Genomic DNA, 56,330 nt, shown 5'->3' with positions numbered 1-56,330 from the left:
TGCGTTATGGCTGAGTATGTCGTTGCGCGCGGGGCGCCCGAGCCAGGCCAGCAGCACTTGCGAGGCCTGGCCGACGCCCATGGGGATGCGCCCGCCCACCGCGCCGCTGTAACTCTGCACCGGCAGTACGCCGGCCAGCATATCCAGGCAGAGCACCTGATAACCGTCCGCCACCAGCAGGAAGAAGCTGTCGCCAAAGCGCTGTGCCAGGCGCAGCAGCACCGGCCGCGCATGTTCGCGCAGGGCGCTGGCGTTGCCGGCCTGGGCGCCGAGGGCGAACAGTTCGTAGCCCAGCACATAGCGCCCGCGCTGCGCCGCCGGGCGCACGAAACCCTGGCGGCGCAGGTACTGCAGCAGGCGATAGGCTGTGGCCTGCGAGCAATCGGCCGAGGTACGCAGCTCGTCCAGGCTGGCGCCCTGCTGGCCGGCTGCGGCGATAACGCGCAATAGCAGGAACGCCCGTTCCAGGCTCTGGGTGCCACTCATGGCATTTCTCACATGTTGATAAAAGAAGGCTGGCGAGATGGATGCAAATTGCACGCCTCGCCGGCCAGGGCATGCTCGCCATTACTTTCGGTGCGCACAGCGCACCCTACCGGAGGCTGGGCATGTACCCGCAGATTGAACAGGTGGTCAGCGACAAGCTACCGGCAAGCACTGAGGTGGCGATCATTGGTGGCGGCATTATCGGCGTCAGCACGGCCTACTGGCTGGCCCGCCGCGGTATTGCGGTAACGCTGCTGGAGAAGGGCCTGATCGGCGCCGAGCAGTCGTCACGCAACTGGGGCTGGTGCCGCAGCATGGGCCGCGACCTGGCGGAGATTCCCCTGGCCCTGGCCAGCCTGCGCCTGTGGGATGGCTGGCAGGCGGAGCTGGGCGAAGACCTGGGTTTTCGCCGCAGCGGCGTGCTCTACGCCTGCGAAACACCACGCCAGTTGCAGCAGCAGGTCGACTGGCTGGCGGCGGCGAGTGGCTATGGCATGCAGGCGCGTGCGCTGGAAGGCGCTGACCTGCTGCGGGTGATGCCCGAGGGTGCGGCTGCGGGCTGGGCCGGCGCCTTGCACACACCGAGCGATGGCCGCGCCGAGCCGCAAGCTGCCAGTGCGGTGATTGCCCGCGCCGCGCAACGCCTCGGTGCACGGATTGTCAGCAACTGCGCGGTGCGCGGGCTGGATATCGAGGGCGGGCGGGTACGTGGGCTGTACAGCGAGCAGGGCCGATTGGGTTGCAGCACGGTGGTGCTGGCCGGCGGAGCCTGGTCGACGCTGTTCTGCGCCAACCTCGGCCTGCGCCTGCCGCAATTGAAGGTGGTGGCCTCGGTGTTGCGCACTGCGCCCATGCCTGGCGGCCCGGAGCTGGCGGTAGGTGCCAGCAATTATGCCTTTCGCAAGCGCGCTGACGGCGGCTATACCATCGCCCAGCGCAACGCCAACCTGGCGCCGATTACGCCGGACAGTTTTCGTTATCTGGGCGATTTTTTGCCGGCGCTGGGCAAGCAGTTCCGTGAAGTGCGCGTGCGCCTGGACCGGCGGTTTATCGAGGAGCTGCGCCAACCCCGGCGCTGGGATATGGACGCGCAAAGCCCGTTCGAACGTTGCCGGGTGCTTGACCCACAGCCGTCCCCCGCCATCCTCACCGAGGCCCGCGAGGCACTGGCCAAGGCCTTCCCGTTTTTCCGCGCCATGCCGGTGACACAGAGCTGGGCCGGGGTGATGGATGTGACCCCGGACGCCATTCCGGTGATTGGCCCGGTCGAAGCGCTGCCGGGGTTGTTTCTCTCCACCGGCTACTCCGGCCACGGCTTCGGCATCGCCCCTGGCGCCGGCCACTTGATGGCCGACCTGATCGACGGCAGCACGCCACTGGTGGACCCCAGCCCCTTTGCCTATTCGCGGTTGTAAACGCCAGCCGCGCGATGGTGGCCATTCAGCAAGATCGGCGCTGCGCCTGCCATTCGCCGCGGGGCGCGACTCCCACAATAAGTGGCGCATCAAATGTCGGCCAATGTCAGCCGGCGTGGGAGGGGTTTTAGCCGCGACACTAGCCGCTAACCCGTTAAACCCGCGAGAAAATGGATGCCTGGACATCTTTTCCCGGGTATCGCTACGCTCAACCCAGGCTACCGGTTGTGGGCTCAGCCCGTGGCCAGCGCCGCGGCAACGGCATCGGCCAACGGCGTGGTCGGCCGGCCGATCAGGCGGCTGAGGGTTTTGCTGGCGTCGAACAGCGCGCCCTCGGCCGCCTTGGCGTCGCTCTCGGCGAGCAGTTCGGCAATCGCCTCCGGCAGGCCGACGCTGATTAACGCCGCCTTGTAATCCGCCTGTGGCAGATTCTGATAGCTCACCGGTTTGCCGCTCTGCCGGGCGATTTCGGCGGCGTACTCGGCCAGTGTATGACCCACATCCCCCGCCAGCTCATAGACCTTATTGGCATGCTGCGCCGGCGCGTCGGCCAGCACCACGGCAGCGGCCTCGGCATAGTCCTCACGGGTTGCCGTGCACAGACGTCCATCGCCCGCAGCGCCCAGCACCACGCCGTGCTCAAGCGCTGCGCCGATGCCGGCGGTGTAGTTTTCGCTGTACCAACCATTGCGCAATAACACGTAGGGTACGCCCGCAGCGCGGATGATGGACTCGGTTTGCCGATGCTCGGGGGCCAGGTCCATTGGGCTGGTGTCGGCGTGCAGCAGGCTGGTGTAGGCAAGCAGCTTCACCCCGGTAGCCACAGCGGCGTCCACCACGTTGCGATGCTGGGCGACGCGCTGGCCAATCTCGCTGGAGGAAATCAGCAGCAGCTTGTCGACGCCGACCAGGGCACTGGCCAGCGCAACCGGATTGCCATAGTCAGCCACCCGCAGCTCGACGCCCTGCTCGGCCAGATCGCGCCCGGCCTCGGCGTTGCGCACAATGCCAACGATCTGTGCACGCGGCGCCCGGCGCAACAGCGCAGTGATCACCAAGCGGCCCAGTTGCCCTGTTGCCCCGGTTACCGCAAGCGTTTCGCCAGTTGTCATGATCATTCACCTCATGGACTAGAATTGAGACCTGGTACGATTGTGAGACCAACGCACCAAAGGCGAAAGGAGGCAGTTTTTCGTGACCAGGTTACCCAGCGATAACCCAGCGACAGCCCGCGAAATACTCGCAGGCCGACTACAGGCCTGGCGCGCCAGCGACTTCGGCATCAGCCAGTGCCCGGTGCGCAGCGTGCTCGACCGCCTGGGCGACAAGTGGACGACACTGACCCTTATCGCCCTCGCCCAGCAGCCCCAGCGTTTCAGCGCGCTCTGCCGCGCGGTGCCGGATATCTCCAAACGCATGCTGACCCAGACCCTGCGCGACCTGGAGCGCGACGGCCTGATCACCCGCCAGGTGTTCCCGACCAAGCCGCCGAGCGTGGAGTACGAGCTGACCCCTCTGGGGGAATCCCTGCTCGGCCCACTGACGGTGCTGATTGCCTGGGCGGAGAGCCACCAGGCGGCGATTGCCGACGCCCGTGTCCGCTATGACGCCACGCCGCTAGAAACGGCCTGACCGCGCTCAGTTAATGGGACTGGACTGGCGTCTCGCGCCTCTTCAGTTTATTGCACGGTTGTCCCGGTGCGCACGGCGCACCCTACAGAACCACGCTTCTCGTAGGGTGCGCTGCGCGCACCACAGCCCCTCGGCGTGCAGAGCCCCACGCCGCCTATCTTTTTATTTCCCCTCAGGATAAAAAAATTCCCTTGAGGCATAGACATGCCTGCCGCCTTCACTTATAAAATTCACTACCGCGAAAATTAGATTCGTCAGCGTAATATTTATTCATAGACGAACAACGCATTCATTCATGAAGAATTTCCTGCCGCCGCCCCCGCAGAGGACTCGACATGCAACACGCCAAGCACCAGTACGTGATCAAGATCAGTTGCCCGGCCACTTCCGGCATCGTCGCCGCCGTAACGTCCTTTCTCGCCGAACAGGGTTGCTACATCAGTGAAATGTCGCAGTTCGATGACGAGAGCAGCGGCACCTTCTTTATGCGCGCGGTTTTTCGCTTCAACGCCGGCATCGCCGACGACCTGACGCCAATCAGAAGCGGTTTCCCCGATGTCGCCAGCGCCTTCGCCATGAGCTGGGAGCTGTATGACACCGCCACGCCGATGCGCGTGCTGCTGATGGTCAGCAAGTACGACCACTGCCTGTCCGACCTGCTCTACCGCCACCAGAAGGGTGAGCTGCAGATGCAGATCACCGCCATCGTCTCCAACCACCTCGACCTGCGACCGATGGCCGAGCGCGAGGGCATCCGCTTTATCTACCTGCCGGTGACCAAGGAGACCAAGGCCCAGCAGGAAGCCGAGCTGTTGAAGATCGTCGACGAGACCCGCACCGAACTGGTGGTGCTGGCGCGCTACATGCAGATCCTCTCCGACGACCTGTGCAAGCAGCTCTCGGGCCGGGCGATCAATATCCACCACTCGTTCCTGCCCGGTTTCAAGGGCGCCAAGCCCTATCACCAGGCCTTCGACCGTGGCGTCAAGCTGATCGGCGCCACTGCCCATTACGTGACGTCCGACCTCGACGAAGGCCCGATCATTGAGCAGGAAGTGCAGCGCGTGGACCACAACTACACCCCCGATGCCCTGGTTGCGGTGGGCCGGGATACCGAGACCGTGGCCCTGTCCAAGGCGGTCAAGTACCACCTCGAACACCGCGTGTTCCTCAACCACGACAAGACGGTGATCTTCCGATGAGCGCCACCCTGATCGATGGCAAGGCCGCTGCCGCCCGCGTGCTCGGCGAAGTGGCCTGTGCGGTGAGTGCGCTCAAGGCCCAGGGCATCGAGCCGGCCCTGGCCGTGGTGCTGGTCGGCGATGACCCGGCCAGCCATGTGTATGTGCGCAACAAGGTGCTGCGCGCGGGCGAAGTGGGTATTCGGTCGCTGGAATACCGCCTGGCCGCCGATGCCAGTGCCGAGGCGGTGCTGGAAGTGGTCGCCGGGTTGAATGCCGACAAGACGGTCAACGGCATTCTGGTGCAGTTGCCGTTGCCGGCGCATATCGACGAAACCTGCGTGCTGCAGGCCATCGACCCGGCCAAGGATGTCGATGGTTTCCACAGCGAGAACGTCGGTGGCCTCAGCCAGGGTCGCCCGGTGCTTACGCCCTGCACCCCGGCCGGCTGCATGCGCCTGCTGCACGACACCTTGGGCGATCTGTCCGGCAAACATGCCGTGGTGGTCGGCCGCTCGAATATCGTCGGCAAGCCGATGGCGGCCCTGCTGCTGGCCGCCAACTGCAGCGTCACCGTGCTGCATTCGCGCAGCCTCAAGCCGCAAAAGCTCTGCGGCCAGGCTGACATCGTGGTCGCCGCCGTCGGCCGGCCGAAGATGATCGGCGCCGACTGGATCAAGCCCGGCGCGGTGGTGATCGACGTCGGTATCAACCGGATTGAAGAGAACGGCCGCTCGCGCCTGGTCGGCGATGTCGACTTTGACGCCGTGCTGCCAATTGCCGCCGCCATCACCCCGGTGCCCGGCGGTGTCGGGCCGATGACCATCGCCCTGCTGATGCACAACACCGTCACCGCTGCCCGCCAGCAACATGGCCTGAGCGCCCAGGAGTAACCGCAATGCCCTTTGCCCTGCTCAAATACGGCCTGTCCTCGGAGTACCCGGTGGAGGTCGATCTGCCCGCACCCAAGGACCTTAAATCCGCCTACGACGTGGTTATCATCGGCGGTGGCGGCCACGGCCTGGCCACTGCCTATTACCTGGCCAAGTACCACGGCATCACTAACATCGCGGTGCTGGAGAAGGCCTACCTGGGCGGCGGCAATACCGCGCGCAACACGGCGGTGATCCGCTCCAACTACCTCACCAGCGAAGGCGTACGCTTCTATGCCGAGTCGGTGAAGATGTTCAAGAACCTCTCCAACGAGTTCGACTTCAACATCATGTATTCCGAGCGCGGCCAGCTCACCCTGGCGCACACCGATGCCACGGTGCGCGCCTTCCGCCAGCGCGCCGAGGTCAACAAACACTTCGGCGGGCGCACCGAGATGATCGACCGCCAGCAGATCCGCGAATTGGTGCCCACGCTCAACCTCGACCCCGGCCACCTGCCGGTGCTCGCCGGGCTCTGGCACATCGACGGCGCCACCGCGCGGCACGACGCCGTGGCCTGGGGTTACGCCAAGCAGGCGGCCAAGCGCGGGGTGGAAATCCATCAACTCACCGAGGTGCAGGACTTTGTCGTCGAGCACGGCAAGGTCACCGCAGTGAAGACCAACCGCGGCACCATCCAGTGCGGCTGCGTGGTCCAGGCGGTGGCCGGGACCAGCTCGCTGCTGATGAACAAACTGGGCATTCGCGCGCCGATCCACAGCTACCCGCTGCAGGCCATGGTCACCCAGCCGTTCAAGCCGTTCCTCGACCCGCTGGTGAGTTCCTCGGCGCTGCACTGCTACGTGCAGCAGACCAGCCGCGGCGAGATTGTGTTCGGCGGGGGCTCTGACCCCTACCCGCTGTACAACACCCGCTCGACCCTGGACCTCAAGGAAAGCCTGCTGGCAGCCGCCATCGAGATGTTCCCCTTTATGGCCAACGCCAAGCTGATGCGCCAGTGGGCCGGCACCACCGACATGACCCCGGACTACAGCCCGATCATGGGCCGCTCGCCGCTGGACAACTACTACCTGGACGCTGGCTGGGGCACCTGGGGTTTCAAGGCCACGCCGATTTGCGGCTGGACCATGGCCGAGCTGGTCGCCAGCGGCGGCCAGCCCCCCGCGCTGATCAAACCCTTCGCCCTGGAGCGCTTCTCGACCTTCCGCCAGGTCAACGAGATGGGCGCCACCGCCGCCAGCCATTGAGGTTCGTCACACCATGAAGATCATGCCCTGCCCCTTGAATGGCCCGCGCAACATCAGCGAATTCACCTACGGCGGCGAACTCAACGCCATGCCCGACTCGGCCACCTGCACCGACGCCGAGTGGGCCGACTACGTATTCAACTGCGAGAACCGCGTCGGCGTGGTCACCGAGTGGTGGATGCACAACGCCTCCAGCTACTGGTTTTTGGCCGAGCGCCACACCGGTAGCGACGAGATCCTGCGCACCTTCGACCCCAAAGAAGTGTTCACCCAGCGTGTCGATTTTCACGCCCCGGCCCAGGAGGTGCGTTCATGAGTGCTCAGGATCGCCTGCCGGCCCCGTTGGGCCTGCTGATCGACCGCAATGCGCCGCTGACCTTCCAGTTCGACGGCAAGCCGTTGCAGGGCCTGGCCGGTGACAGCATCGCCAGCGCCCTGCTGGCCAACGGTCGCTGGCTGCTCTCGCGTTCGTTCAAATACCACCGCCCGCGCGGCCCGCTGAGCATGGCCGGGCAGGACGCCAACACCCTGGTGCAGTTGCCCGACGAGCCCAACGTGCTCGCCGATATGCAACCACTGGCCGCCGGTCAGACGGTGACCGGGCAGAACTACGCCGGCAGCCTGGATAAAGACCGCGACGCCGTGCTCGGGCACTTCTCCACATTTATGCCGGTGGGCTTCTACTACCGCTCGTTCTTCAAGCCCAAGGGCATGTGGAAAATCTGGGAGCCGCTGATCCGCAAAAAGGCCGGCCTCGGCGTGCTCGACCTGAATTTCCAGCCGCAATACCACGACAAAGCCTTCCTGTTTACCGACCTGGCGGTAATCGGCGCCGGCCCGGCCGGCCTTAGCGCAGCTTTGGCCGCCGCCAATGCCGGCGCCAAGGTGCTGCTGATCGAGCAGCAGCCCTATCTGGGTGGCGCCCTGGCCTGGGCGCGCTTCGATATCGAGGGCCAGCGCGGCGGACAACTGCGCGAGGAACTGCTGGCGGCGGTGGAAAGCCACGCCAATATCCGCATCCTCAAGGATGCCACCTGCAACGCCTGGTTCACCGACCATTACCTGCCGGTGATCCAGGGTAATCGCCTGTACAAGGTCCGCGCGCGCCAGTGCATCGTCGCGGCCGGCGCCTTCGACCAGCCGGTGGTGTTTCGCAATAACGACCTGCCCGGCGTGATGCTGACCAGCGCCGCCCAGCGCCTGATCAAGCTGTATGCAGTCAAACCCGGCCAGCGCGCCGTGCTGCTCACCGGCAACGACGACGGCTACCTGGCCGCCCTCGACCTGCACGAGGCCGGCGTCGAAGTCGCCGCCCTGGTGGACATGCGCAGCCAGCCGATTGAAGGTCGCCTGGTCACCGCCCTGCAAACCCGTGGCATCACCTGCCACAGCGCCAGCACGGTGTACGAAGCGCTCGGCGAGCGTCATCTACAGGCCGTGGACATCCGCCGTATCAGCGCCGAGGGCGAAGTGGCGCCGCACAGCACGCGCATCGACTGCGACCTGCTGTGCATGTCCGCCGGCTATATGCCGGTCTATCAACTGCTCTGTCAGGCCGGCGGCAAGCTGGCCTACGATGACGCCAGCGCCGCCTTCACCCTCAGCGGCCTGCCCGCCGGGCTGCAGGTGGCAGGCTCGGTCAGCGGTCGCCACCAGCTCGATAACGTGCTGCGCGACGGCAGTGACGCCGCCAGCCGCGCCCTGCTCGCCCTGGGCCTGGCCAGCAGCAGCGAAGCCGGCGATTACCTCGCCGAAGCCCCGGTGAACTTCCCCTGGCCGATCTTTGCGCACCCCAAGGGCAAGGAGTTCGTCGATTTCGATGAAGACCTGCAGGTGCGCGACATCCTCAACGCCACCCGCCACGGCTACCGCGACGTGCAACTGGTCAAGCGTTTCTCCACCGTCGGTATGGGGCCGTCCCAAGGCCGTCACTCGGCATTGCCCACCGCGCGCCTGGTGGCCAAGGCCACCGGCCGCAGCGTCAGCGAAACCGGGGTCACCACCGCACGCCCGCCGTTTGTCGCGGAGAAACTCGCACACATTGCCGGCCGCGGTTTCGACCCCTACCGGCAGACGGCCATGCACCAGCGCCACCTGGAGCTGGGCGCGAAGATGATGCCCGCCGGCGCCTGGCAGCGCCCGGCCTACTACGGCAAGCCGGAGAAACGTGACGCCTGCATGCAGGCCGAAACCCGGCATGTGCGGGAAAAGGTCGGCATGATCGACGTGTCCACCCTCGGCGGCCTCGACGTACGCGGCCCGGATGCCGCCGAACTGCTCAACCGCCTCTACACCTTCGCTTTCAGCAAGCAGCCGGTGGGCCGCTCGCGCTATGCGCTGATGACCAACGAGCATGGCGTGGTGATCGACGACGGCGTCTGCGCACGCTTTGCCGACCGGCACTTCTACGTCACCGCCACCACCAGCGGCGTCGACCGCATCTACCAGCAGATGCTCAAGTGGAACGCCCAGTGGCGCCTGGATGTGGACATCACCAATATCACCGCGGCCCTGGCGGCGGTCAACCTGGCCGGTCCGGATTCGCGCCAGGTGCTGGCCACGCTGTGCAGCGATGTCGACCTGTCGGCCGAGGGCTTCCCTTACCTCGGCGTGCGTCAGGGCAAGGTGGCCGGCATCCCGGCGCGCCTGCTGCGGGTCGGTTTTGTCGGCGAGCTGGGCTACGAGATTCACGTCCCGGCGCGCTATGGCGAGGCGCTGTGGGATGCGCTGATGGAGGCCGGCAAGGCCTTCGATATCCGCCCGTTCGGCGTCGAGACCCAGCGCCTGCTGCGCCTGGAAAAAGGCCATGTGATCATCAGCCAGGACACTGACGGCATGACCAGCCCGGCGGAGATCGACATGAACTGGGCCATCGCCCGCAGCAAGCCGTTCTTTATCGGCAAGCGCTCGGTGGAAATCCTCGAAGCCCAGCCGCTGCTGCGCAAACTGGTCGGCTTCAGCCTGCCCAGCGGCAGCGCGCAACCGCTGGAGGGCCATCTGGTGCTCAAGGGGCCGGATATCAGCGGCAACGTCACCTCCTGCGAATACTCGCAAACGCTCGGCCAGATCATCGGCCTGGCCTACTGCGCGCCCGACCAGGCCACGCCCGGCCAGAGCCTGCCGATCCGCGTCGAAGGCGGTGCAGTGGTGCAGGCCACGGTGGTCAAACTGCCCTTCTACGACCCGGACAACCAGCGCCAGGAGCTGTGACATGAGCCTTCACGCCGAGCACTTCAGCGAACGCAGCCCGCTCTACCGGCTGCACCAGGACGCCCAGCTCAACGCCTTGGGCGACAGTTGCATCGTCAGCAATTACGGCGCGGGCGACGAACGCGCCCGCGCCGCCCACTGCGGCCTGCTTGATCTGAGCAACCTGGCCCGCGTCGGCTTTCGTGGGGCAGCCAGCGCGGCCTACCTCGAAGCCCGTGGTTACCAGTTGCCGGCAGTGCCCAACCAGGCGCTCAGCCAGGCCGATGGCAGCCAGGTGCTGCGCATGAGCCAGGCCGAATACCTGCTGCTCGGCAGCCTGCAGGATACCGGCGCGCGGGTACGCCAGGAGGAACTCGCCTGGCAATTCGACGACACGCCCAACTACCTGCTGCCACGCCAGGACAGCCACGCCTGGCTGCTGCTGAGCGGCACCTGCCAGGCCGAGGTGATGGCCAAGCTGTGCGGCGTCGACCTGCGCGCCGAGGCCTTCCCGGTCGGCAGCGTGGCGCAGACCTCGGCGGCGCGGATCAACGTGATCATCGCCAACCTGCCCCTGGGTGAACTGCCCTGCCTGCACATCCTCTGCGACCGTGCCTCAGCCGACTACTTCTGGGGCGCGCTGCTGGATGCCATGCAGGAGTTTGGCGGTCAGCCGGTAGGACTCGACGCCCTACGCTGAACCCTCGGTGGTGCGCACGGCGCACCCTACGGCCACCGCGCCCAAACGTAGGGTGCGCCGTGCGCACCGCATCCCCCAACGCCACGGAGGAAATCCCATGGGCATTCAAGAAGACGAGCTGGACTACCGCGTACCTGCGCTGCAACGCGGCCTGAGCATTCTGCAGATGTTCAATGCCCGTGAGCGCAGCCTGAGCAGCAACCTGATGGCCGAACGCCTGGGCGTCAGCGTCTCGGCGATCTACCGGATTCTGGTCACCCTCACCGACATGGGCTACCTGCACAAGCTCGGCAAGAACACCTACGAACTCGGCCCCCAGGTGCTCTGCGACGGCTTTGCCTACCTGGCCAGCCGCGACCTGGTGGACATCGCCATGCCGCACCTCAATGCCCTGCGCGACCGCACCTCGCTGTCCTGCCACCTGTCGATCCGCGAGCAAACCGACAGCCTGTATATCGCCCGCGCCTTCGCCGCCCAGCGCCTGTCGGTGAACATCCCCATCGGCACACGCATCCCCTGCCACTGCAGTGCCATGGGCCGCATGCTGCTCAGCGGCCTGACGCCCATGGCGTTGGACCAGCTCTACCAGCACGTACGCCTGGACGACTACCCGCCCCCAGCGCCCAAGACCCTGCCCGAACTGCAACAACTGCTCGAACGCGACCGCGAGCGCGGCTGGGTCATGCACCGCTCGGACTACTCCACCGCCATCGCCTGTGCCGTGCTCGATCACAAAGGTGATGTGATCGCCGCCATCAACCTGTCCGGCCCGGAAGCCATCATGGACAGCCCGGTGGCCCGCGAACGCTACCGCGACAGCCTGCAGCAATGCGCCGCAGCCATCTCCCGCGAGCTGGGTTCAAGTCGCTAAGCGCCAGGAACCAGTTGGTTGATACCGGACTGGCAAACAAGTGTGCGTTGTTGACGACGTGGCTCTATCCATTACCGAGTCGTCTGGTCTGGCGGGTTTCGCCCCTTACGGGCGAGTCACTTTCTCTTGCGTGCCCAAGAGAAAGTAACCAAAGAGAAGGGCACCCCACCATCCGGCCCCGGCTGCGCCGGGGTTCCCTCGCTCCATCACCACTCCAGGGGTACGCCACGAAGGGCCATCCATGGCCCAGCGTGGCTCTCGCGGCATCCATGCCGCTCAACCCCTTGCGCGGCGATTCCACTCGGCCTCCTGATGGGGCTTTGGGCGTCGTCTGCATGATCGTCGTTCAAGAGCAAAAGCTCAGACGCCTCTACTTCAGATTCTGCGCAAATTTTGCAAGCTCGCGACCGGGTCCCGTCAGGAGGCCGAGTGTAGGTGTTGCGTAGGGGGACGAGCCGCATGGATGCGGCGAGAGGCGTAATGGGCCAGGGATGGCCCATGTACGCCGGCCCCCGGAGCAACGCCGGAGCGAGGGAACCCTGGCGTTGATTCTAGATTGGGCAAGCAAGAAAGGTGTGGCGCCCGTGAGGGGCGCAACCCAAACGTTCAGCACGCGCGTTAATGGGTTATGCCAAGCCTTCGGTCGATACGCACACAAACTTGCCAGTCCAGTGTCAATCTCAACGCCCCCACAAAACACGAAGAACCTTTTTGCCTATCGCTGTTCGCCAACAGGTAGAGTGCGCGAAAATGTGGCCCGCCCTGTGCAGCTACTGAGTCCGTCTACCGGCCAAGAACCGCGACCATGCCCGATACCACCATGCCCCCCGCCCTGGCCTTTATGCTCGCCGCCCGCCGCTGCGAGCTGCAGGGCCTGGAAAGCCTGGCAGTGACCTGCGAACTGGTCACCTGCATCAGCCGCCTGGTTCACGCCCTGCAGAAGGAGCGTGGTTACGGCAACATCTACCTGGGTGGCCAGGCGCCCCACTACCTGCAGCAGCTCGATGCGCACACCGGCGAAGCGCAGGCCGTGGAGCAGCAGGTACGCGCCTGTTTCGAGCGCATCGACCCCAGCAATAGCGGCGCCGACCGCGCCCGTCTGTTCAACCGTATTGCCTACGTGCTGCACGCCCTCGACGACCTGCCCGGCCTGCGCCGTCGGGTGCGCGAGCACCAGATTGATGGCAAAACCTCCACCGCCGCCTTCACCCGCCTGATCGGTGGCTTGCTCGCGGTGGTCTTCGAGGCCGCCGACACCGCCGCCGACCCGAGCATCACCCGCGCTCTGGTGGCCATGTTCAACTTTATGCAGGGCAAGGAGCTGGCCGGTCAGGAGCGCGCTGCCGGGGTGGCCGGCTTCTCCGCTGGGCGTTTCACCGGGGAGCTGATCGACAGCCTGCAGCACCTGAGCGAGGCCCAGGTACGCTGCTTCGACACTTTTCTCGAATTCTCCGACCTGCAGATGCGCAAACGCTGGCAGGCCCTGCAAGGCAGCGACACGCTGGCGCAGATCGCCCGCCTGCGCGGCATTGCCGAGCACACGGCGCACAGCGGCTTACAGGTGGAGCCAGCGCTGTGCGAGGTATGGTTCGAGCTCAACACCCAGCGCATCGACACCATGAAGGAGGTGGAAAACCACCTGGCTGATGATCTGCTCGAACGCTGCCAGCGCTGCATCAAGCAAGCCCATGCTGACTTGGAAAACCACCGCACCCTGCTCAAGCGCCTGGCCGACCTCGACGGCCAAAGCGGCCAGGCCGTGCTGTTCAGCGTCCAGGGCAGCAGCCTCGATAGCCCGCCACAGGACGGTCTGGGCCAGCAGGTCGCGCGCTCGGTGCTGGACCTGCTGCACGAGCAGAACCATCGCCTGCAGGGCGTCAGCGATGAACTGCGCGAAGCGCGCCAGACCCTGGATGAGCGCAAGCTGATTGAGCAGGCGAAAAAGCGCCTGATGGAGGAAGGCCAGCTCAGCGAGGAAGAGGCCTACAGTCGCCTGCGCAAGCGCGCCATGGAGCGCGGCATGCGCTTGGTGGACTTGGCCCAGGCCCTGCTCAAGGATGAAGCCAGGGCCCCGGCGCGATCACGCCCGACGCTGCGTCCTTAAAGCAAGCGATGCACCCCTGGCGCGCAGCAATTCGAGCGCCCGCCCTGCATTCGTGCACAACCCTGCACCCTTTGGGTGGCCTTGCAGGCGCCAGGCGGGGGATTCGAGTGCGGTCCGCCCCACACCCAAGCACCCAAAGCATGTCCTTGAAAAAAATCAGGTTTTTTATTGCGCCAGAAGGCCGCCAAAGCACCTGCCGAACAGCCGTCCAACCGCGCAGCCGGTTTGTGGCACACAACCTGCTAAAGCCTATTCGGAGTCGATGCTAGCTAACGGCTCACCACAACGAATTCTGGACAACGGCGTCCACCCTCCTGCGGCCTTTCGGCCCTGCGAGGGTGACGCCGTTTTTTTATGCGCGCCTTTTGGGAGAACGATGATGGACGACACGCCAAAGAAGCCGGAGCAGATGACCGACGTGGCCCAGCCGCGCCGCACCTTTATCAAGCAATCGCTCGGCCTGCTCGGCGGCGGCGCGCTGATCAGCCTGTTGCCACCGGGCATGAGCGCAGCGGTCTGGGCAGCCGGCACCGATGGCCTGGAAACCACTCGCGCCAAGCTGGGCTTTATTGCCCTGACCGATGCGGCGCCGCTGTTCGTCGCCGATGAGCTGGGCCTGTTCGCCAAACACGGCATGACGGAAGTTGAAGTGCTCAAGCAGTCGTCCTGGGGCACCACCCGCGACAACCTGGTGCTCGGCTCGGCCAGTGGCGGCATCGATGGCGCCCACATTCTCACGCCCATGCCGTACCTGATGAGCGCCGGCAAGATCACCCCGAACAACCAGCCGGTGCCGATGTACGTGCTGGCACGGCTGAACCTCAACGGCCAGGGCATCTCCATTAGCAAGGAATACGCCGACCTCAAGCTCGGCCTGGATGCCGCACCGTTCAAACAGGCAGTGGCCGCCAAAGCCGCTGCGGGCAAAAAGACCGCCGCGGCCATGACCTTCCCCGGCGGCACCCACGACCTGTGGATTCGCTACTGGATGGCGGCCGGTGGCATCGAACCGAACAAAGATCTGCCAACCCTGGTGGTGCCGCCGCCGCAGATGGTCGCCAACATGAAGGTCGGCAGCATGGATGCCTTCTGCGTCGGCGAGCCGTGGAACGCTCAGTTGATCAACCAGGGCATCGGCTACAGCGCCGTGACTACGGGCGAGCTGTGGAAGAACCACCCGGAAAAAGCCCTGGGCATGCGCGCCGATTACGTGGACGCCAACCCCAAGGCCACCCGCGCCCTGCTCAAGGCGGTGATGGAAGCGCAAATGTTCTGCGAAGACCCGGCGAACAAGGCCCAGGTCGCGGAAATCTGCGCCAAGCGCCGCTGGATCGGTGCACCGGCCAAGGATTTGTTGGCCCGCCTGCAGGGCACCTTCGATTTCGGCACCGGCCGGGTCGAGGAAAACAGCCCGCACCTGATGCGCTTCTGGAGCGAGTTCGCCTCTTATCCGTTCAAGAGCCACGACCTCTGGTTCCTCACCGAGAACATCCGCTGGGGTTACCTGCCCCAGGGCTTCGACAGCCAGGCGCTGATCGCCAAGGTCAACCGCGAAGACATCTGGCGCCAGGCAGCCGCTGAGTTGAACGTACCGGCCGCACAGATTCCCGCGAGCACCTCGCGCGGCATCGAGACCTTCTTCGACGGCAAGACCTTCGACCCCGAAAACCCGCAAGCCTACCTCGACAGCCTGGCCATCAAGGCCCTGTCCTGAGCAGAGGAAACGCCCATGAATGCTCCCGCCAACCCCATCAAGGCACCTGCCCTGCCCAGCAGTGCAGCTCCGCGTACGCCGCAATGGTACGTGCGCGTGCGTGATTACCTGGTGCAGCGCACCCTGCCGCCGGTGCTGATCGGCGGCGCCCTGCTGCTGATCTGGCAGATGCTCTGCAGCGGCCCGGACGCCGCCCTCCCGCCGCCCACCCAGGTGGTCAGCGACACCTGGGAGCTGATCATCCATCCGTTCTACGACAACGGTGGCAATGACGTGGGCCTGGCTTGGCAGATGCTTGCCAGCCTCGAGCGGGTCGCCTACGGCTACCTGCTGGCGGTGATCGCCGGGGTCAGCCTCGGCGTGCTGGTCGGCCAGTCGACCTGGGCCATGCGCGGTCTCGACCCGCTGTTCCAGATTCTCCGTACCGTGCCGCCTCTGGCCTGGTTGCCGCTGTCCCTGGCGGGCTTCAAGGACAGTCATCCTTCGGCGATCTTCGTGATCTTCATCACCGCGATCTGGCCGATCATCATCAATACCTCGGTGGGCATCCGCAATATTCCCGAGGACTACCGCAACGTCGCCAAGGTGCTGCGCCTTAACGGTTTGGAGTACTTCCACAAGATCATGCTGCCGGCTGCCGCGCCCTATATCTTCTCCGGCCTGCGCATCGGTGTCGGCCTGTCGTGGCTGGCGATCATCGCGGCGGAAATGCTGATCGGCGGCGTCGGCATCGGCTTCTTTATCTGGGATGCCTGGAACGCCTCACGCATCAGCGACATCATCCTCGCCCTTATCTACGTCGGCGTGGTCGGCTACCTGCTCGACCGCCTGGTCGCGATGGTCGGCCAATACGTCACCCGCGGCACCTCGGCCGGCTAAAGGAGAATCCTATGACCCCCTATCTGAGCATCGAACACGTCGAGAAGCGCTTCGAGCGCAATGGCGTCTCCTCCCATGTGCTGTCGGACATCAACCTGCGCGTGGAGCGCGGCGAGTACATCTCGATCATCGGCCACTCCGGCTGCGGCAAGTCCACGGTGCTGAACATCGTCGCCGGGCTGATCGATTCCAGCAGCGGCGTGGTCATCCTCGACGGCAAGGAAGTGCGCGACCCCGGCCCGGACCGCAGCCTGGTATTCCAGAACCACTCGCTGCTGCCCTGGCTGACCGTTTACGAGAACGTCGCCCTGGCCGTGGACAAGGTATTCAAGCGCAGCAAGAGCCGCGCCGAGCGCAAGGAATGGACGCTGCGCCACCTCGATATGGTCAACATGAGCCATGCCCTGCACAAACGCCCCAGCGAGATTTCCGGCGGCATGAAGCAGCGCGTCGGCATTGCCCGCGCCCTGGCCATGGAACCCAAGGTGCTGCTGCTCGACGAGCCGTTCGGTGCCCTCGACGCCCTGACCCGCGCGCACCTGCAGGACGAGGTGATGCGCATCCAGGGTGAATTGCACAATACGGTGATGATGATCACCCACGATGTCGACGAGGCCGTGCTGCTCTCCGACCGCATCGTGATGATGACCAACGGCCCATCCGCGACCATCGGCGAGATTCTGCACATCGACCTGCCACGCCCACGCAACCGCATCGCCCTGGCCAACGACCCGCGCTACAACCAGTACCGCCAGGCCGTGCTGAGCTTCCTCTACGAGAAGCAACGCAAGGTCGAAGACCTCGGCCAACGCCGCCAGAGCAGCGACAGCAAACCCCAGGCCCAGGCCCGCGCCTAAGTCACGCCTAGCCGGGGTGCGACAATCGCACCCCGGGCAAGGGTCTGCCGAAACGCAAATCCATCTTATTTATAAGCCCTTAGCCTGCTAAGATTGCCGCCCTGATTTGCAGTGCGGATAAGAGTCGATGTCAGCGTTGGTGTGTCGCGTAACGGTTCTTGCCGGCCTGTTGCTGGCCCTGACGGCCTGTGATGACGGCCCGCAGTTCGATGCCGCCGAACCCGGCGAAGCCCTGGCCGGCGGCAGCACCAGCGTGTTCAAACGCGACCACAATGCCTTTTCCCTGCCCTCGGCCAACCTGCCGCCCATGCGTCGCCTGGACTTTGCCGTGGGCAACAGCTTCTTCCGCAACCCCTGGGTCATCGCGCCGTCGACCACCATCGCCCGTGATGGGCTTGGTCCGCTGTTCAATACCAACGCCTGCCAGAATTGCCATATCAAGGATGGCCGCGGCCACCCGCCGGGGCCGGACGCACGCAGCGCCGCGTCCATGCTGGTGCGCCTGTCGTTGCCCGCCGGTATCGAACACGCCGCCATTCTCGAACGCCTCGGCGTACTGCCCGAGCCGGTCTACGGCGCACAGTTGCAGGACATGGCCATCCCCGGCGTCGCCCCGGAAGGCCGTGTGCGGGTCGAGTACAGCCTGCAGGAAGTCGAATTCGCCGATGGCAGCCGCGTCGAGCTGCGCCAACCGCACCTGCAGATCGACCAACTGGGCTACGGCCCGCTGCACCCGGACACGCAGTTTTCCGCGCGTATCGCCCCGCCGATGATTGGCCTGGGCCTGCTCGAAGCCATCCCGGAAGCGGCGATCCTGGCCAATGCCGACCCGGACGACCGCAACGGCGACGGTATTTCCGGGCGCGCCAACCGGGTCTGGGACGATGCCCTGGAGCGCACTGTGCTCGGGCGCTTCGGTTGGAAGGCCGGGCAGCCAACGCTGAACCAGCAGAACGCCCACGCCTTCGCCCACGACATGGGCCTGACCAGCAGCCTGGTGACGCGCGACAACTGCAGCGACAGTCAAAGCGCCTGCCGCCAGGCGCCCCACGGCGGCGACCCCGAGGTCAGCGACAGCGTGCTCGCCAGCGTGCTGTTCTACAGCCGCAACCTGGCCGTGCCGGCCCGCGCCGATGTCGACTCGCCCGCTGTGCTGCAGGGCAAGAACCTGTTTCACCAGGCCGGTTGCGCCGCCTGCCACACCCCCACGTTCACCACCGCCGCCGATGCTGCGGAACCAGAGCTGGCCAATCAGCTGATCCGTCCTTACAGCGACCTGCTGCTGCACGACATGGGCCCCGGTCTGGCCGATCAGCGCAGCGAATTTCTCGCCACTGGCCGCGAATGGCGCACGCCACCACTGTGGGGCATCGGCCTGACCGAACAGGTCAACGGCCACACCCAGTTTCTCCACGATGGCCGCGCGCGTAACCTGCTCGAAGCCATTCTCTGGCACGGTGGCGAAGCCGAAGCGGCGCGCCAGCAGGTGCTGACGTTCACGGCCGAGGAGCGCAGCGCGCTACTGGCCTTCCTCAATTCGCTCTAGGAGCCTTCCGATGATCCGCTCGCCGCTCACCCTCGCCGGCCTCGCGCTGGCCCTCAGCGCTTGCAGTGCCTCCGACCCGCAGCAGCAACTCAGCGCCGACCTGACCGATGGCGTGCTGCTGCCGGCCTACAGCGCCTGGCACGAGGCCAACAAACAGCTCGACGCCAGTGCCGATGCCTTCTGCAGCGGCAGCCAGGATCTCACCGCCGCACGCCAGGCGTTCCTCACCACGCAAAGCGCCTGGGCAGGCCTGCAACCCTTGCAGGTTGGCCCGCTGGCCGAAGGCAATCGCGCCTGGCAGGTGCAGTTCTGGCCCGACAAGAAGAACCTGGTCGCGCGCCAGGTCGAAGCCCTGCTCACCCGCACCCCACAGCTGACCGCTGCCAACCTGGATAACGCCAGCGTGGTGGTGCAAGGCCTGACCGCTTATGAATATGTGCTCTACGACAGCAGCATCGACCTGAGCGACGCGACCACCAAGGCGCGCTACTGCCCGCTGCTGCAAGCCATCGGCGAGCACCAGCAAGCGTTGTCGGCCGAGGTGCTGGGACAGTGGCAGGCAAAAGATGGCATGGCTGCCGAGCTCAAGGCCTTCCCCAATGCTCGCTACGCCGAAGCGCCTGAGGCGGTCGCGGAGCTGCTGCGCGCCGAAGTCAGCGCCCTCGACGGCCTGAAGAAGAAGCTCGGCACCCCGCTCGGCCGCCAGAGCAAAGGTGTACCGCAGCCCTACCAGGCCGAAGCCTGGCGCAGTCAGGCGAGCCTGGCCATGCTCGCTGCCAGCCTGGCCAGTGCCGAGCGCATCTGGCTGGGTGCCGAGCAGAATGGCGTACAGCGCCTGCTTGGCGATGATCAAGATGCCCTGCGCCAGCGCATCAACGAGGCCTTTGCCGACACCCGCCAGCGCCTGGCCGCCTTGCCACGCCCGCTGGGCGAACTGGTGAGCGACGACGAAGGCCGCAGCCAGCTCAACGCGCTGTATGACAGCCTCAACGCGCTGCATCGCCTGCACGAGGCCGAACTGGCCAAGGCCCTGGGCATTCAGCTGGGCTTCAATGCCCACGATGGAGACTGAAGGCATGCAGCTGAGCCGACGCACCTTTCTCGGCCTGAGCGGCGCGGCCTTGGCGGTCAGCGCCACGGCGGGTGCTTTTGCCGGCTGGACCCTGATCAGCCATGGCGCGCAACCATTGCTGCTTTCAGCGCGTAACGATGCGGCGGGTCGTCACTATGCCGTGGGCTACAGCCTGGATGGCCAGCAGGTCTTCGCCACCCCGGTGAAGGAGCGTTGCCATGACGTCATGCCGCACCCGACACGCCCTCTGGCGCTGTTCGTCGGCCGCCGCCCGAGCACCGAGAGCTACCTGATCGACACCCGCGACGGACGCCTGCTGCAAACGCTGCAGACCCCGGCTGATCGGCACTTCTACGGCCATGCGGTGTTCCACAAGGACGGCGACTGGCTGTACGCCACCGAGAACGACACCCGCGACCCCGGCCGTGGCGTGCTCGGCGTATACCGCCTGCAAGGCGAGCAACTGGTTCGCCACGATGAGCTATCGACCCACGGCATCGGCCCGCACCAGTTGCTCTGGCTGCCCGACGGCGAAACCCTGGTGGTCGCCAACGGTGGCATCCGCACCGAAGCCGACAGCCGCGTGGAAATGAACCTCGATGCCATGCAATCGAGCCTGGTGCTGATGCGCCGTGACGGCAGCCTGATCAGCCAGGAACGCCTGCCCGAACCCATGAACAGCATTAGGCACATGGCCGTGGCGGCCGACGGCACCGTGGTCAGCGGCCAGCAGTATATGGGCGAGATCCGCGACGCGGTGCCGCTGCTGGCGATCAAACGCCCGGGGCAGGCCTTCGAGGCGTTCCCGGTGGGTGAAGCGCAACGGGCAAACATGCACCAATACACCGCTAGCGTGGCGATCCACAGCGACCTGCGCCTGCTGGCGCTGACTGCACCACGCGGCAACCGCGTGTTTATCTGGGATCTGGACAGTGCCGAACTGCGCCTGGACGCCCCCCTGCCCGACTGCGCCGGCGTGGGCACAGTGGCTGAAGGTTTCGTGGTCAGCTCCGGCCAGGGCCGTTGCCGCCTCTATGACTGCCGCCAGAGGCAGATCGTCGCCACACCCCTGCAACTGCCTGCCGGCCTGTGGGACAACCACCTGCGTCTGGTCTAGCGCGCCCTCCCCTAGACCATCGTCTACGGCCCGTTAAAGAACGCTGCCGCAGCGCCGATCTATACTTCGCGTTGAGCGCTGCGTCCAAGGCAGCTGCTCAAGCGATACCAGTCGATAGGGATTTTCGCAGTTAGGGCGCGCTCTGCGTCACTGGCATCTCGCCTTTTCCTATCCAGGTGCACCCCCCATGTTTCTGCAAAAATCGTTACGCGCACAAATTCTCGCCTTGCTCAGCGGTAGCCTGGCACTGATTCTGGTCACGGCCCTTGCCTGCTTCAGCTTCCTGTCCAATGGCATGCAGGCCTACCGCGGCTTGCTCGAAGGCCCGCTGCAAGCGTCGAAACTGATCGAGACGACCAACCTGGACTTCAAGACCCAGGTACAGGAATGGAAGAACGTGCTGCTGCGTGGCAGTGACAAAGCCCAGTTGGACAAATACTGGGGCCAGTTCGAGACCCAGGAACGCAAGGTGCAAGACTCGCTGGGCAAACTCAGCGCACTGGTCGGCAGCGACAAGGCGCTCAAAGGCAAGATCGACAGCCTGCGCAGCGAACACCAGACACTCGGCGTCAATTACCGCAAAGGGCGCGATGCCTTCATCGCCGCCGGGGCGAATGCACAAGTCGGTGACAAGGCCGTATCCGGCATCGACCGTAATACCGCCCAGCAGATGGAAGAGCTGGCCAGCGAGTTGAACCAACAAAGCCTTGACCAGGCGGTGCTGATCAATGCCTCGGCCGACAGAACCATCACCTACGGCACCGCGCTGATGCTCGGGGCAACACTGCTCATTGCCTTGTTCAGCCTGTGGCTGATCAACCGCAACCTGATCAACCCGATCCGCGAGTTGATCGAACATATCGCCCAACTCAGCCACGGCAACTTCGGCCAGCGTGTCGACTCAAGCCGCCAGGATGAACTCGGCAACCTGGCGGTGGCCGCCAATATCCTGCGCGACTTCCTGGCCGATACCTTCACCCGCCTGAAGCGCAGCACGGCTGATCTGGACACGGCCAGTGGCGAGCTCAACTCCATCGCCACGCTGATGGCCCAAGGCACCCGCGAGCAGTTCTCGCGCACCGATCAGGTGGCGACCGCCATGCAGGAAATGTCCGCCACCGCCCAGGAAGTCGCCCGCCACGCCGCCGAAGCGGCCGGCGCTGCCGATGCCGCTGACGACGCCGCGCGCGAAGGTGACAGCGTGATGCAGGCAACCATCACGACCATCACCGATATTCGCAACGAAATCAGCAATACCTCCGAAGTGATCCGCCGTCTGGAAAGCGACAGCGGACGCATTGGCAAGGTGCTGGAAGTGATTCGCGGGATCGCCGAGCAGACCAACCTGCTGGCGCTCAACGCCGCCATCGAGGCCGCTCGTGCCGGTGATCAGGGCCGCGGCTTTGCCGTGGTGGCAGATGAGGTTCGCACCCTGGCGCAACGCACTGCCGAGTCCACTGCAGAAATCCATCAGATCATCGATAACGTGCAAACCGGCGCGGTGAATGCGGTACGCGCCATCGAAAGCGGTCAGCAGCGCAGCGAGGAAGGCGTCACCCAGGTGACTAACGCGGGGGCCACGTTGCAGCTGATCACCAGCGCCGTGGAAGCGATTCGCGACATGAACCGACAGATCGCCACCGCCGCCGAAGAACAGACTTCGGTAGCCGAGGACATCTCACGCAATCTCACCGAGATTACCGCCATCGCCACGGCCAACCAGGAAAACGTACAGCGTACGGAAAAAGCCGGGCAGAACCTGCATGAGCTGTCTGGACAATTGAACGAGGTGACTCAGCGCCTAAGCGCTTGATCTGCTGAGGGCCGCCTAGTGTCGCGACACGAATCAAATGTCGGTCAATGCTAGGTCGCGTGGGAGGGGCCGGGCGGCGCTCCGCTTTAGCCGCGATGCTTTCGGCGCTTTCAGGGATTATCGCGAATAAAGGCTAGGCGCCCCCTTCGCTCCTACAGATAGCGACCAATTGTATGTGTCGTGAGACTAGGTGGGGCTGCACAACCTGATTGGTGCGCGCGGCGCACCCTACCGATGCCGGACGTTAGTAGATGGCGCCAGCGGGGCGCATCAACCGGCGCCCTGGGACAGGCTGAACATAAACAGCAACAGGCTCTGATCGGGCTGCACCACCTCGGTCGCTCGTGCCTGCAACGGCAAAGGGCAGTAACCGCGCTCGCTCAGGGTGATGACCTGAGGGCCGGGTTCCTGCCAGGCGGCGGCGGCGAGGGAAGCCACAGTGAGCGCGCCGGCGAGGAATAAACCTCGTGCAATTTCTAATTTCACCCCTGCAACCTCTTGATGGCACAGCCCAGTAGTCTGCTTACCCTAGACCAGCGCAAAAGCCTGCGTCATCTTTCGCGACCAATGGTCTTTACTGCCAGGCTCTGCCGCCAACAGGCTGATCATCCTGCCCAATAAATCAATCAGTTAGCGAGCTCGGCTTCGAGGAGCGCACGCCGCTGGTTCACTCGGCGACGTAAATCTTTGCAGGAGCCCCGCCCCGGGGCGAAGCTTTAGGTCATACGCAGGACCGTGCAGTTGCAGCCATTCGCCGCGGGGCGCGGCCACCTGGGTAGGTTCGGCGAAAAATCGTAGCCCAGAAAAACAAAAACCCCGTGCCTGAGCACGGGGTTTTCTGAACTGCGTGCAGGCCGCCACGTGGCGGCCTGAAGGAGGTCGGGCTGGCTTACATCATGCCGCCCATGCCACCCATACCGCCCATGCCACCCATGTCCGGCATGCCGCCAGCGCCTTTCTCTTCAGCCACTTCAGCGATCATCGCCTCGGTGGTGATCATCAGGCTGCCGATGGAAGCCGCGGCCTGCAGGGCCGAACGGGTGACCTTGGCCGGATCGAGGATACCCATCTCGATCATGTCGCCGTAGGTGTCGGTAGCGGCGTTGAAGCCGAAGTTGCCCGAACCCTGCTTAACCTTGTCGACCACAACGCTCGGCTCGCCGCCGGCGTTGGAAACGATCTGACGCAGCGGTGCTTCAACAGCACGACGCAGCAGCGCGATACCGACGTCCTGATCGGCGTTTTCGCCTTTCAGTTCGCTGATGGCCTGCAGTGCGCGAACCAGTGCCACACCACCGCCAGGTACCACGCCTTCTTCAACGGCTGCGCGGGTTGCGTGCAGGGCGTCGTCAACGCGGGCTTTCTTCTCTTTCATTTCAACTTCGGTGCCGGCACCGACTTTGATTACCGCAACACCGCCAGCCAGTTTGGCCAGACGCTCTTGCAGCTTCTCTTTGTCGTAGTCGGACGAGGTGTCTTCAACCTGCTTACGGATCTGCGCAACGCGCGATTCGATATCAGTCTGCTGACCTGCACCGTCGATAATGGTGGTGTTTTCTTTGCTCAGGATCACGCGCTTGGCGTTACCCAGGTGCTCCAGGGTGGCGCTTTCCAGGCTCAGGCCGATCTCTTCGGAGATAACGGTACCGCCAGTCAGAACGGCGATGTCCTGCAGCATGGCCTTGCGACGATCGCCGAAGCCCGGTGCTTTAACAGCAGCGACTTTGACGATGCCACGCATGTTGTTCACAACCAGAGTCGCCAGGGCTTCGCCTTCAACGTCTTCGGCCACGATCAGCAGCGGACGGCCGGCTTTGGCCACAGCTTCCAGCACCGGCAGCATTTCGCGGATGTTGGAGATCTTCTTGTCGACCAGCAGGATCAGCGGGCCGTCGAGTTCGGCGACCATGGTGTCCGGCTTGTTGATGAAGTACGGCGACAGGTAGCCACGGTCGAACTGCATGCCCTCAACAACCGACAGTTCGTTTTCCAGGCCCGAGCCTTCTTCAACGGTGATCACGCCTTCTTTACCGACTTTTTCCATGGCTTCGGCAATGATTTCGCCGATGGAGCTGTCGGAGTTGGCGGAGATCGAGCCGACCTGAGCAATGGCCTTGGTGTCAGCGCATGGCTTGGACAGCTTCTTCAGCTCAGCAACGATGGCGATGGTCGCCTTGTCGATGCCGCGCTTCAGATCCATTGGGTTCATGCCGGCAGCGACGGCTTTCAGGCCTTCGTTGACGATGGCTTGAGCCAGAACGGTAGCGGTGGTGGTGCCATCGCCAGCGTCATCGTTGGCACGGGACGCAACGTCTTTAACCAGCTGAGCGCCCATGTTTTCGAAGCGATCTTTCAGCTCGATTTCTTTGGCAACGGAAACGCCGTCTTTGGTGATGGTCGGAGCGCCGAAGCTCTTCTCGATGATCACGTTACGGCCTTTCGGGCCGAGGGTCGCTTTAACTGCGTCAGCCAGGACGTTGACACCGGCGAGCATTTTCTTACGGGCGGAATCGCCGAATTTAACTTCTTTAGCAGCCATGATGGTTATTCCTTAATTCGTTTCGATGGACCGGAATTCGTAGCGTGGGTGCGGATCAGGCTTCGACGACAGCCAGGATCTCGCTTTCACCCATGACCAGCAGGTCTTCGCCGTCGACTTTGACGGTGTTGCTGCCGGAGTAAGGGCCGAACACCACTTTGTCGCCGACCTTGACGGCCAGTGCACGTACTTCGCCGTTGTCCAGCACGCGGCCGGTGCCTACAGCGACGATCTCACCCTGGTTGGGCTTCTCGGCAGCGGAACCCGGCAGAACGATGCCGCCTGCGGTTTTGGTCTCTTCTTCGCTGCGACGAATCACGACGCGGTCATGCAGAGGACGAAGCTTCATTGTCGATCTCTCCCAATAGAATGTTGACATCAGCTGGTGCATTCACCAGCGGGTTAGCAAAATCCGGCGATGCCGGGTGCGCTGCACCAGAGGCGCAACGCGAAAGTCTGATCTGCTGCAACAGCAGAAAACCTTGCGGTGACCGGTACATAAGGGCGTACAAGGGGATTTCAAGGGCGCCATGGAACTTTTTTGTGGCGCCCGAGGGGTTTCAGCGGGTCAATCGCGGCGTTCGTATTCGCCTTCGAGCACGTTCGGCCGCGCGCCGTCGGGGCGCTGAGCCTGACCAGCAGGGCTGTCATAAAACGCACGCTGACGCATCGCCTGCTCGGCCGCGCGCAGGCGCACTTTGTTGACCAGCAGTCGGCGCGTGAAAGGGATCAGGCAGAGCACGCCGAAGATATCGCTGATAAAGCCAGGCAGCAGCAGCAGGCCACCGCCGACGGCAATCAGCAGGCCTTCGAGCATTTCCTGCTCGGGCAACTCGCCGCGGGCCAGACGCTCACGGGCACGCCATGCGGTGGCGACACCCGCTACCCGCAGCAGTACAGCGCCAAGCACACCCGTGCCGATCACCAGCAGCAGCGTGGGCAGCACACCGATGACGCTGCCGACCTGAATCAGCAGGGCCAGTTCGATGAACGGAAATAGCAGGAACAGCAAGAGAAACGCACGCATCAAGGGGTCCTTAACGGAAGATCAGCTTCCAGTAGAGAGGAAGTATGGGGTGTTGCGCTGAATTCAAGCTGAAATCGTACCGCCGGTCGGCCAACTGCTCGCGCGCGCCAGCTGTACCAAGGCTTGGCGCACTTCAGCGGAGTTATTGCAGAATGTTGGCAAAGGTAACCAATGCAGGCCTTGGCCAATACGCAGGTGAAAACCTTCCCTGTCGATACCGACCATCTGCGCCGGAGCCTGATTGGGCAGCCCTGCCAGGGCCACGTAATGGGCAATGGCAGCGCCGTGGTCGGCATTCATATGTTCGACCATCGACACCTCGGCCGCCTCCGCGCCCTCGGCAAAGGGGTTGGCCAGCGCCACCTGATCGAGCCAGTGAATCGCACCGAAGCCGCCGATAAAGCGCCAGCGCACCGGCTGCAGCACCCAGAAGTCGAAGTCGTGCACACGGTGGTGATCGCGTGACTCTGGAAAGTAGCGGTAATAACGGGCGGCAGCCGCCTCGATTTCATCGGCCGCAAGCGGCCGCGCTTCGGCCAGCAGAGTCAGGCGGCCGACAGCCTGGACATCTTCGGCACCGCGCTCACCGACCAGCAGCGAGCACTTGGCGTCCTGCTGCAGGTTGTGGGTGTGCTGAGCGATCCGGCTGATCAATATCAGCGGCCAGCCGCGGGCATCCAGGCAATAAGGCACCACCGAACCGAAGGGAAACCCCGGCATGGCCTTGGAGTGAGTCGAGAGCACGCCACGGTATTCCTTGAGCAACAGTTCTCGGGCATGCTTGCCAGCTTTCACGCTCACCTTTCGACTCCTCGTAGAGAATCCGTCATAAACGGACAGGCACCTAGCATAGCGGTGGCCTGCGAGGTCAATCCAGCAGCTTTCGAGGGGATACATATGCAGCTCAACGACAAGGTCATCATCATCACCGGCGGTTGCCAGGGCCTGGGCCGCGCCATGGGCGAATACCTGGCGACCAAGGGCGCCAAACTGGCGCTGGTCGACCTCAACCAGGAAAAACTCGATGAAGCCGTGGCCGCCTGCAAAGCCCTGGGCAGCGAAGCCCGCGCCTACCTGTGCAACGTCGCCAACGAGGAGCAGGTCACCCACATGGTGGCTCAGGTTGCCGAAGACTTCGGCGCTATCCATGGCCTGGTGAACAATGCCGGGATCCTGCGCGATGGCCTGACCATCAAGGTCAAGGATGGCGAAATGAGCAAGATGAGCCTGGCGCAGTGGCAGTCGGTGATCGACGTCAACCTGACCGGCGTCTTCCTCTGCACCCGCGAAGTGGCGGCGAAGATGATCGAGCTGAAGAACAGTGGCGCCATCATCAATATTTCCTCGATTTCCCGGGCCGGCAACATTGGCCAGGCCAACTACTCGGCGGCCAAGGCCGGCGTGGCCGCCGACACCGTGGTCTGGGCCAAGGAACTGGCGCGTTACGGCATTCGCGTAGCCGGCGTGGCGCCGGGCTTTATCGAAACCGAAATGACCCTGACCATGAAGCCCGAAGCGCTGGAGAAGATGACCTCAGGCATCCCGCTGCGACGCATGGGTAAACCGGCCGAGATCGCCCACTCGGTGGCCTATATCCTGGAAAACGACTACTACACCGGACGTATTCTGGAACTCGACGGCGGTCTGCGCCTGTAATCAGCGGCTAGAACGTCTGTTGCTCATGCCGTTCATCTAAGTCAGGTGAGCGGCATTTTTCTGTCCGCCAGGACGCTTTATGGCTCGTCCGCTTCGGTGTCAGGCGGCACAGGCGTATGCAACTGTCGCCACAGCTCGGCAGCATCGGCGAAGTCGGTGCCGGACTCCGGGGTCAGTGCCTCGGGGTCGTAGCGCCGCACACAGCCCTCGCCCAGGGTAGGCGGGGCAGTGGACGTAGCGCGGTCGCGCGGATCGCTCACCGCCCTTCTCCTGCGCTCAGTTGGCCCTGATCATGCTGGGCGAATTCCTTGACCGCGCGCAGCACGTCATGGCGACTGATCTGCCCGACCAAACGCCCCGCCTCGACCACCGGCAAGCGCCGCCGGCGGCCGTCGAGAAAGCGCTGCGAAACCTCGATGATGTCGGTTTCCGGCGATACCGTTTCCACCGTGCGGGTCATGTAATCACCCACTCGCCCGCCCACCGACTCGTAATAGGCCCCCGAGAGAATCGCCCGTAAGCAATCGCCCTCGGACAACAAACCCAGCAGCGCGCCGCTGTCATCGACCACCGGCGCACCGGAAATTCGGTGTTCGAGCAGCCGGTGAATGGCGGTAAACAAATCCATATCGGTGCGGAACGTCACCAGGCGGCGAGTCATGTAATCGCGCACCTTGATTGATTTGAGCATGGGCTGACTCCTCTGGTCGTGTCCTTTACCACCGGCCACGACCCGGCGGTCAGTCGAACACCACCGTCTTGTTGTCGTGGACCAGTACGCGGTCTTCCAAGTGGTAGCGTAGTCCACGCGAGAGCACCATTTTCTCCACGTCCTTACCCAGGCGCACCATTTCCTCGATGCTGTCGCGGTGGCTGACGCGCACCACGTCCTGCTCGATGATCGGGCCGGCGTCGAGTTCTTCGGTGACGTAGTGGGAGGTGGCGCCAATCAGCTTGACCCCGCGCAACGAGGCCTGGTGATAGGGTTTGGCGCCGACGAAGGAGGGCAGGAAGCTGTGGTGGATGTTGATCACCCGCTGGGCGTAATCCTGGCACAGCTGCGGCGGCAGGATCTGCATGTAGCGCGCCAGCACGATGGCATCGGCCTGGTGCTCAGCGATCAGCCGCGAAACCTCATCGAAAGCGGGTTGCTTGTTCTGCGGATCGACCGGCACATGGAAGTACGGAATGCCATGCCACTCGACCATGCTGCGCAGGTCGTTGTGGTTGGAGATGACGCAGGGGATCTCGCAGTCCAGCTCGTGGCTGTGCCAGCGGTGCAGCAGGTCGGCAAGGCAGTGCGACTCGCGGCTGGCCATCAATACCACGCGTTTCTTCTGCGCCGAATCGGTGATCCGCCACTCCATGGAAAACTCACGGGCAATGGGCGCAAACGCCTGCTGGAAACCGGCCAGGTCGAAGGGCAGCGAATCGGCACGAATTTCATGGCGCATGAAGAACCAGCCACTCTGGTTATCCGAATGATGGCTCGCCTCGGTGATCCAGCCATTGTAGGTAGCCAGGAAATTACTGACCTTGGCCACGATACCGACGCGGTCCGGACAGGCAATCACCAACCGAAAAGTGCGCATTTAAGACTCCAGAAGATTCGCAAAGTCGCGCATTCTAGGGTCTGTTACCGTTTCGTCGCTAGCCGCGTTGCAGCGAAAAATCTCGCCAGGCCGGGCGGCGTTCCGCTAGGCGGAGGACGCAGGTAATGGTGTTCCCTTGCCAAGTCCTCCAACAACGCATGGCGAGATTTTGCGCGCAACCCTAAGGGCCGGGCCAGTTTTAGCGCGATGCTGTGTTTCTCGATAGCTCATTTAGCCCACTAAACTTCGCATCTCGTGCCTTGCCTCGCGCTAAAACTGGCTCCGGCGCGGCCGCGAACGAAACGCAAACAGACCCTCGCCACAGCGTAGAAAAACTGCAGTACCGATGCACAGCGGCACCTGCGACAGATCGCCCAGCCTTCGTATCGAACCAGAACGAAGCTCGATTGTCACAGCGAAGCCGGCAAAACCTTATGCAAGCCTTATGAATAGTTATCCGCGTGCGAAAACAATTATTCAGCAGACTGAAAAGTGTTTATGTGGCATTTCCTTACAAAGCGGTTTACTTGTTAAAAGTGCATGACTATTATCATCGCCACGTAATCAACTTTAACCAAGCCAGGTCAACTCCATGTCGCTGATCAACGAATACCGTGCCACCGAAGAAGCCATCAAAGAACTGCAAGAGCGCCTGAAAAACTTGTCGCAAGATGACAAGCTGAAAAAAGAACTGGAATTCGAAGGCAAGCTGCGCACCCTGATGGGCGAATACCAGAAGTCCCTGCGTGACATCATCGCCATCCTCGATCCAGAAGCCAAAAATGCCAAGGCAGGCCGTCCGGCTGCCAAAGCAACTGGCACCAAACGCGCGCGCAAGGTCAAGCAATACAAAAACCCGAACACGGGCGAAGTGATCGAAACCAAAGGCGGCAACCACAAAACATTGAAAGAGTGGAAAGCCAAGTGGGGCGGCGACACCGTTGAAAGCTGGGCCACCCTGCTGGGCTAAGCCCCACGCTTAGGCCTAGTCGTTAAAAAGCCAGCTGATGCTGGCTTTTTTTATGGCTATGTTTCGATTGCCTGTTGCAGCCACATGCAGCCATAACACAACAGCTGTATGAACCGCCCAGCACGCATAGCAGCCCGGCCTCAGGGCGACTCTTCGCCGCGCGCGACGCCTGCGAAGAGCATCGCTGCAGTGCTACATACTGCGGGGACAGAGTCTTTGCCAGAGCAGCCTAATTAGCGTTAGGGCTCATGCTCTTAGTCGTGCACCTACTGGCTCCATGCCCTTCCCTGCTGCAATGACGAAGCCCCGTGAGTTATCTCGAAGCTGCGACAGTGCAAACTTAGCTAAATCACTTAGCCACAGGCTACGGGATATAGCGCTGACGCAGCTGCTGCGCATACTGCTGCCAGGTCTGCAACAATGCCCGCTGCTCGACGGATGCCTGCACCAACGCGCTGTGCACGGCGGCGTCAAATTGCGCCAGGGTATTGGGCGCGCCATATTCGGGCAGTGACAGCCGCTGCTGACAAAACGCAAACCAACGCTGTTGTTCATCCTCGTTCAGCGAGTCGGGAAAGTTGCGCGCCCGATAGCGAAATAACAGTTCCGGCAAACGGGCATCATCGAAAGGCCAGGCGCCTGCGGCCAACTGCAAAGGGTCTGCCTGACGCACTTGCTCGCACAGACGCTTGTCACGGTCGCCGATAAAACCACCATACAACTGCTGTTCCGGGTCCTGAACCTCGGCAAAATTTTCTTCGGCATACACCGCTTGCACGCTTTCCTGCCAGCGCGCCTGGGTCGTGCGCAGTTGCTCGGCGCGCGCCTCGCAGGCATCGATATCCAGCTGCAAGCGTTCACGATCCTGCGCGCGCAAGACCGAAAGCGGCGCAACCACCGGGCAACGATTGATATGCAACAGCTTGAGCGGGACCGGCGCCTGGCCCTCGGGCAAGTCTTCATGACGGGTATACAGCCGGGCGCGCAAAGCCTCTGGACTCTCGTCGAGCAGCGCCTGAGGGTCGCCCTGCAGGTCGCAGACGATCAGTGCATTGCGGTTGCGCGGGTGCCAGGCCAGCGGCAGAACCACCCCAAGGTAATGCCGAGCGCCGGCAAAACGCCCGGATACATGCACCAGCGGCTGCAGCAGGCGGATCTGCTCAAGCACCCGCGGTTTGCTGCGCAACTGGTAGAGAAAGTCATACAGACGCGGCTGACGCTCACGCAGCAGACGCGCCAGGGCGATGGTGGCGCGCACATCGCTGAGCGCATCGTGGGCCTGGCCATGTTCAATGCCGTTGGCCGCGGTCAGGCGCTCCAGCTTGAGACTGACGCGACCATCCTCCTCGGGCCAGACGATCCCTTCCGGGCGCAACGCATAGGCGGTGCGCACCAGATCGATCAGGTCCCAACGGCTGTTGCCGCCCTGCCATTCTCGGCCGTAAGGGTCGTAGAAGTTGCGGTACAGGCTGTAGCGGGTCACCTCGTCGTCGAAGCGCAGGCTGTTATAGCCCACACCACAGGTGCCCGGCCGCGCCAGCTCGGCATGCACCCGGGCCATAAAGTCCGCTTCACCCAGCCCCTGTTCGGCCAGGCGCGCCGGCGTGATGCCGGTGACCAGGCAGGCCGCCGGGTGCGGCAGAATGTCGTCGCTGGGCTGGCAATAAATGTTCAGCGGCGCTTCGATTTCGTTGAGCGCCTCGTCGGTGCGAATGCCGGCCACTTGCAGTGGGCGGTCGCGGCGCGGGTCGATGCCGGTGGTTTCGTAGTCGTACCAGAACAGGCTGGAAGTCACGGATAGGCTCCTGAGCGCTGGGGTGAAGCGGGGCAACAGTCTACCACCGGCCTTTCGCCGGCACTGGCATGCCCCGACCGCCTCTTGATGTGCGCCATGACACAGCAGCACATTTTCGCGGCAACGCGGCTTGCGCTGTAACGGCATCAGTTGAGGGTCTGATGCCGTTACAGCACGGCCGCGCCGGAGCTGATTTTTGCGCGAGGCAAGGCACGAGATGCGAAGTTTAGCCGGCTAAATGAGCCATCGAGAAACGCAGCATCGCGCAAAAATCGGCCCGGCCCTTCGGGTTGCGCGAAAAATCTCGCCATGCGGTGTTGGAGGACTTGGCAAGGGAACACCATTACCGGCGTCCTCCGCCTAGCGGAACGCCGCCCGGCCTGGCGAGATTTTTCGTGGCAACGCGGCTTGCGCTGTAACGGCATCAGACCCTAGCATCGGGCTTTCCCTGACGCAGTGCGCCGATGCCACCCTCGCTCACCTCCCCTAGCCCGCCTGCTGCCGCTGCGCTGTTGGACACCCGTTATCGGGTCGAGACGCCGGAGGGCATCGACCTGACCCTGCGTCCTGCCGGTCTGGTGCCACGGGCATTGGCCTTCAGTGTCGACCTGGCGATTCGCGGGGTGTTCCTGCTGCTGGTCTACCTCGGCTTGAGCCTGCTGGGCCAGTTCGGCATGGGCCTGGCAGCCGTGCTGCTGTTTCTGGTGACCTGGTGGTACATGGTGCTGTTCGAGGTGCTCAACCAGGGCCGCTCTCCCGGCAAACAACTGCTTGGCCTGCGGGTGGTGCACGACGATGGCACGCCGATCGGCTGGCCGGCGTCGCTGACCCGCAACCTGTTGCGCTTTGTCGACCTGCTGCCGTTCGCCTACACCTTCGGCTTGCTCAGCTGCCTCTATCACCCGCATTTCAAGCGCCTGGGCGATATCGCGGCGGGCACCCTGGTGGTTTACCGCGACCTGCCGCCGGCTCGGCCGAACCTGCCCGAAGCGCAACCGCAGCAAGCGCCCTTCGCCCTGAGCCTGGCCGAACAGCGCGCGCTGCTTGGCTTTGCCGAACGCGCCGAAGGGCTGTCAGCCGCGCGCCGCGCCGAACTTGCCGGGCTACTCGCCGAACCGCTGGACCTGCCACCGGAACAGGCCGAACGACACCTGCACGGCATCGCCCGTGGTCTGCTAGGGCCGACGCCATGAAACAGCAGTTGTTCGAGCAACGCCACCGCGCCACCTGGCAGGCCCTCGGCACGCAGTTGGAGACGCTGGAGCGCGGCCAGGTCGATGCCAGCGCCTGCAAAGGCTTCGCCGCTGACTACCGACGTCTTTGCCAGCACCTGGCCCTGGCCCAGGCGCGCGGCTACAGCAACCACCTGATCGACGAGCTGGAACACCTGGCCCTGCGCGGCCACCAGCAGTTCTACCGTCACAGCAGCCCGCTGGGCGCACAGTTAATCGGCTTCTTGCTGGTCGGTTTTCCGCGTCTGGTGCGGGCCGAGTGGCGCCATGTGCTGGCGGCCAGCCTGCTGTTCTTCGGCAGCCTGCTGGGCATGGGCCTGCTGGTGTATGCCGTGCCGGAGCTGGTGTACAGCCTGGTCAGCCCCGACCAGGTGGCCAACATGGAACAGATGTACGACCCGGACGCCAGCCGCCTCGGGCGGTTTGGCGAACGTGACTCGGGCGATGACTGGGTGATGTTCGGCTACTACATCATGAACAACATCGGCATCGCCTTTCAGACCTTCGCCAGTGGCCTGCTGCTGGGCCTGGGCAGCCTGTTCTTCCTGCTGTTCAACGGCTTGATGATCGGCGCGGTGGCCGGCCATTTGACGCAGATCGGCTACGGCCAGCCGTTCTGGTCCTTCGTCATCGGCCACGGCGCCTTCGAGCTGACCGCCATCGCCCTGGCCGGCGCCGCCGGCTTCAAGCTCGGCTGGGCGCTGCTGGCGCCGGGCCGCCTGCCCCGTGGCACGGCCCTGCGCCAGGCTGCGGCGGTCAGCGTGCGGTTGATCGGCGGGGTGATCATGCTGTTACTGCTGGCGGCCTTTATCGAGGCCTACTGGTCGTCCATGACCTTCGCCACACCGACGGTGAAATACGCCGTGGGTGCCGGCCTCTGGGTGCTGGTGCTGGCCTATCTGTTGCTGTCTGGACGCGATCAACATGCGCCTGACTGACGCCAGCGTGGCGATCCGCCCGCGCACCGCCTGGGAAGCCCTCGACCTCGGCGTGCTGCTCGCCCGTCGACATGCCGGGCTGCTGATCGCCAGCTGGGCGCTGCTCAGCCTGCCGGTGTTCGCCCTGCTCTGCCTGCTGCTGTGGGACCACCCCGGCTGGGCGTTGTTCGCCTTCTGGTGGCTCAAGCCGGCCTTCGAGCGCCTGCCTTTATATATCCTCTCGCGCAGCCTGTTCGCTGAGCCGCCGACCCTCGGCCAGGCCATGCGCGCCCTGCCCGGCGTGCTGCGCCCACAACTGCTGGCCAGCCTGACCTGGCGCCGCCTGAGCCTGACCCGCAGCTTCGACCTGCCGGTGCTGCAGCTCGAAGGCCTGTCCGGGCAAGCGCGGGCCCAGCGTCTGGTGGTCCTGGGGCAGCGCGAAACGCGTTTCGCCACCTGGCTGACCGTAGTCGGCGTGCATGTGGAAATGGCCCTGTGGCTCGGTCTCGGCAGCCTGTTCTACATGCTCCTGCCAGCACAGCTGGAACTCGACTGGAACTGGCAACGCCTGCTCGAAGCAGCTGAGGGCGATTGGCTGTGGCTCGAGCACCTGTCCAACCTTGTCTACGTCTTGCCGCTGATGCTCTGGGAACCGGTGTACGTGGCCTGTGGCTTTACCCTGTACCTCAACCGGCGCACCGCGCTGGAGGCCTGGGACATCGAACTGGTGTTCCGCCGCCTACGCCAGCGCCTGACCGGCAGCGCTTACGCCCTGCTACTGGGGTTGGGCCTCAGCCTGACGTTGCTGCCCATGGCACCACCGGCACTGGCCGAGAGCAGCGAAGTCATCGCCCCCGAGGCGCCGCGCCTGCTCAAACAACCGTTGACCAGCGAGGCTTCGCGCCAGTCAATCGAGGCTCTACTCGACGCCCCGCCGTTCGAGCACCGCGAAACCCTGACCCGCTGGCGCCTGGGGGATGACCAAGAGCAAGCCAGCGAGTCGGACCCCGAAACGGCGAAAAACTGGCTCGAACGTCTGCTGCAGTTGCGCGATGGCTGGCAGCACCTGGGCACCCTGGCATTGATATTCGAGGCCCTGCTGTGGGCAGCTGTGCTCGCCCTGATCGGCCTGCTGCTGTGGCGCTACCGCCAATGGCTGCACCTGTTCGCCAGCCGTTTACGCCCACCGTCACCTGTGCGCCGCGACGCCCCCACGCAACTGTTCGGCCTGGATGTCGCCCCGGAACGCCTGCCAGACGACATCGCCGCGGAAGCTGAACGCCTCTGGCGGGAGCAACCGCGCGCCGCCCTTGGTCTGCTGTATCGCGCACTGCTCAGCCGCTTGCTGCACCAGCACCACCTGCCGCTGACCAGCGCCCACACCGAAGGCGAAGTGCTGGAGCAGGTGGCCCAGTTTAAGCGTGACGACCTCAATGCCTTCAGCCAGATACTGACTCGCCACTGGCAGGCGGCGGCCTACGGCAACCGCCTGCCGCCGCAAAATGCCTGTGCTGACCTCTGTGCGGGCTGGCGCCAGCTGTTTCCCGCAGGAGCCGCGCGATGAGCCGCCGTCACCTGCCACTGCTTGGCCTGGCGCTGCTGCTGGCGGCGTTCGGTGCCTACCTGCTGAGCCACCTGCAGCCCTACGATGAAGTGGTCGAGCTGGGGCCATCGCCCGAAGCCAAGAGCAACCCTTACCTGGCCGCCGAGTACTTTTTGCGCGAGCGCGGCCTGAACGTGCAGCGCGCCGAAGGTCTGGCCAGCGTGCGTGAGCTGCCCAGCGTCGGGCAAACCTTGCTGCTGCTCGGCGACCGCCAACGCATGACCCCGCGCCAGGCCGAACGTCTGCTGGAGTGGGCGGCCAAGGGCGGGCATCTGCTGTTCGTCGCCGAACGCCTGTGGGACGAAGAACGCGGCGAAAGTGGCGACCTGCTCCTCGACCGCCTCGGCATCCAGCAACACAGTAGCCCGCCAGCCGACGAAGAGCCGGATGCAGAGACAGACAGCGCAGAGCAAGCCGCAGCCGAAACGCCGCCCACCAGCGAAGACGTCAATCCCTATCCGCAACTGACCCAGTTGTATCTGGAGAATGAAACGACGCCGGCCTATATCGACTTTGCCACCGACTTCCACCTGTACGACGCTGAGAACCGCGCTCACGCCTGGGCCAACAGCGCCGAGGCGACCCATCTGCTGCAGCTCTATCACGGCGATGGCCTGATCAGCGTGCTCACCGACAGCTGGATCTGGCAAACCGAGCAGATCGCCGAGTACGACAACGCCTGGCTGCTCTGGTACCTCAGCCAGGACAGCGACGTGACCCTGCTCTACCGTGCCGAGCGTGACAGCCTCGCCACCCTGCTGCTGCGCCATTTTCCCCAGGCACTATGCGCCCTGGCATTGCTGATCGCGCTCGGCCTGTGGCACGTCGGCCAGCGCAACGGCCCGCTCTTGCCGGCACCCAGCCTGGCCCGCCGCAGCCTGCGCGAACACCTGCGCGGCAGTGCCGATTTTCTGCTGCGTCGCGCCGGCCAGCCGAGCCTGCTGCAAGGCTTGCAACACGACATCCTGCGCCGCGCGCGGCGCCGTCACCCCGGTTTTGAGCGCCTGGCCGTGGCCGAGCAGTGGCAAGTACTCAGTCGCCTGAGCCGCCTGCCGACCAGCGCCATCGGCCAGGCCATGCGCCCGGTCACGGCCAGCCGCGTGCCCCATGCCGACTTCATCCGCCAGGTCACCCGCCTGCAAACCCTCAGGAATGCCCTATGAGCGATATCAGCCCCGACACCCACAGCGACGAAACCGCCGCTGCCGAACCGCTTACCCCAGCACCGGCACCGGTGAGCAACGCGGCGCAGCAGCGCCAGCGCGCCAGCCAGTTGGCCCAGGCCCTGCGCGTCGAACTTGGCAAGGCGCTGATCGGCCAGCAGGCGGTGATCGACGACGTGCTCACCGCCCTGCTGGCCGGCGGCCACGTGCTGATCGAGGGCGTTCCGGGTTTGGGCAAGACCCTGCTGGTTCGGGCCTTGGCGCGCTGCTTTGGCGGCGAGTTCGCGCGTATCCAGTTCACCCCTGATCTGATGCCCAGCGATGTCACCGGCCACGCCGTCTACGACCTGCAAAGCGAGCAGTTCAAGCTGCGCAAAGGCCCGGTGTTCACCAACCTGCTGCTGGCCGACGAGATCAACCGTGCGCCGGCCAAGACCCAGGCCGCGCTACTGGAAGTCATGCAGGAGCGCCAGGTCACCCTCGAAGGCCGCGCCCTGGCGGTGCCGCTGCCGTTTATGGTACTGGCCACGCAGAACCCCATCGAGCAGGAAGGCACCTACCCGCTGCCGGAAGCCGAGCTGGACCGCTTTATGCTCAAGCTGCGCATGGAATACCCGCAGCAGGATGAAGAGCTGAACATGGTGCGCCAGGTGACCCGCTCGCCGCGCGCCGACATGCTCGAAGTCAGCCCGCTGCGCACCCTGCTGCAGGCCAAGGATGTCGCGGCGCTGCAGAAGATCGCCGCCGACCTGCCGATCGACGAACAGGTGCTCGATTACGCCGTGCGCCTGGCCCGCGCCACCCGCAGCTGGCCGGGCCTGGCCATCGGCGCCGGGCCGCGCGCCTCCATCGCCCTGGTGCGTGGCGCGCGGGCACGGGCGCTGCTGCGCGGTGGCGATTTCGTCGTGCCGGATGACGTCAAAGGCTGCGCCCTGGCCGTGCTGCGCCACCGCGTGCGCCTGGCCCCGGAGCTGGACATCGAAGGCCTGGCCGTCGACCAGGTGCTGCGCCAGTTGCTCGACCAGGTCCCGGCGCCGCGTCTATGACCCAACCGCTCAAGGCTCGCCGATGAAACCCTCGCGCCGTCTGCTGGCGCTGCTCGCCGCGCTGTTCGGCCTGGCGCTGCTGCTCGGCACCCTGGACGCCCTGGGCCAGGCGCTCACGTCCCTGCACGGTCTGTGGTGGGGCTTGCTCCTGAGCCTGGCGCTGGCGGCGGGCCTGGATGCCTGGCGCCTGCGCCGCCTGCCCAGCCCCGAGGTGAGCCGCACGCTGCCCGGCAACCTGCCGCTGGGGCACTGGAGTGAGGTGCAGGTGCACCTGCGCCACGGCTATGCCCAGGCGCTGCGCCTGGCCGTGTTCGACCACCTGCCCGCGACCATGCAGCACGAACACCTGCCACAGCAGATCACCCTGCGCCCCGGTGAGCAGGCCAGCCTGAGCTACCGGGTGTGGCCTACCCAGCGTGGGCATTTCGTCTTTGCATTGTGCGAACTGCTACTGCCTTCGCCCCTCGGCCTGTGGCAATCCCGACGGCTGCTCGCAGTGCAGGATGAGACCCGCGTTTACCCGGATTTCGCCCGCCTCTACGGCGCCGAGCTGATGGCCGTGGAAGACTGGCTCAGCCAGCTCGGTGTGCGCCAGCAGCCGCGCCGCGGCCTGGGCCAGGCTTTCCACCAGCTACGCGAGTACCGCGAGGGCGACACCCTGCGGCAGATCGACTGGAAAGCCACCGCGCGCATGCGCACGCCCATCACCCGTGAATACCAGGACGAGCGCGACCAGCAGATCGTCTTCCTGCTCGACGGTGGCCGGCGCATGCGCAGCCGCGACGGCGAGCTGAGCCATTTCGACCACGCCCTTAACGCCGCCCTGCTGCTCAGCTATGTGGCCCTGCGCCAGGGCGACGCGGTCGGCCTGCTTACCTTTGCCCAGCAGCAGCCACGCTTCCTGCCGCCGGCCAAGGGCAACGGGCAGCTCAACCACCTGCTTAATAGCGTCTATGACCTGGAAGCAAGCCAGTTGCCGGCGGACTTTTCCGCCGCCGCCAGCCAACTGCTCGCCCGCCAACAGCGTCGGGCGCTGGTGATCATCCTCAGCAACCTGCGCGACGAAGACGACGAGGAGCTGCAACTGGCCGTGCACCGCCTGGGCCGCCAGCACCGCGTACTGGTCGCCAGCTTGCGCGAGGAAGTGCTCGACCAGGTGCGCCAAGCGCCGGTCGAGGACCTGGATTCAGCCCTGAGTTATTGCGGCGCGGTGGACTACCTGAATGCACGCAACGCCCTGCACGAGCGCCTGGCCGCGCGCCAGGTGCCGGTGCTCGACGCCCGCCCCAGCGAACTCGGCCCGGCGCTGATCAACCGTTATCTGGCGTGGAAAAAGGCCGGGGTGCTGTAAGAGACGTAGGGTGCGCCGTGCGCACCGAGGCCCTGTTGCAAACGCCTGGTGCGCACAGCGCACCCTACTGGGCATCTCGTCCCCTGCACGGCGCAACAGGGGGCATACCCTTAGATCAACCGCGCGCCGCGCGGATCACCTCGATATAGGGCTCAGCCTGGCGCTGGTCCTGGATCAGGGCGATAAAGTCGTGGCCCTGGGCATCCTTGGCGTCGAGGTCGTAACCGGCTTCGACGAAGAAGCCGACAAAGCGCTCGAAGTCATTGATGCGCAGACCACGGTAAGCCTTGACCAGCTTGTGCAGCGACGGCGGTGTGGCATCGGCCGGCTCAACGGCGAGAAACAGCTTGATCGGCTCGTCGCTAATCTCTTCGCCAATCACCTGTTGCTTGTCTTTACGCATCGTTCACTCCAGCTAGGATCTGTGGCAGGCAGCGCTGCGGGGCGCGAGCACTCGCGCGGGGGCCGCAGTGTACCGCTGCCGCCGGCCCGCGCTCAACGCACGATGGTGCCACGCCCGACAATGGCCAATCGCCCTGCAGAGCCGGGCAGCTCTATACTGGCGCCACGCCCTTAGGGTCTGTTCCCGTTTCGTCGCAAGCCGCGTTGCTGCGAAAAATCTCGCCAGGCCGGGCGGCGTTCCGCTAGGCCGCGCCCGCTCCCGGCGGGCTTGCGGCATTCACCCCATCCATGGGGATTGCGGAGGACGCAGGGAATGGTCGTTCCCTTGCCAAGTCCTCCAACACCGCATGGCGAGATTTTGCGCGCAACCCGCAGGGCCGGGCCCGTTTTAGCGCGATACTGCGTTTCTCGATGGCTCATTTAGCCAGCTAAACTTCGCATCTCGTGCCTTGCCTCGCGCTAAAACGAGCTCCGGCGCGGCCGCGAACGAAACGGGAACAGACCCTAGGAGTGCCTATGTCCCTACCGCCGCTGTTCGCTGCCTGGCGCCAGAGTCGCGCCGCCGGTTTCACCCTGGCCCGCCTGCGCGGTGACCTGATGGCGGGGCTGACCGTTGGTATCGTCGCCATCCCCCTGGCCATGGCCCTGGCGATTGCCGTCGGCGTAGCGCCGCAACATGGCCTCTACACCGTGCTGGTGGCCGCGCCGCTGATCGCCCTGTGCGGCGGCTCGCGTTTCAATGTCTCGGGTCCCACCGCCGCGTTCGTGGTGATTCTGCTGCCGATCACCCAGCAATTCGGCCTTGGCGGCCTGCTGTTGTGCACCCTGATGGCCGGTCTGATTCTGATTGCCCTCGGCCTGCTGCGCGCTGGCCGGCTGATCGAGTTCGTGCCCTACCCCGTCACTCTCGGCTTTACCGCTGGCATCGGCATCGTGATCGCCACCCTGCAACTCAAGGACCTGCTCGGCCTGGAGCTGGGCGCTACGCCGCAACATTTTCTCGAACACCTGAGCCTGCTCTGGCAGGCGCTGCCGGGCGTGCGCCCTGGGGATATACTGGTCGGCCTGGTCTGCCTCGGCGTGCTGATCGTCTGGCCGCGCCTGGTGCCGCGCGTACCCGGGCACCTGGTCGCGCTGGTCATAGGCGCGTTGCTCGGCCTGCTGCTGGAGCGCCTGGGCCTGCCGCTGGCGACCCTCGGTGAGCGCTTCAGTTATATGCTCGATGGCGTCGAGCAACCCGGTATTCCGCCTTTTCTGCCGAGCTTTGCCTGGCCCTGGAATCTGCCGGGTGCAGATGGGGCGCCCTTGCCGTTGAGCTTCGAACTGATCCGCCAGTTGCTCGCCCCGGCCTTCGCCATTGCCATGCTCGGCGCCATTGAGTCGCTGCTCTGCGCGGTAGTCGCCGACGGCATGAGCGGCAGCAAGCACGACCCCAATGCCGAGCTGATCGGCCAGGGCCTGGGCAACCTGGCCGCGCCGCTGTTCGGTGGCATCACCGCCACCGCGGCGCTCGCCCGCACCGCCGCCAATGTACGCGCCGGGGCCTTCTCGCCGCTGGCGGCAATCATTCATGCCGGCGTGGTGCTGATCGCCATCCTCTACCTGGCGCCGCTGTTCAGCTATCTGCCCATGGCCGCCCTGGCCGCGCTGCTGCTGATGGTCGCCTGGAACATGAGCGAAGCCGGCCACGTTCGCCACACCCTGCGCATCGCCCCACGCAGCGATGTACTGGTATTGCTGACCTGCCTGGTGCTGACGGTGCTGTTCGACATGGTCCTGGCAGTGGGCGTCGGCCTGCTGCTGGCGGCCGGCCTGTTTATCAAACGCATGAGCGAGCTGACTGACACCCACAACCTGCCGCGCGACCTGCACGCCGACCTCAGCGACCTGCCGTCCCATGTGCTGGCCTATGCGATTCGCGGGCCGTTGTTCTTCGGCGCGGCGGAAAAGGCCCTGAGCGTGCTGCGCCGCCTAAGCCCGGATGTGCGCGTGGTGATCGTCGATATCAGCGCCGTGCCATTGCTGGACATGACCGCCCTGGCGGCGCTGGAAACCACCTTGCGTGACTACCGCCGGTTAAATGTCGCGCTGATTTTCAGCGGCACCACGGCCCAGGTACGCCTGCAACTGCGCCGCGCCGGCATCCAGCGCGCCGAAGGCCGCCTGGCCTACGTGCGCGACCTGGCCCAGGCGCGGGCCAAGGCGTTGCGCTGGGTGGCGTAGGCCGTAGGGTGCGCCGTGCGCACCAAGAGAGCCTGCGGGCAGCGCCGGTACGCACGGAGCACCCTACTCGGCTACTCGTGTTCGCGCGACAGGGTGGAAAACGCTTCGCGGCTTTCCACCCTACAAAGGCAGTTGTTACAGCCCTTTAACCGCGTAGATACCCGCCGCGTTACGCCAGTAACCCTTGTAGTCCATGCCGTAACCGAAGATGTAGCGGTCGATGCACGACAGCCCCACGTAATCGGCCTTGAGGTCGGGACGGGCCTTGCGGTCATGGTCTTTGTCGATCAGCACGGCAGTGTGCACCGCCTTGGCCCCGGCGTGGCGGCAGAAGTCGATGATCGCGCCCAGGGTGTGGCCCTCGTCGAGGATGTCGTCGATGATCAGCACTTCACGATCAATAAACGAGACTTCCGGCTTGGCCTTCCAGAACAGCTCACCGCCGCTGGTTTCGTTGCGGTAGCGGGTGGCGTGCAGGTAGGACGCCTCCAGCGGGAAGTTGAGCTTGGGCAGCAGCTTGCCGGTGAAGATCAGTCCGCCATTCATCACACAGAAGACCACCGGATTGGCCTCGGCCAGGTCGCGGCTGATGGCAGCAGCCACTTGCTCGATGGCGGCTTCTACCTGGGCTTCGGTGTACAGGCAGTCGGCTTCGGCCATCACCTGGCGGATGTGCGCGAGATCGGCGGACATGGGCATTTCCTCTTCGGTCGTTGGGCGCATGGGCCAGCGAATAACCTGATCGATGCGTCAAAATAAAAGTCGGCAAAGGTACGCACCCAGGCGCCTTGGAGCAAGCCCCGCCCGACCGTCACCCGGGCTTTTCGACAGGCCGTCTACTGAGGCGAAAAGACTCGGCAGTCAGCGCGCGCGTCAAATGCTAATCTAGCGCAATTTTTTTGCCAGCCCGCCGGAGACACTTGCCATGCCTATTCTCGAAATTCGCCACCCGCTGATCCGCCACAAGCTCGGTTTGATGCGCCGCGCCGATATCAGCACCAAGAACTTTCGCGAGCTGGCCCAGGAAGTCGGCGCCCTGCTGACCTACGAAGCAACCCAGGACCTGCCCCTGGAAAGCTACGAAATCCAGGGCTGGGCCGGGCCTGTGTCAGTGGAAAAGATCTCCGGCAAGAAGATCACCGTGGTGCCGATCCTGCGTGCTGGCATCGGCATGCTCGACGGCGTGCTCAGCCTGATTCCCGGCGCCAAGGTCAGCGCCGTGGGCGTGGCACGCAACGAAGAAACCCTGCAGGCGCACACCTACCTGGAGAAGCTGGTGCCGGAAATCGACGAGCGCCTGGCGATGATCATCGACCCAATGCTGGCCACCGGCAGCTCCATGGTGGCGACCATCGACCTGCTGAAAAAAGCCGGCTGCAAGGAGATCCGCGCCATGGTACTGGTCGCCGCGCCGGAGGGCATTGCGGCGGTCAACCAGGCGCACCCGGATGTGATGATCTACACCGCCTCCATTGATGAACGCCTTAACGAACACGGCTACATCATCCCGGGCCTGGGCGATGCCGGCGACAAGATTTTCGGCACCAAGCAGAAGGACGCCTGATTCATGCTCAACCATGACAACGACCCGCTGTGGCGTCAGGTGCTATCCGGCTCGCAGATGCTTTTTGTGGCTTTCGGCGCCCTGGTCCTGATGCCGCTGATCACCGGCATGGACCCGAACGTGGCGCTGTTCACGGCCGGTATCGGCACCCTGCTGTTTCAACTGGTCACCGGCCGTCAGGTGCCGGTATTCCTGGCTTCGAGCTTCGCCTTTATCGCCCCCATCCTCGCCGCCAAGGGCGAGTTCGGTCTGCCGGCGGTGCTCGGTGGCATCGTCGCTTCGGGTTTGGTATACATCCTTTTGAGCGCCGTGGTGCGGATCAAAGGCACCGGTTTCATCGACCGCCTGCTGCCGCCGGTGGTGATCGCCCCGGTGATCATTTCCATCGGCCTGGCGCTGTCGCCGGTGGCGGTGAACATGGCCATGGGCAAGACCGGTGACGGCGCGGTGCAACTGGTGCCCTATGCCACCGCCATGCTGATTTCGATGTCGGCGCTGGTCACCACCGTACTGGTGGCCGCCGTCGGCCGAGGCCTGCTGCGCCTGGTGCCGATCCTCGCGGGGATCATCGTCGGCTGCCTCGTCGCGGCGTTCTGCGGGGTGATCGACACCAGCGCCGTGGCCAGCGCGCCTTGGCTGGCGATCCCGGCGTTCGTCACCCCCGAGTTGCACTGGGGCGCGATTCTCTACATCGTCCCGGTTGCCCTGGCGCCAGCCATCGAGCATATCGGCGGGGTCGTGGCGATTGGCAGCGTCACCGGCAACAACTTCATCAAGAAGCCCGGCCTGCACCGCACCCTGCTCGGCGATGGTCTGGCCACTTCGGCCGCTGGTCTGTTCGGTGGCCCGCCCAACACCACCTACGCGGAAGTGACCGGTGCGGTGATGCTGACCAAGAACTACAACCCGAAGATCATGACCTGGGCCGCAGTGTTCGCCATCGCCCTGGCGTTTATCGGCAAGTTCGGTACTGCGCTGCAGAGCATCCCGGTACCGGTGATGGGCGGCATTCTCTGCCTGCTGTTCGGCTCCATCGCGGTGGTCGGTCTGAACACCCTGATTCGTCACCAGGTCGACCTGTCCGAGGCACGCAACCTGATCATCGTCTCGGTGACCCTGGTGTTCGGTATCGGCGGTATGGTCATCGGCAGCAGTGAGTTCGCCCTCTCCGGCATCTCGCTGTGCGCCATCGCCGCGCTGTTGCTTAACGCGCTATTGCCGGGCGGTCAGGGCTGGCGCAACAAACCCGCCACAGGCGAAACCGACGCCTAACCACAAAGAGCCCCGCACACGCGGGGCTTTTGCTATGTAGGGTGCGTCTTATGGCGAATCGCCGGTGCGCACAGCGCGCCCTACGGGGCCGTATTAGCTGGCCTTGGCCGACCAGCTCTCCAAATGCACCAGGCTGTCGCGGTAGGGTTTGAGACCCATGCTCAGCAGCACGATGGAGCTGAATACGGCAATGCTGGTGACGATCAGCAGCGAGTAGCGCAGCGCATTGTCATCGGCGAATACGTAGTCGGTGACCAGCGCCACGGCCGTCGGGCCAATGCCCAGGCCGATCAGGGTGATGACGAACAGGTAGATTGCCGAGGCCTGACCGCGCATCGAGTTGGGCATGATTTCCTGGATCGCCGCCGGCGCAACGCCAAACGGCATGCTCAGGAAGAACACCGTGGGCGCCATCAGAATCGCCGCCCACAGGGCACTGTCCATCAACGGAAAGGACAGCACGCAGGGCACCGCGCCCAGGGCCGCATACAAACCCACACGCATATTCGCATCGCGGCTGCCACGCTTGGCCATCCAGTCCGCCAGGCGCCCGCCGAAGACGATGCCCAGGCAACCGAATACCGCCACGATGCTGCCGTAGATGATGCCCACCTGGCCGGCATCCCAGCCGTAGGTGCGGATAAAGAAGGTCGGCACCCAGGCCGCACTGCCGTACCCGGCAAACGCCAGGCCGGCAAAACCGAAGTTATGGCACAGCACGGTGCGTCGGTTGGCGCGGATATAACGGCCCACTTCAGCCAGGGGAACCGCCACACCGGCGCCCACGCCGCGTCGTGCCGGCTCCTTGACCGCGAGCATCAGCAGGGTGAACAGCACCCCGGCGCCACCGAGAATCAGGAAGATCAGTTGCCAGGGGCGCACTTCGCCAAATACTGGCAACACCACATCGCCCTGAGCCGAGGCAAACTGGATGACCAGGCCACCGACCAGAAACGCCAGGCCAGAACCCAGGTAAACCCCCATGGAATACACACTGATGGCCGTGGCCCGGCGCTCAGCCGGGAAGCTGTCGGCGATCAGTGAATAAGCCGCTGGCGACAAGGCCGCTTCCCCCACCCCCACGCCGATGCGGCACAGCAGAAAGTGCCAGTACAGCTTGGCCAGACCGCAGGCCGCAGTGGCGGCACTCCAGAACAGCACGCCGATGGCGATCAGCCCACGCCGGCTCTTGGTGTCAGCCAGACGGCCCAGGGGAATCCCACAGACGGTGTAGAACAGGGCGAAAGACAGGCCCATCAGCAGGCTCATCTGCGTGTCGCTGATCAGCAGGTCGCGGCGGATTGGGCCGACCAGCAGGTTGAGAATCTGCCGGTCGATAAACGACAGGACGTACGCCACCATCAGAATAGAGACAGTGGTCCAGGCGCGGGCACTGGAGGGATAGCCGTTATTATTGTTATGCACGGGCGGGCTCCTCGACACCGATTGCGCGGTGCGCGACGGTTGAAAGTGCCGCCAGCTTAGGTCGAGTCGCCCTGCCCCGAGTACCTCGGGGCAGTCTTATCCATCAGGCGAATGCGCCACATCCGTCCGGGCGAATGAAGCTTAGAGCATCAGCGGCGCGCGCTCGCACAGGGTTTTCAGGGCCGCAACCCAGACCGGATGGGTGTTAAGGCAGGGCACCAACTGCAGGCTCTCGCCGCCGGCCTCGACAAATTGCTCGCGGCCACGGTCGCCGATTTCCTCGAGGGTTTCGATGCAATCGGCAACGAAGGCCGGGCACATCACCAGCAACTTCTTCACACCCTGGGCGGCCAGCTCGTCCAGCCGCGCCTCGGTGTAGGGCTCGATCCACTTGTCCCGGCCAAGACGCGACTGGAAGGACACCGACCACTGTTCCGGGCGCAGGCCCATGCCTGTGGCAAAGGCTTCGGCGCTGCGCATGCACTGCGCGCGGTAGCAGGTGGCGAGCACTTCCGGCGGCGCCGTGCGGCAACAGTCGGGGCCGCGCAGGCAATGCTTGCTCGGGTCGAGCTTGCGCAGGTGGCGCTCCGGCAGACCATGAAAGCTCAGCAGCAGGTGATCGAACGGCTGCTCCAGGTACGGCTGCGCGCTCTGCACCAAGGCGTCGATGTACTCGGGCTGGTCGTAGAACGGCGGCAGCACGGAGAACTGCACATCCAGTTGCCGCTCACGCACCACCCGGCGCGCCTCTTCGATCACCGTGGTAGTGGTGCTGTCGGCGAACTGCGGGTACAGCGGTGCCAGGGTGATCTGCTTGATGCCCTGCTCGGTCAGGCGCAGCAGCGCGGTCTCGATGGACGGTTCGCCGTAGCGCATGGCTAGCTCGACCGGGCCGTGGCTCCAGGTGGTTTTCATCTGCTCGGTCAGGCGCTGGCTGAGCACCACCAGGGGCGAGCCTTCGTCCCACCAGATGGAGGCGTAGGCATGGGCCGAGGCGGCCGGGCGCTTGATCAGAATCAGCGAAACCAGCAGGCGCCGCAGCGGCCACGGCAGGTCGACCACATAGGGGTCCATCAGAAACTGGTTCAGGTAGCTGCGTACATCGGCCACCTCGGTCGAGGCAGGGGAACCCAGGTTGACCAGTAACAAGGCATGGTCGGACATAACGCTTCCTATAATTTGCGGCCAGATGGCCGGTAACAATCGAAATAAAAATCAGCGACTGGGCAACAAATCGGCCAGGGCCGCCTCCAGCTCACTGAAGCGAAAACGAAAACCTGCGGCCTGCAAGCGCGTCGGCAGCGCCTGTTGACCACCGAGCAGCAGCACCGCCAGCTCACCCAGGCCAGCGCGCAGCAAAAACGCCGGGGCCGGCAGCACAGCCGGACGCTTCAGCGCGCGCCCCAGGGCCTTGGCGAAGTCGCGGTTGCGCACCGGCTGCGGCGCGCACGCATTATAAGGACCGCGCGCCTCGGGCTGCTGCACGAGAAAATCAATCAGGGCGATTTGGTCGGCCAGGTGAATCCACGGCATCCACTGCCGGCCATCGCCCAGCGGGCCACCCAGGCCCAGACGAAACGGCAACAGCAAGCGTTTGAGAAAGCCACCCTCGGCAGACAGCACCAGCCCGGTGCGCAGCAGCACCACACGGATGCCCTCGGCCTCGGCGCGTAACGCAGTTTCTTCCCAAGCGGCGCACAGCTGCGCGGCAAAATCATCGGTTACCGGGGCATCGTCTTCGTCCAGCGGGCGCTCGCCACCGTCACCGTACCAGCCCACAGCGGAGCCGGAGAGCAGCACGGCCGGCTTGCTCGAGCGGCTGGCCAGCCAGGCCACCAGGGTTTCTGTCAGTTGGATTCGGCTAGCCCAGAGCAACTGCCGCCGGGCGCGGGTCCAGGGGCGATCGGCAATCGGCGCGCCGGCCAGGTTGACTACCGCATCCAGCGGCGTCTCAGCCAACTCTTCGAGCTGCGCAATACCGCGCACGCCCTCGCCACACAGGGCCGCCACGCGTTCCGGAGTGCGGCTCCAGACAGTCAGTTGGTGCCCCTGTTGCAGCCAGTGACGGCACAGCGCGCGGCCGATCAGGCCAGTACCGCCGGTCAGCAGAATATGCATGGCGTTATCCTCAAATAGGTGCAACACGGAGTGTCTTGGCACGTCTGAAGCAAGACAGCTGTGCGCACAGGACGAGTCGGTGGATTTAATCCGATCAACCTATACATAACAAGATTATTGTATAGCTTTTGTCTAAAGCGTAGCCTGTCTAAACTGTTTGTGTACACCACACGCTCGCCGCAGCAGGCCCAGCTGTCAGCGCCTGGCGCGCGTTATCACGAGGTTCAGCATGACCCAGATTGCCCCTATCGCCATTATCGGTACCGGCATGGCCGGCCTCTCCGCCGCCCAGGCGCTGCATGCCGCCGGCCAGCCCGTGCAGTTGTTCGACAAGAGCCGTGGCAGTGGCGGCCGCATGGCCAGCAAACGCAGCGACGCCGGCGCCCTGGACCTGGGCGCGCAATACTTCACCGCACGCGACCGGCGCTTTGTCGACACCGTGCAGCAATGGCAGCGCCAGGGCCTGGCAGCCGAATGGGCGCCGGCCCTGTATTACGTGCGCAACGGCCAGCTCGCGGCCTCGCCCGACGAGCAGGTGCGCTGGGTCGGCAGCCCACGCATGAGCGCAATCACCCGCGCCATGCTCGGTGAGCTGCCGGTAAACTTCGCCTGCCGTATCACCGAGGTGTTTCGTGGCGAACAGCACTGGCACCTGCTCGATGCCGAAGGCGTCAGCCACGGCCCGTTCAGCCACGTCATCGTCGCCGCACCGGCGCCCCAGGCGTGCACCTTGCTGAGCGCCGCGCCCAAACTGGCCACGGTGGCGGCCAGCGTGGCCATGGAGCCGACCTGGGCAGTCAGCCTGGCATTCGCCGAGCCCCTGCACACCAATGTGGAAGGCTGCTTCGTGCAGGACAGCCCAATCGACTGGCTGGCGCGCAACCGCAGCAAGCCGGGCCGGGACAACACCCTCGACACCTGGGTCATCCATGCCACCAGCGCCTGGACGCGTCAGCACCTGGACCTGTCCAAGGAGGCGGTGATCGAACAGTTGCATGGTGCCTTCGCCGAGCTGATCGGCTGCACAGTGCCGACCCCGGCTTTTTCCCTCGCCCACCGCTGGTTGTATGCCCGGCCGGCCTCGGCCCATGAATGGGGCTGCCTGGCCGACAGCGACCTGGGCATTTATGCCTGCGGCGACTGGTGTTCGTCAGGCCGCGTCGAGGGCGCCTGGCTCAGCGGTCAGGAAGCGGCGCGCAAGCTGCTCGCGCACCTGCCATGAGCAGCGCCGATCACAAGGCACAGCCTGCCCGGCACCGCATCAACCCGGGCAAATTGCTGCTGTCGAAATGGACGGCGCGCCAGCCGCAACACCGGGAAAAACATTTCCTGGTGACCGAGCTATACCGCGACGAGGAAGGTGAGGTGCTGGCCATCGAGCTACAAGCGGTGCTCACCCAGCGCAGTGAGCGCCTGGACTGGCGCGTGCTGCAGGATGCGCAGCGCTGGCGCATGGGCTGGTGCTGACGCGCAGGACCTGTGCAAGACGATCGTCAGGCACCCTGCACAGGCAGCATTCCATTACAAAAGCTGTACAAACTATTTGACTTGTACAATGGCGCACCTATGATGAGCACGAGTTGTACAGGATCACCATCCTGTACAAGTAGTCAGCAGAGGTCGCCATGCAATCGCCCCCACTCAAACCCCGTCTAGGCATCAGTGCCTGCCTGCTCGGCGCCGAAGTCCGCTACAACGGTGGGCATAAGGAATCACGCCTGTGCAACCGCACCCTGAGCGACTACTTCGACTTCACCCCGGTCTGCCCGGAAGTGGCCATCGGCCTGGGTATCCCGCGAGAGCCGATTCGCCTGGTCGGTGACCCCGAGCAACCGCGGGCTGTGGGCACCGTGCACCGCGAGCTGGATGTCAGCGATGCCCTCACCGCCTATGGCACGCAAATGGCTGAGGAATTGGGCGGCATCTGCGGCTATATCTTCATGCAACAGTCGCCGTCCTGCGGCCTGGAGCGGGTCAAGGTCTACCAGGATAACGGTCGCCCCAGCGAGCCGCGTGGGCGCGGCCTGTTCGCCGCCGCGTTCTGTGCCCGCCATCCCGACCTGCCGGTCGAAGAAGATGGCCGCCTGAACGATCCGGTGCTGCGCGAGAATTTCATCACCCGCGTATTCGCCTACGCCGACTGGCAGCGCACCCTTGCCGCCGGCCTGACCCGCAAGACGCTGATCGACTTCCACTCGCGCTACAAATACCTGCTGATGGCCACCCACCCGGTGCAATACCGCACGCTCGGGCGGATGCTCGGCAACCTCGGCCAGCACGACCTGGGTGAACTGGCGCCACGTTATTTCAGCGAGCTGATGGCGGCCCTGAAAAAATGCGCGACCCGGCGCACCCACAGCAACGTGCTGATGCACCTGAGTGGCTACTTCAAGCAGTCGCTCGACGGCGAAGACAAGCGCGAAATGCAGCACCTGATCTCCCAGTACCGCCACGGCGTGGTGCCGCTGGTGGTGCCGCTGACCCTGCTCAAACATCATCTGCGCCTACACCCCGACCGCTACCTCCAGCAACAGGTCTACCTGCAGCCGCATCCCGAAAACCTCAGCCTGCGTAATACCCTATGAGCGATCACCCGGAACCTGCCGACGTGCAGGATGAATCCGCCGACGACTACCAGACGGCCCTGGCCCAGGGCTTTTTGCCGATCCGTGAAGTGGCGCGCATCACCGGGGTCAACGCCGTGACCCTGCGCGCCTGGGAGCGCCGCTATGGGCTGATCGTGCCGCACCGCACGCCCAAGGGGCATCGCCTGTACGCCGAGAAGCATGTGGCACGGATCCAGGCGATTCTCACCTGGCTCAACCGCGGCGTATCGGTCAGCCAGGTCAAGGGCCTGCTACGCTCCAACCAGCCGGCATTCAGCGAAGCCACCTCGCAGTGGGAAGAAAAGCGCCAGCGCCTGCAGGAAGCGATCTGCAACCTCAACGAGCGCCGTCTCGACGAAGGCTTCAACAGCGAGCTGGCCCTCTACCCGCCCAAGACCCTGTGCCAACAACTGCTGCTGCCCTTGTTCGAGGAGCTCGACCTGCGCTGGCGCAACCAGTTCGGTGCCCAGGCCGAGCGGGTGTTTTTCTACTCCTGGCTGCGCAGCAAGCTGGGCGCCCGGCTGTACCACAACAACCGCCAGCACAGCGGTCCACCGCTGCTGATGATCAATATGTCGGACCTGCCGATGGAGCCGGGCCTGTGGCTGACCGCCTGGCTGGCCAGCAGCGCCAACTGTCCGGTGGAAGTCTTCGACTGGCCGCTGACCCCGGCCGAGTTGGCCATGGCGGTCGAGCACATCCAGCCGCGCGCCCTGCTGCTGTACTCCAGCCAGACGATCAACACCGCCCATTTGCCGCGTCTGGCCACGGGTTATAGCTGCCCCTGTCTGATCGGCGGACCGGCGGTACACATCCATGAGCAGGAGTTGCGGGTATTGGTTGAGCAGCACAGCGATCTGCACCTGGCCCACGACCCACTCGGCGCCTTGCAGACCCTGACCCTGCTGAACCTGCTCGAAGCTCAATAAGGATCGATGATGCAACTGTTCTGGTTTCGTACCGACCTGCGCCTGCAGGACAACACCGCCCTCGCCGCCGCCATGGCCGCCGGGCCGACGGTGGCCCTGTACCTGATCAGCCCCGGCCAGTGGCAGGCCCATGACGACGCCCCAAGCAAGGTCGATTTCTGGTTGCGTAACCTGGCGATCCTTTCAGACGATCTTGCCGCCCTCGGTGTGCCGCTGCTGATCCGCGAGGCCGATACCTGGGCCCAGGCGCCAGCGGTGCTCGACCAGCTGTGCCAGGAGCTCAATATCAGTGCGGTACAGGTCAACGATGAATACGGCGTCCACGAAAGCCGCCGCGATCAGGCCGTGGCCGCAACCTTGCGCAGCCGTGGTGTGGCGTTTCACGGACACCTTGACCAGCTGTTCTTCGCCCCGGGCAGCGTGCTGACCAAATCCGGCGGCTACTTCCAGGTCTACAGCCAGTTCCGCAAGGCCTGCTACGCACGCCTGCACCACAGCTTGCCAGCGCTGATTGCCACACCCCGCGCCCAGGCGCCCCTGGCGATTGCCCGCGACCCGCTGCCACAGCAGGTCGCCGGATTCGCCACGCCAGCCGCCAGCCTGCGCGAGTTATGGCCAGCCGGTGAGGCCCAGGCTCTGGCGCAACTGACGCGCTTCAGCGACGAGTCCATCGACGACTACAAGCGCGACCGCGACCTGCCCGCCGTGCCCGGCACCAGCCAGTTGTCGCCCTACCTGGCGGCCGGGGTGCTGTCGCCGCGCCAGTGCCTGCACGCAGCGCTACAGGCCAACCAGGGCGAGTTCGAAAGCGGCAGCGAAGGTGTGGTGACCTGGATCAACGAGCTGCTCTGGCGGGAATTCTACAAACACACTCTGGTCGGCTACCCGCGGGTATCCATGGGCCGCGCCTTTCGCCGTGAAACCGATGCCCTGGCCTGGCGCCAGGCGCCCAAAGAGCTGGCCGCCTGGCAAAGCGGGCAGACCGGCTTGCCGCTGGTCGATGCGGCCATGCGCCAGTTGCTCGCCACCGGCTGGATGCACAACCGCCTGCGCATGGTGGTGGCGATGTTCCTGACCAAAAACCTGCTGATCGACTGGCGCGAGGGCGAACGCTTCTTCATGCGTCATCTGATCGACGGTGACCTGGCTGCGAACAATGGCGGCTGGCAGTGGAGCGCCTCCACTGGTACCGACTCGGTGCCCTACTTCCGCATCTTCAACCCGCTGAGCCAGTCGGCCAAGTTCGACCCCGACGGTCGCTTTATTCGTCGCTGGGTGCCTGAGCTCGCCGGTTTGAACAAAAAGGATGTGCACAACCCCGCAGCTATGGGCGGCCTGTTCGGTATCGCCGACTATCCGCGGCCCATCGTCGACCTGGCACGCAGCCGTGAGCGCGCGCTGGCCGCATTCAAGAACCTGCCTTCGCGGCCCCTGGAGCCTAGTCATGAGTGATTTTCTGCGTCGCTTCGCCCAGGACTTTGCCGCCCTGAACAAAGACAACCTGGAGCGCCTCGGCAGCCTCTACAGCGACGACGCGGTGTTCCGCGACCCGCTGCATGAGGTGCGCGGCCTGACCAACCTGCAGCGTTACTTCGCCGAGCTGTACGCCAATGTCAGCGAGCTGCGCTTCGACTTCTATGGCTTCGATGAGGTGCGCGAAGGCGAGGGCTATCTACGCTGGACCATGAGCTACCGCCACCCGCGCCTGGCCGCTGGCCAGCTGATCCGCGTGGAAGGCTGCTCACACCTGCACTGGAGCGACAAAGTGCACCGCCACCGCGACTATTTCGACGCGGGCAACCTGCTCTACGAACACCTGCCCGTGTTGGGCCAGGTGATCCGCTGGCTGAAACGGAGACTGGCATGAAACGAATCTGGCTGACCGGCGCCAGCAGCGGCATTGGAGCCGCCCTGGCGGAACAGTTGCTGCAGCGCGGCTATCGCCTGGCACTCAGCGCACGCACGGTGGAGCCCTTGCAGGCCCTGGCCAAGCGCTTCCCCGAACAGGTACTGGTAGTGCCCGGCGACCTCAGCGATGCAGCCCGGGTCAAGGCCATTGGCGAGCACATCGCCCAGGTCTGGGGTGCCCTGGACATGGTGATTCTCAACGCCGGCACCTGCGAGTACGTCGAGGTCGCCCAGTTTGAGGCGGCGATGGTCGAGCGCGTGGTGCGCGCCAACCTGTTCTCCGCCAGCTACTGCATCGAAGCTGCGCTGCCGCTACTGCGGCAAAGCAGCACGCCGCACCTGGTCGGCGTGGCCAGTTCGGTGACTTATCTGCCGCTGCCGCGTGCCGAGGCCTACGGCGCCTCCAAAGCCGGCATGCGCTACCTGTTCGAAGCACTGCGCATTGACCTGGCCGCCGAAGGCATCGACGTCACCCTGGTCAGCCCTGGCTTCGTCGATACGCCACTGACGCAGAAGAACGACTTCCCCATGCCGATGCGCTGGCCGGTGGAGAAAGCCGCCCGCCACATCGCCGAGAAACTGGAAAAGCGCCCCTACGAGATTGCCTTTCCCGGCCCTTTTATCGCCGGCCTGCTGTTGCTCGCCCACCTGCCCAAGCGGCTGCAGGTGGCCCTGGGCAAGCGCATGGCGCGCACCACTGAGAGCAAGAACAGCCCATGAAAATAGCCATTATCGGCAGCGGTATTTCCGGCCTGACCAGCGCCTACCTGCTCAACCGTCAGCATGACATCAGTGTCTTCGAGGCCAGCGACTGGATCGGCGGCCACACCCATACGGTGGACGTCGAAGTCGCCGGCGAGCGGCATGCCATCGACACCGGCTTTATCGTGTTCAACGACTGGACCTACCCCAACTTTATCCGCCTGCTGGAACAACTCGGCGTGGGTTTCAAACCCACCGAGATGAGTTTCGCGGTCAGCGATCCAGTCACCGGCGTGGAGTACAACGGGCACAACCTCAACACCCTGTTTGCCCAACGCCGCAACCTGTTCTCACCACGTTTTATCGGCATGGTCCGCGACATCCTGCGCTTCAACCGCGAGGCCCTGGACGACCTGCACAGCAACCGCATTCCCAGCACCACTACCCTGGGCAACTACCTGAAGATGGGCGGCTACAGCGAACGCTTCACCCATCATTACATCGTGCCCATGGGTGCGGCGATCTGGTCGATGTCGCCGGCGCAGATGCTCAGTTTCCCGCTGCAGTTCTTCGTGCGTTTCTTCAAGAACCACGGCCTGCTCTCGGTCAGTGACCGCCCGCAATGGTGCGTGGTCGAAGGTGGCTCGCGCGGCTACGTGGCGCCGCTGACCGCCTCGTTCAAGGAGCGTATTCGCCTGAATTGCCCGGTGCAGCGGGTCGAACGTGACAGCAGCGGAGTCACCCTGCACCACGCCGAAGGCAGCGAGGACTTCGACAAGGTGGTGTTCGCCTGTCATAGCGACCAGGCCCTGCGTCTGCTGGCCAAACCGACCCTGGCCGAACAGGCGATCCTTGGCGATCTGCCCTATGCGGAAAACGAAGTGGTGCTGCACACCGATACCCGCTTGTTGCCCAAGCGCAAGCTGGCCTGGGCCGCCTGGAACTACCGCCTCGGTGGGCCAAGCGAACAACCGGCAGCGGTGACCTACAACATGAATATCCTGCAGGGCATCCAGAGCGAGACAGTGTTCTGCGTCAGCCTCAACCAGACCGAGGCCATCGACCCGGCACGCATTCTCGGCACCTACCGCTATGCCCATCCGCAATACGGCCTGCGTGGCATCGCCGCCCAGGCGCGCTGGGAAGAGTTGCTCGGCGCGCAGCACAGCTACTTCTGCGGCGCTTACTGGGCCAACGGTTTCCATGAAGATGGCGTGGTCAGTGCCCTGCGCATAGCCCAGGCATTCGGTGAGTCCCTGTAATGCACAGCGCCCTGTACAGCGGCTGGGTGCAACACCGCCGCTTCGCCCCCAAGACCCATGCGTTTCGCTATCGCATGGGCCTGCTGTACCTGGACCTCGACGAGCAGGAGGCCGTGCTGGGCTTGTCGCGCCTGGCCGGGCGTGGGCGTTTTGCACCCTTTGCCTTCCGTGAAACGGACTTTCTACCGGCCTTTACCGGTGCTGGTATGCGCCTGATCGACGCGGTGCGCCAGCGCGTCGGCGAAGCCCTCGGTCAAGTACCTCAGGGCCGCATCTGCCTACTCACCCAGCCGCGCAGCTGGGGCCTGGCGT

Annotated in this window: 53 protein-coding genes (2 of these 53 only partly in view); 37 read left to right on the top strand and 16 right to left on the bottom strand. The window is 64.5% G+C overall.

What is annotated here, in order from left to right:
- Positions 1-486, bottom strand: partial view of an IclR family transcriptional regulator gene (locus tag BMW49_RS11730; RefSeq protein ID WP_069519944.1) — the 5' portion only. It extends 264 nt beyond the left edge of the window; only the first 486 of its 750 coding nucleotides appear in the window; the start codon lies at positions 484-486; its stop codon lies off the left edge, out of view.
- Positions 487-527: 41 nt separating this feature from the next.
- Between BMW49_RS11730 and BMW49_RS11725 the strand changes: the two genes are divergently transcribed.
- Positions 528-1,901, top strand: coding sequence for an NAD(P)/FAD-dependent oxidoreductase (locus tag BMW49_RS11725; RefSeq protein WP_208600966.1), 1,374 nt, complete (start codon positions 528-530; stop codon positions 1,899-1,901).
- 233 nt (positions 1,902-2,134) lie between these two features.
- Here BMW49_RS11725 and BMW49_RS11720 read toward each other — a convergent pair whose 3' ends face one another.
- Entirely contained in the window at positions 2,135-3,013 is an 879-nt protein-coding gene (locus tag BMW49_RS11720; protein ID WP_069519987.1) for an SDR family oxidoreductase, read from the bottom strand.
- An 82-nt stretch (positions 3,014-3,095) separates the two neighbouring features.
- On the opposite strand from BMW49_RS11720, the gene BMW49_RS11715 reads away from it, so the two are divergent.
- The 16 genes from BMW49_RS11715 to BMW49_RS11635 all read left to right on the top strand — a co-directional run bounded on the left by BMW49_RS11715 (position 3,096) and on the right by BMW49_RS11635 (position 22,716).
- Complete coding sequence (locus BMW49_RS11715) at positions 3,096-3,533, top strand: winged helix-turn-helix transcriptional regulator (RefSeq protein ID WP_069519943.1); 438 nt, start codon at positions 3,096-3,098, stop codon at positions 3,531-3,533.
- Positions 3,534-3,868: 335 nt separating this feature from the next.
- Positions 3,869-4,735, top strand: a complete 867-nt coding sequence (gene purU / locus BMW49_RS11710; RefSeq protein ID WP_069519942.1) for a formyltetrahydrofolate deformylase — start codon at positions 3,869-3,871, stop codon at positions 4,733-4,735.
- The gene (gene folD / locus BMW49_RS11705; protein WP_069519941.1) at positions 4,732-5,607 is read left to right on the top strand and encodes a bifunctional methylenetetrahydrofolate dehydrogenase/methenyltetrahydrofolate cyclohydrolase FolD; all 876 of its coding nucleotides are present in this window, start codon (positions 4,732-4,734) and stop codon (positions 5,605-5,607) included. Before purU (BMW49_RS11710) ends, folD begins: the two co-directional genes overlap by 4 nt.
- Positions 5,608-5,612: 5 nt before the next feature.
- Positions 5,613-6,854, top strand: coding sequence for an FAD-dependent oxidoreductase (locus tag BMW49_RS11700; RefSeq protein WP_069519940.1), 1,242 nt, complete (start codon positions 5,613-5,615; stop codon positions 6,852-6,854).
- Positions 6,855-6,867: 13 nt separating this feature from the next.
- Positions 6,868-7,170, top strand: a complete 303-nt coding sequence (locus BMW49_RS11695) for a sarcosine oxidase subunit delta (protein ID WP_069519939.1) — start codon at positions 6,868-6,870, stop codon at positions 7,168-7,170.
- Positions 7,167-10,064, top strand: coding sequence for an FAD-dependent oxidoreductase (locus tag BMW49_RS11690; RefSeq protein ID WP_069519938.1), 2,898 nt, complete (start codon positions 7,167-7,169; stop codon positions 10,062-10,064). The genes BMW49_RS11695 and BMW49_RS11690 overlap by 4 nt, the downstream gene beginning before the upstream one ends.
- Before the next feature lies 1 nt (position 10,065).
- Entirely contained in the window at positions 10,066-10,743 is a 678-nt protein-coding gene (locus tag BMW49_RS11685) for a sarcosine oxidase subunit gamma (RefSeq protein WP_083251786.1), read from the top strand.
- Between the two features lie 97 nt (positions 10,744-10,840).
- Positions 10,841-11,614, top strand: coding sequence for an IclR family transcriptional regulator (locus tag BMW49_RS11680; RefSeq protein WP_069519937.1), 774 nt, complete (start codon positions 10,841-10,843; stop codon positions 11,612-11,614).
- Positions 11,615-12,419: 805 nt separating this feature from the next.
- Positions 12,420-13,718, top strand: a complete 1,299-nt coding sequence (locus BMW49_RS11670) for a nitrate- and nitrite sensing domain-containing protein (protein WP_069519936.1) — start codon at positions 12,420-12,422, stop codon at positions 13,716-13,718.
- Positions 13,719-14,097: 379 nt separating this feature from the next.
- The gene (locus BMW49_RS11665) at positions 14,098-15,432 is read left to right on the top strand and encodes a CmpA/NrtA family ABC transporter substrate-binding protein (protein ID WP_069519935.1); all 1,335 of its coding nucleotides are present in this window, start codon (positions 14,098-14,100) and stop codon (positions 15,430-15,432) included.
- Between the two features lie 15 nt (positions 15,433-15,447).
- Positions 15,448-16,311, top strand: a complete 864-nt coding sequence (ntrB, locus tag BMW49_RS11660; RefSeq protein ID WP_083251785.1) for a nitrate ABC transporter permease — start codon at positions 15,448-15,450, stop codon at positions 16,309-16,311.
- A gap of 11 nt (positions 16,312-16,322) precedes the next feature.
- Entirely contained in the window at positions 16,323-17,168 is an 846-nt protein-coding gene (locus BMW49_RS11655) for an ABC transporter ATP-binding protein (protein WP_069519934.1), read from the top strand.
- 127 nt (positions 17,169-17,295) lie between these two features.
- Positions 17,296-18,714 carry a di-heme oxidoreductase family protein gene (locus BMW49_RS11650; RefSeq protein ID WP_069519933.1) on the top strand — a complete coding sequence of 473 codons (1,419 nt, stop codon included), beginning with the start codon at positions 17,296-17,298 and terminating at the stop codon, positions 18,712-18,714.
- Between the two features lie 10 nt (positions 18,715-18,724).
- Positions 18,725-19,786: an imelysin family protein gene (locus tag BMW49_RS11645; RefSeq protein ID WP_069519932.1), complete on the top strand. Its 1,062-nt coding sequence runs from the start codon at positions 18,725-18,727 to the stop codon at positions 19,784-19,786.
- A 10-nt stretch (positions 19,787-19,796) separates the two neighbouring features.
- A complete protein-coding gene (locus BMW49_RS11640; RefSeq protein WP_069519984.1) occupies positions 19,797-20,903 on the top strand; it encodes a DUF1513 domain-containing protein in 1,107 nt (368 codons plus the stop codon).
- A 187-nt stretch (positions 20,904-21,090) separates the two neighbouring features.
- Positions 21,091-22,716, top strand: a complete 1,626-nt coding sequence (locus BMW49_RS11635; protein WP_069519931.1) for a methyl-accepting chemotaxis protein — start codon at positions 21,091-21,093, stop codon at positions 22,714-22,716.
- Positions 22,717-22,986: 270 nt separating this feature from the next.
- Here BMW49_RS11635 and BMW49_RS11630 read toward each other — a convergent pair whose 3' ends face one another.
- The 5 genes from BMW49_RS11630 to BMW49_RS11610 all read right to left on the bottom strand — a co-directional run bounded on the left by BMW49_RS11630 (position 22,987) and on the right by BMW49_RS11610 (position 27,083).
- The gene (locus BMW49_RS11630) at positions 22,987-23,202 is read right to left on the bottom strand and encodes a hypothetical protein (RefSeq protein WP_069519930.1); all 216 of its coding nucleotides are present in this window, start codon (positions 23,200-23,202) and stop codon (positions 22,987-22,989) included.
- A gap of 403 nt (positions 23,203-23,605) precedes the next feature.
- Positions 23,606-25,255, bottom strand: a complete 1,650-nt coding sequence (gene groL / locus BMW49_RS11625) for a chaperonin GroEL (protein WP_069519929.1) — start codon at positions 25,253-25,255, stop codon at positions 23,606-23,608.
- Between the two features lie 55 nt (positions 25,256-25,310).
- Positions 25,311-25,604 (bottom strand): co-chaperone GroES, encoded by a 294-nt coding sequence (locus BMW49_RS11620; RefSeq protein WP_010486228.1) that lies wholly within the window; start codon positions 25,602-25,604, stop codon positions 25,311-25,313.
- A gap of 219 nt (positions 25,605-25,823) precedes the next feature.
- Positions 25,824-26,282: an FxsA family protein gene (locus BMW49_RS11615; RefSeq protein WP_069519928.1), complete on the bottom strand. Its 459-nt coding sequence runs from the start codon at positions 26,280-26,282 to the stop codon at positions 25,824-25,826.
- Positions 26,283-26,345: 63 nt separating this feature from the next.
- Complete coding sequence (locus tag BMW49_RS11610; RefSeq protein WP_069519927.1) at positions 26,346-27,083, bottom strand: HugZ family pyridoxamine 5'-phosphate oxidase; 738 nt, start codon at positions 27,081-27,083, stop codon at positions 26,346-26,348.
- A gap of 96 nt (positions 27,084-27,179) precedes the next feature.
- Between BMW49_RS11610 and BMW49_RS11605 the strand changes: the two genes are divergently transcribed.
- A complete protein-coding gene (locus tag BMW49_RS11605) occupies positions 27,180-27,938 on the top strand; it encodes an SDR family oxidoreductase (protein ID WP_069519926.1) in 759 nt (252 codons plus the stop codon).
- Between the two features lie 77 nt (positions 27,939-28,015).
- Here BMW49_RS11605 and BMW49_RS11600 read toward each other — a convergent pair whose 3' ends face one another.
- From BMW49_RS11600 to purU (BMW49_RS11590), 3 genes are read right to left on the bottom strand one after another with little or no spacing between them, the layout of a single operon-like run.
- The gene (locus BMW49_RS11600; protein WP_069519925.1) at positions 28,016-28,198 is read right to left on the bottom strand and encodes a hypothetical protein; all 183 of its coding nucleotides are present in this window, start codon (positions 28,196-28,198) and stop codon (positions 28,016-28,018) included.
- Positions 28,195-28,629 (bottom strand): CBS domain-containing protein, encoded by a 435-nt coding sequence (locus BMW49_RS11595; RefSeq protein WP_069519924.1) that lies wholly within the window; start codon positions 28,627-28,629, stop codon positions 28,195-28,197. Before BMW49_RS11595 ends, BMW49_RS11600 begins: the two co-directional genes overlap by 4 nt.
- A 49-nt stretch (positions 28,630-28,678) precedes the next feature.
- On the bottom strand, positions 28,679-29,530 hold the full coding sequence (purU, locus tag BMW49_RS11590) for a formyltetrahydrofolate deformylase (protein ID WP_069519923.1): 852 nt from the start codon (positions 29,528-29,530) through the stop codon (positions 28,679-28,681).
- 592 nt (positions 29,531-30,122) lie between these two features.
- On the opposite strand from purU (BMW49_RS11590), the gene mvaT reads away from it, so the two are divergent.
- Positions 30,123-30,500 (top strand): histone-like nucleoid-structuring protein MvaT, encoded by a 378-nt coding sequence (gene mvaT / locus BMW49_RS11585; protein WP_069519922.1) that lies wholly within the window; start codon positions 30,123-30,125, stop codon positions 30,498-30,500.
- A 364-nt stretch (positions 30,501-30,864) separates the two neighbouring features.
- On the opposite strand, the gene sbcB is transcribed toward mvaT, so the two are convergent.
- On the bottom strand, positions 30,865-32,295 hold the full coding sequence (gene sbcB / locus BMW49_RS11580) for an exodeoxyribonuclease I (RefSeq protein ID WP_069519921.1): 1,431 nt from the start codon (positions 32,293-32,295) through the stop codon (positions 30,865-30,867).
- Positions 32,296-32,759: 464 nt separating this feature from the next.
- Here sbcB and BMW49_RS11575 point away from each other — a divergent pair, with 464 nt between their 5' ends.
- Genes BMW49_RS11575 through BMW49_RS11550 form a run of 6 tightly spaced genes read left to right on the top strand, consistent with a single transcriptional unit; the run spans position 32,760 to position 39,607 of the window.
- Positions 32,760-33,488, top strand: coding sequence for an RDD family protein (locus BMW49_RS11575; RefSeq protein WP_069519920.1), 729 nt, complete (start codon positions 32,760-32,762; stop codon positions 33,486-33,488).
- Entirely contained in the window at positions 33,485-34,465 is a 981-nt protein-coding gene (locus tag BMW49_RS11570) for a stage II sporulation protein M (RefSeq protein ID WP_069519919.1), read from the top strand. Before BMW49_RS11575 ends, BMW49_RS11570 begins: the two co-directional genes overlap by 4 nt.
- Positions 34,452-36,008: a DUF4129 domain-containing protein gene (locus tag BMW49_RS11565; RefSeq protein ID WP_090390936.1), complete on the top strand. Its 1,557-nt coding sequence runs from the start codon at positions 34,452-34,454 to the stop codon at positions 36,006-36,008. Before BMW49_RS11570 ends, BMW49_RS11565 begins: the two co-directional genes overlap by 14 nt.
- Entirely contained in the window at positions 36,005-37,210 is a 1,206-nt protein-coding gene (locus tag BMW49_RS11560; protein WP_069520364.1) for a DUF4350 domain-containing protein, read from the top strand. Before BMW49_RS11565 ends, BMW49_RS11560 begins: the two co-directional genes overlap by 4 nt.
- On the top strand, positions 37,207-38,256 hold the full coding sequence (locus tag BMW49_RS11555) for an AAA family ATPase (RefSeq protein WP_069520367.1): 1,050 nt from the start codon (positions 37,207-37,209) through the stop codon (positions 38,254-38,256). The genes BMW49_RS11560 and BMW49_RS11555 overlap by 4 nt, the downstream gene beginning before the upstream one ends.
- 22 nt (positions 38,257-38,278) lie before the next feature.
- Complete coding sequence (locus tag BMW49_RS11550; protein WP_069520369.1) at positions 38,279-39,607, top strand: DUF58 domain-containing protein; 1,329 nt, start codon at positions 38,279-38,281, stop codon at positions 39,605-39,607.
- A gap of 115 nt (positions 39,608-39,722) precedes the next feature.
- Here the strand turns inward: BMW49_RS11550 and BMW49_RS11545 are convergent, their stop codons facing one another.
- Positions 39,723-40,010 (bottom strand): PA4642 family protein, encoded by a 288-nt coding sequence (locus tag BMW49_RS11545; RefSeq protein WP_069520370.1) that lies wholly within the window; start codon positions 40,008-40,010, stop codon positions 39,723-39,725.
- Between the two features lie 515 nt (positions 40,011-40,525).
- Here BMW49_RS11545 and dauA point away from each other — a divergent pair.
- Positions 40,526-42,232, top strand: a complete 1,707-nt coding sequence (gene dauA / locus BMW49_RS11540; RefSeq protein ID WP_069520372.1) for a C4-dicarboxylic acid transporter DauA — start codon at positions 40,526-40,528, stop codon at positions 42,230-42,232.
- Positions 42,233-42,367: 135 nt separating this feature from the next.
- Here dauA and BMW49_RS11535 read toward each other — a convergent pair whose 3' ends face one another.
- On the bottom strand, positions 42,368-42,925 hold the full coding sequence (locus BMW49_RS11535) for a hypoxanthine-guanine phosphoribosyltransferase (protein ID WP_069520375.1): 558 nt from the start codon (positions 42,923-42,925) through the stop codon (positions 42,368-42,370).
- 232 nt (positions 42,926-43,157) lie between these two features.
- Here BMW49_RS11535 and upp point away from each other — a divergent pair, with 232 nt between their 5' ends.
- Both upp and BMW49_RS11525 read left to right on the top strand, forming a co-directional pair.
- Positions 43,158-43,796 carry a uracil phosphoribosyltransferase gene (upp, locus tag BMW49_RS11530; protein WP_069520377.1) on the top strand — a complete coding sequence of 213 codons (639 nt, stop codon included), beginning with the start codon at positions 43,158-43,160 and terminating at the stop codon, positions 43,794-43,796.
- 3 nt (positions 43,797-43,799) lie between these two features.
- Positions 43,800-45,068, top strand: a complete 1,269-nt coding sequence (locus BMW49_RS11525) for a uracil-xanthine permease family protein (protein WP_069520379.1) — start codon at positions 43,800-43,802, stop codon at positions 45,066-45,068.
- Positions 45,069-45,161: 93 nt separating this feature from the next.
- Here the strand turns inward: BMW49_RS11525 and BMW49_RS11520 are convergent, their stop codons facing one another.
- The 3 genes from BMW49_RS11520 to BMW49_RS11510 form a co-directional block, all read right to left on the bottom strand.
- A complete protein-coding gene (locus BMW49_RS11520; RefSeq protein ID WP_069520381.1) occupies positions 45,162-46,493 on the bottom strand; it encodes a spinster family MFS transporter in 1,332 nt (443 codons plus the stop codon).
- Between the two features lie 141 nt (positions 46,494-46,634).
- Entirely contained in the window at positions 46,635-47,657 is a 1,023-nt protein-coding gene (gene hemH, locus BMW49_RS11515; protein ID WP_069520383.1) for a ferrochelatase, read from the bottom strand.
- Between the two features lie 51 nt (positions 47,658-47,708).
- The gene (locus BMW49_RS11510) at positions 47,709-48,611 is read right to left on the bottom strand and encodes a TIGR01777 family oxidoreductase (protein ID WP_069520385.1); all 903 of its coding nucleotides are present in this window, start codon (positions 48,609-48,611) and stop codon (positions 47,709-47,711) included.
- Positions 48,612-48,840: 229 nt separating this feature from the next.
- Here BMW49_RS11510 and BMW49_RS11505 point away from each other — a divergent pair, with 229 nt between their 5' ends.
- From BMW49_RS11505 to BMW49_RS11465, 9 genes are all read left to right on the top strand, one after another.
- Entirely contained in the window at positions 48,841-49,833 is a 993-nt protein-coding gene (locus BMW49_RS11505; protein ID WP_069520387.1) for an NAD(P)/FAD-dependent oxidoreductase, read from the top strand.
- Positions 49,830-50,078, top strand: a complete 249-nt coding sequence (locus tag BMW49_RS11500; RefSeq protein ID WP_069520389.1) for a TIGR02450 family Trp-rich protein — start codon at positions 49,830-49,832, stop codon at positions 50,076-50,078. Before BMW49_RS11505 ends, BMW49_RS11500 begins: the two co-directional genes overlap by 4 nt.
- A 158-nt stretch (positions 50,079-50,236) precedes the next feature.
- A complete protein-coding gene (locus tag BMW49_RS11495; protein WP_069520391.1) occupies positions 50,237-51,196 on the top strand; it encodes a YbgA family protein in 960 nt (319 codons plus the stop codon).
- Positions 51,193-52,146, top strand: coding sequence for a MerR family transcriptional regulator (locus BMW49_RS11490; RefSeq protein ID WP_069520393.1), 954 nt, complete (start codon positions 51,193-51,195; stop codon positions 52,144-52,146). Before BMW49_RS11495 ends, BMW49_RS11490 begins: the two co-directional genes overlap by 4 nt.
- A 9-nt stretch (positions 52,147-52,155) precedes the next feature.
- Positions 52,156-53,598 (top strand): deoxyribodipyrimidine photo-lyase, encoded by a 1,443-nt coding sequence (phrB, locus tag BMW49_RS11485; protein WP_069520395.1) that lies wholly within the window; start codon positions 52,156-52,158, stop codon positions 53,596-53,598.
- Positions 53,591-54,013, top strand: a complete 423-nt coding sequence (locus tag BMW49_RS11480; RefSeq protein WP_069520397.1) for a nuclear transport factor 2 family protein — start codon at positions 53,591-53,593, stop codon at positions 54,011-54,013. The genes phrB and BMW49_RS11480 overlap by 8 nt, the downstream gene beginning before the upstream one ends.
- Positions 54,010-54,774 (top strand): SDR family NAD(P)-dependent oxidoreductase, encoded by a 765-nt coding sequence (locus BMW49_RS11475; protein WP_069520399.1) that lies wholly within the window; start codon positions 54,010-54,012, stop codon positions 54,772-54,774. Before BMW49_RS11480 ends, BMW49_RS11475 begins: the two co-directional genes overlap by 4 nt.
- A complete protein-coding gene (locus BMW49_RS11470) occupies positions 54,771-56,018 on the top strand; it encodes an NAD(P)/FAD-dependent oxidoreductase (RefSeq protein WP_069520401.1) in 1,248 nt (415 codons plus the stop codon). Before BMW49_RS11475 ends, BMW49_RS11470 begins: the two co-directional genes overlap by 4 nt.
- On the top strand, positions 56,018-56,330 hold the 5' portion of the coding sequence (locus BMW49_RS11465; RefSeq protein WP_069520403.1) for a DUF1365 domain-containing protein. The gene runs 488 nt beyond the window's last position; only the first 313 of its 801 coding nucleotides appear in the window; it begins with the start codon at positions 56,018-56,020; the stop codon falls past the right edge of the window. The genes BMW49_RS11470 and BMW49_RS11465 overlap by 1 nt, the downstream gene beginning before the upstream one ends.

Source organism: Pseudomonas cuatrocienegasensis (genome assembly GCF_900110925.1).
Lineage (GTDB): Bacteria > Pseudomonadota > Gammaproteobacteria > Pseudomonadales > Pseudomonadaceae > Aquipseudomonas > Aquipseudomonas cuatrocienegasensis.
Note: the sequence above shows the minus strand (reverse complement) of the source record. Positions and strands in the feature narration are given on the sequence as shown.

What these genes read in the sequence shown, in the direction of transcription:
- BMW49_RS11725 (WP_208600966.1), top strand. Translation starts at nt 528, where the DNA reads ATGCAAATTGCACGCCTCGCCGGCCAGGGCATGCTCGCCATTACTTTC.
- BMW49_RS11720 (WP_069519987.1), bottom strand. Translation starts at nt 3,013, where the DNA reads ATGACAACTGGCGAAACGCTTGCGGTAACCGGGGCAACAGGGCAACTG.
- purU (WP_069519942.1), top strand. Translation starts at nt 3,869, where the DNA reads ATGCAACACGCCAAGCACCAGTACGTGATCAAGATCAGTTGCCCGGCC.
- folD (WP_069519941.1), top strand. Translation starts at nt 4,732, where the DNA reads ATGAGCGCCACCCTGATCGATGGCAAGGCCGCTGCCGCCCGCGTGCTC.
- BMW49_RS11700 (WP_069519940.1), top strand. Translation starts at nt 5,613, where the DNA reads ATGCCCTTTGCCCTGCTCAAATACGGCCTGTCCTCGGAGTACCCGGTG.
- BMW49_RS11695 (WP_069519939.1), top strand. Translation starts at nt 6,868, where the DNA reads ATGAAGATCATGCCCTGCCCCTTGAATGGCCCGCGCAACATCAGCGAA.
- BMW49_RS11690 (WP_069519938.1), top strand. Translation starts at nt 7,167, where the DNA reads ATGAGTGCTCAGGATCGCCTGCCGGCCCCGTTGGGCCTGCTGATCGAC.
- BMW49_RS11685 (WP_083251786.1), top strand. Translation starts at nt 10,066, where the DNA reads ATGAGCCTTCACGCCGAGCACTTCAGCGAACGCAGCCCGCTCTACCGG.
- BMW49_RS11680 (WP_069519937.1), top strand. Translation starts at nt 10,841, where the DNA reads ATGGGCATTCAAGAAGACGAGCTGGACTACCGCGTACCTGCGCTGCAA.
- BMW49_RS11670 (WP_069519936.1), top strand. Translation starts at nt 12,420, where the DNA reads ATGCCCGATACCACCATGCCCCCCGCCCTGGCCTTTATGCTCGCCGCC.
- BMW49_RS11665 (WP_069519935.1), top strand. Translation starts at nt 14,098, where the DNA reads ATGGACGACACGCCAAAGAAGCCGGAGCAGATGACCGACGTGGCCCAG.
- ntrB (WP_083251785.1), top strand. Translation starts at nt 15,448, where the DNA reads ATGAATGCTCCCGCCAACCCCATCAAGGCACCTGCCCTGCCCAGCAGT.
- BMW49_RS11655 (WP_069519934.1), top strand. Translation starts at nt 16,323, where the DNA reads ATGACCCCCTATCTGAGCATCGAACACGTCGAGAAGCGCTTCGAGCGC.
- BMW49_RS11650 (WP_069519933.1), top strand. Translation starts at nt 17,296, where the DNA reads ATGTCAGCGTTGGTGTGTCGCGTAACGGTTCTTGCCGGCCTGTTGCTG.
- BMW49_RS11645 (WP_069519932.1), top strand. Translation starts at nt 18,725, where the DNA reads ATGATCCGCTCGCCGCTCACCCTCGCCGGCCTCGCGCTGGCCCTCAGC.
- BMW49_RS11635 (WP_069519931.1), top strand. Translation starts at nt 21,091, where the DNA reads ATGTTTCTGCAAAAATCGTTACGCGCACAAATTCTCGCCTTGCTCAGC.
- groL (WP_069519929.1), bottom strand. Translation starts at nt 25,255, where the DNA reads ATGGCTGCTAAAGAAGTTAAATTCGGCGATTCCGCCCGTAAGAAAATG.
- BMW49_RS11620 (WP_010486228.1), bottom strand. Translation starts at nt 25,604, where the DNA reads ATGAAGCTTCGTCCTCTGCATGACCGCGTCGTGATTCGTCGCAGCGAA.
- BMW49_RS11615 (WP_069519928.1), bottom strand. Translation starts at nt 26,282, where the DNA reads ATGCGTGCGTTTCTCTTGCTGTTCCTGCTATTTCCGTTCATCGAACTG.
- BMW49_RS11605 (WP_069519926.1), top strand. Translation starts at nt 27,180, where the DNA reads ATGCAGCTCAACGACAAGGTCATCATCATCACCGGCGGTTGCCAGGGC.
- BMW49_RS11595 (WP_069519924.1), bottom strand. Translation starts at nt 28,629, where the DNA reads ATGCTCAAATCAATCAAGGTGCGCGATTACATGACTCGCCGCCTGGTG.
- purU (WP_069519923.1), bottom strand. Translation starts at nt 29,530, where the DNA reads ATGCGCACTTTTCGGTTGGTGATTGCCTGTCCGGACCGCGTCGGTATC.
- mvaT (WP_069519922.1), top strand. Translation starts at nt 30,123, where the DNA reads ATGTCGCTGATCAACGAATACCGTGCCACCGAAGAAGCCATCAAAGAA.
- BMW49_RS11575 (WP_069519920.1), top strand. Translation starts at nt 32,760, where the DNA reads ATGCCACCCTCGCTCACCTCCCCTAGCCCGCCTGCTGCCGCTGCGCTG.
- BMW49_RS11570 (WP_069519919.1), top strand. Translation starts at nt 33,485, where the DNA reads ATGAAACAGCAGTTGTTCGAGCAACGCCACCGCGCCACCTGGCAGGCC.
- BMW49_RS11565 (WP_090390936.1), top strand. Translation starts at nt 34,452, where the DNA reads ATGCGCCTGACTGACGCCAGCGTGGCGATCCGCCCGCGCACCGCCTGG.
- BMW49_RS11560 (WP_069520364.1), top strand. Translation starts at nt 36,005, where the DNA reads ATGAGCCGCCGTCACCTGCCACTGCTTGGCCTGGCGCTGCTGCTGGCG.
- BMW49_RS11555 (WP_069520367.1), top strand. Translation starts at nt 37,207, where the DNA reads ATGAGCGATATCAGCCCCGACACCCACAGCGACGAAACCGCCGCTGCC.
- BMW49_RS11550 (WP_069520369.1), top strand. Translation starts at nt 38,279, where the DNA reads ATGAAACCCTCGCGCCGTCTGCTGGCGCTGCTCGCCGCGCTGTTCGGC.
- BMW49_RS11545 (WP_069520370.1), bottom strand. Translation starts at nt 40,010, where the DNA reads ATGCGTAAAGACAAGCAACAGGTGATTGGCGAAGAGATTAGCGACGAG.
- dauA (WP_069520372.1), top strand. Translation starts at nt 40,526, where the DNA reads ATGTCCCTACCGCCGCTGTTCGCTGCCTGGCGCCAGAGTCGCGCCGCC.
- BMW49_RS11535 (WP_069520375.1), bottom strand. Translation starts at nt 42,925, where the DNA reads ATGTCCGCCGATCTCGCGCACATCCGCCAGGTGATGGCCGAAGCCGAC.
- upp (WP_069520377.1), top strand. Translation starts at nt 43,158, where the DNA reads ATGCCTATTCTCGAAATTCGCCACCCGCTGATCCGCCACAAGCTCGGT.
- BMW49_RS11525 (WP_069520379.1), top strand. Translation starts at nt 43,800, where the DNA reads ATGCTCAACCATGACAACGACCCGCTGTGGCGTCAGGTGCTATCCGGC.
- hemH (WP_069520383.1), bottom strand. Translation starts at nt 47,657, where the DNA reads ATGTCCGACCATGCCTTGTTACTGGTCAACCTGGGTTCCCCTGCCTCG.
- BMW49_RS11510 (WP_069520385.1), bottom strand. Translation starts at nt 48,611, where the DNA reads ATGCATATTCTGCTGACCGGCGGTACTGGCCTGATCGGCCGCGCGCTG.
- BMW49_RS11505 (WP_069520387.1), top strand. Translation starts at nt 48,841, where the DNA reads ATGACCCAGATTGCCCCTATCGCCATTATCGGTACCGGCATGGCCGGC.
- BMW49_RS11500 (WP_069520389.1), top strand. Translation starts at nt 49,830, where the DNA reads ATGAGCAGCGCCGATCACAAGGCACAGCCTGCCCGGCACCGCATCAAC.
- BMW49_RS11495 (WP_069520391.1), top strand. Translation starts at nt 50,237, where the DNA reads ATGCAATCGCCCCCACTCAAACCCCGTCTAGGCATCAGTGCCTGCCTG.
- BMW49_RS11490 (WP_069520393.1), top strand. Translation starts at nt 51,193, where the DNA reads ATGAGCGATCACCCGGAACCTGCCGACGTGCAGGATGAATCCGCCGAC.
- phrB (WP_069520395.1), top strand. Translation starts at nt 52,156, where the DNA reads ATGCAACTGTTCTGGTTTCGTACCGACCTGCGCCTGCAGGACAACACC.
- BMW49_RS11480 (WP_069520397.1), top strand. Translation starts at nt 53,591, where the DNA reads ATGAGTGATTTTCTGCGTCGCTTCGCCCAGGACTTTGCCGCCCTGAAC.
- BMW49_RS11475 (WP_069520399.1), top strand. Translation starts at nt 54,010, where the DNA reads ATGAAACGAATCTGGCTGACCGGCGCCAGCAGCGGCATTGGAGCCGCC.
- BMW49_RS11470 (WP_069520401.1), top strand. Translation starts at nt 54,771, where the DNA reads ATGAAAATAGCCATTATCGGCAGCGGTATTTCCGGCCTGACCAGCGCC.